The sequence below is a fragment of the Collinsella aerofaciens genome, assembly GCF_015560135.1.
Taxonomy (GTDB): domain Bacteria; phylum Actinomycetota; class Coriobacteriia; order Coriobacteriales; family Coriobacteriaceae; genus Collinsella; species Collinsella aerofaciens_AN.
Genome location: NZ_JADMRH010000002.1, coordinates 57672 through 115342, shown reverse-complemented (window position 1 = coordinate 115342; position 57671 = coordinate 57672). Strand labels below are relative to the sequence as shown.

At 60.9% G+C, this 57671-nt stretch carries 47 protein-coding genes, 2 tRNA genes and 1 riboswitch (1 of these 50 only partly in view); of the genes, 4 read left to right on the top strand and 45 right to left on the bottom strand.

The features are described from left to right. The 13 genes from lysS to asnB all read right to left on the bottom strand — a co-directional run. Positions 1-1407, bottom strand: partial view of a lysine--tRNA ligase gene (gene lysS, locus I2H19_RS01505; protein WP_195620865.1) — the 5' portion only. The gene continues 558 nt to the left of window position 1, outside the view; 1407 of the gene's 1965 nt are visible here — the first part of the coding sequence; it begins with the start codon at positions 1405-1407; its stop codon lies off the left edge, out of view. Between the two features lie 79 nt (positions 1408-1486). Continuing rightward, entirely contained in the window at positions 1487-1957 is a 471-nt protein-coding gene (greA, locus tag I2H19_RS01500) for a transcription elongation factor GreA (RefSeq protein WP_006234960.1), read from the bottom strand. Between the two features lie 106 nt (positions 1958-2063). Further along, complete coding sequence (gene tatA, locus I2H19_RS01495) at positions 2064-2339, bottom strand: twin-arginine translocase TatA/TatE family subunit (RefSeq protein WP_022094895.1); 276 nt, start codon at positions 2337-2339, stop codon at positions 2064-2066. Positions 2340-2451: 112 nt separating this feature from the next. Beyond that, positions 2452-2528, bottom strand: a tRNA-Pro gene (locus I2H19_RS01490). A 49-nt stretch (positions 2529-2577) separates the two neighbouring features. Next, positions 2578-3474 (bottom strand): 4-(cytidine 5'-diphospho)-2-C-methyl-D-erythritol kinase, encoded by an 897-nt coding sequence (gene ispE / locus I2H19_RS01485; protein ID WP_195620862.1) that lies wholly within the window; start codon positions 3472-3474, stop codon positions 2578-2580. A gap of 2 nt (positions 3475-3476) precedes the next feature. Then, on the bottom strand, positions 3477-3773 hold the full coding sequence (locus tag I2H19_RS01480) for a Veg family protein (RefSeq protein ID WP_006234957.1): 297 nt from the start codon (positions 3771-3773) through the stop codon (positions 3477-3479). Between the two features lie 183 nt (positions 3774-3956). Beyond that, positions 3957-4403, bottom strand: a complete 447-nt coding sequence (gene dtd, locus I2H19_RS01475) for a D-aminoacyl-tRNA deacylase (RefSeq protein WP_195620857.1) — start codon at positions 4401-4403, stop codon at positions 3957-3959. Positions 4404-4406: 3 nt separating this feature from the next. Beyond that, positions 4407-5048, bottom strand: a complete 642-nt coding sequence (gene rdgB, locus I2H19_RS01470; RefSeq protein WP_117802906.1) for an RdgB/HAM1 family non-canonical purine NTP pyrophosphatase — start codon at positions 5046-5048, stop codon at positions 4407-4409. 143 nt (positions 5049-5191) lie between these two features. Next, complete coding sequence (rph, locus tag I2H19_RS01465; RefSeq protein WP_117848021.1) at positions 5192-5917, bottom strand: ribonuclease PH; 726 nt, start codon at positions 5915-5917, stop codon at positions 5192-5194. A gap of 54 nt (positions 5918-5971) precedes the next feature. Next, on the bottom strand, positions 5972-6856 hold the full coding sequence (gene murI, locus I2H19_RS01460; protein WP_117745775.1) for a glutamate racemase: 885 nt from the start codon (positions 6854-6856) through the stop codon (positions 5972-5974). Positions 6857-6907: 51 nt separating this feature from the next. Then, positions 6908-7819, bottom strand: coding sequence for an HAD family hydrolase (locus tag I2H19_RS01455; RefSeq protein ID WP_195620856.1), 912 nt, complete (start codon positions 7817-7819; stop codon positions 6908-6910). 107 nt (positions 7820-7926) lie between these two features. Then, positions 7927-9489: a Mur ligase family protein gene (locus I2H19_RS01450; RefSeq protein ID WP_195364088.1), complete on the bottom strand. Its 1563-nt coding sequence runs from the start codon at positions 9487-9489 to the stop codon at positions 7927-7929. Between the two features lie 111 nt (positions 9490-9600). Beyond that, positions 9601-11481, bottom strand: a complete 1881-nt coding sequence (gene asnB / locus I2H19_RS01445) for an asparagine synthase (glutamine-hydrolyzing) (RefSeq protein WP_195620855.1) — start codon at positions 11479-11481, stop codon at positions 9601-9603. A gap of 187 nt (positions 11482-11668) precedes the next feature. On the opposite strand from asnB, the gene I2H19_RS01440 reads away from it, so the two are divergent. Further along, positions 11669-11744, top strand: a tRNA-Val gene (locus I2H19_RS01440). A gap of 425 nt (positions 11745-12169) precedes the next feature. Here I2H19_RS01440 and I2H19_RS01435 read toward each other — a convergent pair. From I2H19_RS01435 to I2H19_RS01380, 12 genes are all read right to left on the bottom strand, one after another. Further along, positions 12170-13453 (bottom strand): aminotransferase class III-fold pyridoxal phosphate-dependent enzyme, encoded by a 1284-nt coding sequence (locus I2H19_RS01435; RefSeq protein WP_195620854.1) that lies wholly within the window; start codon positions 13451-13453, stop codon positions 12170-12172. Between the two features lie 69 nt (positions 13454-13522). Next, positions 13523-14503 (bottom strand): acetylglutamate kinase, encoded by a 981-nt coding sequence (gene argB, locus I2H19_RS01430; protein ID WP_055252306.1) that lies wholly within the window; start codon positions 14501-14503, stop codon positions 13523-13525. 81 nt (positions 14504-14584) lie between these two features. After that, entirely contained in the window at positions 14585-15853 is a 1269-nt protein-coding gene (gene argJ, locus I2H19_RS01425) for a bifunctional glutamate N-acetyltransferase/amino-acid acetyltransferase ArgJ (protein WP_195232435.1), read from the bottom strand. Between the two features lie 134 nt (positions 15854-15987). Beyond that, a complete protein-coding gene (gene argC / locus I2H19_RS01420; RefSeq protein WP_195620852.1) occupies positions 15988-17058 on the bottom strand; it encodes an N-acetyl-gamma-glutamyl-phosphate reductase in 1071 nt (356 codons plus the stop codon). Between the two features lie 257 nt (positions 17059-17315). Continuing rightward, positions 17316-17726: a pyridoxamine 5'-phosphate oxidase family protein gene (locus I2H19_RS01415; protein WP_118272930.1), complete on the bottom strand. Its 411-nt coding sequence runs from the start codon at positions 17724-17726 to the stop codon at positions 17316-17318. 51 nt (positions 17727-17777) lie between these two features. Further along, positions 17778-18224 carry a pyridoxamine 5'-phosphate oxidase family protein gene (locus I2H19_RS01410; protein WP_117563813.1) on the bottom strand — a complete coding sequence of 149 codons (447 nt, stop codon included), beginning with the start codon at positions 18222-18224 and terminating at the stop codon, positions 17778-17780. Between the two features lie 30 nt (positions 18225-18254). Beyond that, positions 18255-19055, bottom strand: a complete 801-nt coding sequence (locus I2H19_RS01405; RefSeq protein WP_055252301.1) for an energy-coupling factor transporter transmembrane component T family protein — start codon at positions 19053-19055, stop codon at positions 18255-18257. Then, positions 19055-20959, bottom strand: coding sequence for an energy-coupling factor transporter ATPase (locus tag I2H19_RS01400; protein WP_195620851.1), 1905 nt, complete (start codon positions 20957-20959; stop codon positions 19055-19057). The genes I2H19_RS01405 and I2H19_RS01400 overlap by 1 nt, the downstream gene beginning before the upstream one ends. Continuing rightward, positions 20956-21546 carry an ECF transporter S component gene (locus I2H19_RS01395; RefSeq protein WP_117635948.1) on the bottom strand — a complete coding sequence of 197 codons (591 nt, stop codon included), beginning with the start codon at positions 21544-21546 and terminating at the stop codon, positions 20956-20958. The genes I2H19_RS01400 and I2H19_RS01395 overlap by 4 nt, the downstream gene beginning before the upstream one ends. A 5-nt stretch (positions 21547-21551) precedes the next feature. Then, positions 21552-21742: riboswitch (FMN riboswitch) on the bottom strand. Between the two features lie 369 nt (positions 21743-22111). Beyond that, positions 22112-23749, bottom strand: coding sequence for a chaperonin GroEL (groL, locus tag I2H19_RS01390; RefSeq protein ID WP_006234938.1), 1638 nt, complete (start codon positions 23747-23749; stop codon positions 22112-22114). Positions 23750-23845: 96 nt separating this feature from the next. Then, positions 23846-24139, bottom strand: coding sequence for a co-chaperone GroES (gene groES / locus I2H19_RS01385; protein ID WP_022094351.1), 294 nt, complete (start codon positions 24137-24139; stop codon positions 23846-23848). Between the two features lie 912 nt (positions 24140-25051). Beyond that, on the bottom strand, positions 25052-26695 hold the full coding sequence (locus I2H19_RS01380; protein WP_229089723.1) for an amidohydrolase: 1644 nt from the start codon (positions 26693-26695) through the stop codon (positions 25052-25054). Between the two features lie 162 nt (positions 26696-26857). On the opposite strand from I2H19_RS01380, the gene I2H19_RS01375 reads away from it, so the two are divergent. Then, positions 26858-28321, top strand: coding sequence for a M20 family metallopeptidase (locus tag I2H19_RS01375; protein ID WP_195620850.1), 1464 nt, complete (start codon positions 26858-26860; stop codon positions 28319-28321). A 140-nt stretch (positions 28322-28461) separates the two neighbouring features. On the opposite strand, the gene I2H19_RS01370 is transcribed toward I2H19_RS01375, so the two are convergent. The 11 genes from I2H19_RS01370 to I2H19_RS01325 form a co-directional block, all read right to left on the bottom strand. Further along, positions 28462-29790: a zinc-ribbon domain-containing protein gene (locus tag I2H19_RS01370; protein WP_195620849.1), complete on the bottom strand. Its 1329-nt coding sequence runs from the start codon at positions 29788-29790 to the stop codon at positions 28462-28464. Between the two features lie 150 nt (positions 29791-29940). After that, a complete protein-coding gene (locus I2H19_RS01365; protein WP_195620848.1) occupies positions 29941-30963 on the bottom strand; it encodes a YitT family protein in 1023 nt (340 codons plus the stop codon). 206 nt (positions 30964-31169) lie between these two features. Then, positions 31170-31691, bottom strand: coding sequence for an Asp23/Gls24 family envelope stress response protein (locus I2H19_RS01360; protein WP_195620847.1), 522 nt, complete (start codon positions 31689-31691; stop codon positions 31170-31172). 44 nt (positions 31692-31735) lie between these two features. Beyond that, complete coding sequence (locus tag I2H19_RS09905; protein WP_231501602.1) at positions 31736-32113, bottom strand: DUF2273 domain-containing protein; 378 nt, start codon at positions 32111-32113, stop codon at positions 31736-31738. Next, on the bottom strand, positions 32106-32651 hold the full coding sequence (locus I2H19_RS09900; protein WP_229089720.1) for an alkaline shock response membrane anchor protein AmaP: 546 nt from the start codon (positions 32649-32651) through the stop codon (positions 32106-32108). The genes I2H19_RS09905 and I2H19_RS09900 overlap by 8 nt, the downstream gene beginning before the upstream one ends. A 166-nt stretch (positions 32652-32817) precedes the next feature. Continuing rightward, positions 32818-33624: a YebC/PmpR family DNA-binding transcriptional regulator gene (locus I2H19_RS01350; protein ID WP_117640266.1), complete on the bottom strand. Its 807-nt coding sequence runs from the start codon at positions 33622-33624 to the stop codon at positions 32818-32820. Between the two features lie 164 nt (positions 33625-33788). After that, positions 33789-35972 carry a DUF6020 family protein gene (locus I2H19_RS01345; RefSeq protein ID WP_271745394.1) on the bottom strand — a complete coding sequence of 728 codons (2184 nt, stop codon included), beginning with the start codon at positions 35970-35972 and terminating at the stop codon, positions 33789-33791. Between the two features lie 81 nt (positions 35973-36053). After that, positions 36054-36875 (bottom strand): prolipoprotein diacylglyceryl transferase, encoded by an 822-nt coding sequence (gene lgt, locus I2H19_RS01340; RefSeq protein ID WP_195620846.1) that lies wholly within the window; start codon positions 36873-36875, stop codon positions 36054-36056. Positions 36876-36984: 109 nt separating this feature from the next. Continuing rightward, entirely contained in the window at positions 36985-37263 is a 279-nt protein-coding gene (locus I2H19_RS01335; RefSeq protein ID WP_035137589.1) for a NifU family protein, read from the bottom strand. 172 nt (positions 37264-37435) lie between these two features. Then, entirely contained in the window at positions 37436-37960 is a 525-nt protein-coding gene (locus I2H19_RS01330; RefSeq protein WP_099432128.1) for a deoxycytidylate deaminase, read from the bottom strand. A gap of 84 nt (positions 37961-38044) precedes the next feature. Continuing rightward, positions 38045-38896: a type III pantothenate kinase gene (locus I2H19_RS01325; protein WP_195620845.1), complete on the bottom strand. Its 852-nt coding sequence runs from the start codon at positions 38894-38896 to the stop codon at positions 38045-38047. Between the two features lie 192 nt (positions 38897-39088). Between I2H19_RS01325 and I2H19_RS01320 the strand changes: the two genes are divergently transcribed. Further along, positions 39089-40792: an OPT/YSL family transporter gene (locus I2H19_RS01320; protein ID WP_195620843.1), complete on the top strand. Its 1704-nt coding sequence runs from the start codon at positions 39089-39091 to the stop codon at positions 40790-40792. A gap of 201 nt (positions 40793-40993) precedes the next feature. Here the strand turns inward: I2H19_RS01320 and I2H19_RS01315 are convergent, their stop codons facing one another. Further along, positions 40994-44449 (bottom strand): CAP domain-containing protein, encoded by a 3456-nt coding sequence (locus I2H19_RS01315; protein ID WP_195620842.1) that lies wholly within the window; start codon positions 44447-44449, stop codon positions 40994-40996. A 307-nt stretch (positions 44450-44756) separates the two neighbouring features. On the opposite strand from I2H19_RS01315, the gene I2H19_RS01310 reads away from it, so the two are divergent. After that, positions 44757-45896: a DUF389 domain-containing protein gene (locus tag I2H19_RS01310; RefSeq protein ID WP_195620841.1), complete on the top strand. Its 1140-nt coding sequence runs from the start codon at positions 44757-44759 to the stop codon at positions 45894-45896. A 125-nt stretch (positions 45897-46021) separates the two neighbouring features. Here I2H19_RS01310 and I2H19_RS01305 read toward each other — a convergent pair whose 3' ends face one another. The 8 genes from I2H19_RS01305 to I2H19_RS01270 form a co-directional block, all read right to left on the bottom strand. Further along, entirely contained in the window at positions 46022-46471 is a 450-nt protein-coding gene (locus I2H19_RS01305) for a hypothetical protein (RefSeq protein ID WP_195620840.1), read from the bottom strand. A 496-nt stretch (positions 46472-46967) separates the two neighbouring features. Continuing rightward, entirely contained in the window at positions 46968-51749 is a 4782-nt protein-coding gene (locus tag I2H19_RS01300) for a 2-hydroxyacyl-CoA dehydratase (protein WP_195620839.1), read from the bottom strand. A gap of 12 nt (positions 51750-51761) precedes the next feature. Then, positions 51762-52472: a TetR/AcrR family transcriptional regulator gene (locus I2H19_RS01295; protein WP_195620838.1), complete on the bottom strand. Its 711-nt coding sequence runs from the start codon at positions 52470-52472 to the stop codon at positions 51762-51764. Positions 52473-52593: 121 nt separating this feature from the next. Next, a complete protein-coding gene (locus I2H19_RS01290) occupies positions 52594-53451 on the bottom strand; it encodes an HAD-IIB family hydrolase (protein ID WP_195620837.1) in 858 nt (285 codons plus the stop codon). 116 nt (positions 53452-53567) lie between these two features. After that, on the bottom strand, positions 53568-54830 hold the full coding sequence (locus I2H19_RS01285) for an MFS transporter (RefSeq protein WP_195620836.1): 1263 nt from the start codon (positions 54828-54830) through the stop codon (positions 53568-53570). Between the two features lie 100 nt (positions 54831-54930). Continuing rightward, positions 54931-55593, bottom strand: a complete 663-nt coding sequence (locus I2H19_RS01280; protein ID WP_195620834.1) for a TetR/AcrR family transcriptional regulator — start codon at positions 55591-55593, stop codon at positions 54931-54933. A 74-nt stretch (positions 55594-55667) separates the two neighbouring features. After that, entirely contained in the window at positions 55668-56006 is a 339-nt protein-coding gene (locus I2H19_RS01275; RefSeq protein ID WP_117629936.1) for a P-II family nitrogen regulator, read from the bottom strand. Positions 56007-56214: 208 nt separating this feature from the next. Then, positions 56215-57492: an ammonium transporter gene (locus tag I2H19_RS01270; protein ID WP_195620832.1), complete on the bottom strand. Its 1278-nt coding sequence runs from the start codon at positions 57490-57492 to the stop codon at positions 56215-56217. Between the last annotated feature and the right edge of the window lie 179 nt (positions 57493-57671).

Sequence of the window (57671 nt, the reverse complement as noted above, 5' to 3'; positions counted from 1 at the left end):
GCCCGCGGGAGGCATACCGTACTCGAGGGCGCGCACGTAGTCCTCGTCATACTCCATAGCCTCATCGTCGCCGCCGGCCTTCTCGGCCATCTGGGCAGCAAAGCGCTCAGCCTGGTCGACCGGGTCGTTGAGCTCGGAGAATGCGTTGGCGTACTCGTGGCCGGCGATGACCAGCTCAAAGCGGTGAGTCAAACGCGGGTCGTCCTCAAAACGCTTAGCGAGCGGGCTGACCTCGATGGGATAATCGCACACGAAGGTCGGGTTGACGATGGTATCCTCGCCCAGCTCATCGTAAATCTCGGCGATAATCTTGCCGGCGGTCCACTCGGGCTTAATCTCCAGGCCCTTCTCGCGCGCGGCGGCAGCAAGCTCCTCGACCGGCGTGTCGATGGTGACCTGCTTGCCGAGCACGTCGGAGACGATGTCGGTCATGGGACGGCTGGCCCACTCACCAGAAAGGTCGATGGTCTGGCCCTGGTACTCGATGACCTCGGGGTTGCCGATGGCCTTGTTAGCTGCCTTAATGACACCCTGGGCGAGCGCCTTCATGCCCTCGAGGTCGGAGAAGGCACGGTAGGCCTCCATCGTGGTGAACTCGGGGTTGTGGGTAAGGTCCATGCCCTCGTTACGGAAGATGCGGCCGATCTCGAACACGCGCTCAAAACCACCGACGATGCAGCGCTTGAGGTGCAGCTCGGTGGCAATACGCAGGTAGCACTCCTGATCGAGCGCGTTGAAGTGAGTGATGAACGGCTTGGCAGTAGCGCCGCCCTGGATGGTCTGCAGGATGGGGGTCTCGACCTCCATGTAGCCGTCGGACTCCATAAAGCGACGGAAGGTGGAGAGAATCTGCGAACGCTTACGGAAGGTCTCGCGAACGTCGTCGTTGGCGATCAGGTCGACGTAGCGCTGGCGATAGCGGGTCTCCTTGTCGGAAAGACCGTGGAACTTCTCGGGCAGCGGACGAACGGCCTTGGAAAGCAGGGTCGCGCTCTTAGGGGCAACGGAAAGCTGGCCGCGCTGGGTGCGCACGACCACGCCGGTCACGCCCAGGATGTCGCCCAGGTCGAGGGCCTTGAGCGTATTCCAGGCAGCCTCGTCCATGTCGTTGATGCGGCAGAACAGCTGAATCTCGGCAGTCGCATCGCGCACGACGATGAACATGATCTTGCCCTGACCGCGCTTGGCGACCACACGGCCGGCGATCTTCACGACATCCTCGGTGTCCTCACCATCGGCAAGATCGGCGTACTTAGTCTCGATATCGGCGACGTAGTCCTCAAGCTCAGAGTGCTCAGGATAGGGGTTCTGGCCCGCCTCGAACAGGGCGGCGCGCTTGGCCAGGCGGGTGGCGCGCTCGTCGTTGAGCGTCGATGCCTGATCGGCGGCGTTCTGGTTCTCTGCCATAAGTTAGCTCCTCAAACTAAAACGCTCCCCAGGATTCGGTCCCAGGGAGCGAAAACATACCTTTACGCGGGACCGTGGTCTAGCGTGCGATCTTGGCGATGGTGTAGACGCGAGTCTTGCCGGAAGGCGTAACGACCTCGACGGAGTCGCCCTCGCCGTGACCGATGATGGCGTGACCGACCGGAGACTCGTTGGAAATCTTGTGCTCGAGCGAGTTGGTCTCGGTGGTACCGACGAGCGTGACTTCCATGACCTCGCCGTTGGGATCAATCAGCGAAACGGTGGAACCGATGGAGACGGTCAGGTCGCCCGTGGTGGCAGCAACCTGAGCGTTGGCGAGGATGGCCTGGATCTCGGCAATACGAGCGGCGTTCTGGGCCTGCTTGTCCTTAGCGGCGTCGTACTCGGAGTTCTCCGAAAGGTCGCCGAACGCGCGGGCTTCCTTGATGTCCTCGACGATCTCCTTGGCGTAATCGCCCTCACGCCAAGCGAGCTCCTCGACGAGCTTCTGGCGGCCCTCAGCGGTCAGTACGATCTGGCTTGCGTCCATACGGATATCTCCCCAACTCTGATCAAACAATCAACTGTCAACAAAACGAAAAAGACCGGCTAGCCTGCGGGCAAGCCGGTCAGGTGCTCACCCCAAAGGGATGGGACTACTCTGCGTCCGCGTCGCTGTCCTCTGCCTGCTTCTTCTTGGCAGCAGCGAGCTTGGCCTCGAGCTCAGCGATCTCCTTGTCCTCCTCGGACTGCTCGACCACGACCTCCTCGGCCTGCTTGGTCTCGGCCTTATCGTCGCCCTCCATACCCTCGCGGATATTCTTGACGGTAGAGCCGAGGGACTTGCCGAGCTTCGGCAGGTTCTTGGGCCCGAAGATAATCAGGACAACGACGAGAATAATGATGAGCTCAGGAGCCCTCAGTCCAAACATGTAGACCTCCACAATACAGCGAGACAAGCTCGAATGAGTATACCGCGGGTATCGCGGTATCACAACAATAGCTAAAAAAAGGGACCGCAAGAAGCGGTCCCTCCTCATGCTCTGGTCGGGTTGACTGGATTTGAACCAGCGACCCCTGCGTCCCGAACGCAGTGCTCTACCAAACTGAGCCACAACCCGTTAGCTCGACTATAGTAACAAAGATTTTCGCCGCATGCTAGAGAAATTTTTATTTCTTTGGCACTTCGACGCGAACCGTGTTGGAAATGAGCTCCGTCGTGCAGGCCCACCAGCCGTTTTGCTGGGCAGCGTCGGCAAGCCTTTCGGCCGTGGCGGCGGTGTCGCAAATGGCAAACGAGCAGGCACCCGATCCGCACACATCTACAGCAACGGTTCCGTCCTGTTTACGCAGCCAATCGAGAACCGTTTGAATCTGCGGCTCCATCTGTGCGGAAATGACACCCAAGTTGTTATGGATGAGCGCATATGCCGTCTCGGCATCACCAGCACGCAAGGCAGAAGCTATCGCGCCGGGCTCGTCCGCAGGCACCGGGGCCTCGTCAAAACGTCGATAGGCCTCAATTGTCGAAACGCTCGCCTCGCGCGGCTTAACCAGCACGACGGGCGTCACGGGCAGCGCGGGGTACTCAGTTGCCAGCACGTCTCCCCCACCTACGTAGAACGCAGGACTCGCGTGCAAAAAGAACGGGACGTCAGCACCAATGCCCCGCGCAATGTCGTCGAGCGCTGGGTCGGTGCGATCAATGCCCCAGAGCTCCGCCAAGGCGACAATGACCGCGGCCGCATCCGTCGAGGGGCCGCCCAAGCCGGCGCACAATGGAATGCGCTTCTCAATCGTCACGCAGATGTTTGCCTCGCGACCATAATGCTCGGCCATAGCAACCGCAGCCCGATACGCCGTATTCTTTTGCATGGGAAAATCTGATGCTGGAACCGTCTGGACGGTCAGCGCCTGCGCCGGCGTGACCGTCACGGTATCGGAAAGACCGACGGCCGCCATCAGGGAATCGACCCTGTGGTAGCCGCGGTCATCGCGCTCGGTATGAACCCCCAGGTAGAGGTTAATCTTTGCCGGCGCGGAAAGAGTCAGGGACCGATCGGTCACCGTTAATGCTCCTCGAGCTGATTGCCGAGCGGGGTAAAGATATGCTCGCCGCTCTCGGGGTCGAACAGCTCGACCTGACCGGTGAGGACATCGATATACTGGTAGGACTGACGCGACTTGCGGCCGCGGCGCTCGTCAACCTCGACGATAAAGACGGCGGGGTGGACGCTCTTGATGGTGCCCATGCGCTCGACGACGCGGGTGCGGCCCATGTTGGCCTTAACCTTGACGCGATCGCCCACCATATCGGTCAGCTTCTCGTGGATGTCGTCGACGTGATTGACTTCCATCTCTTCCATGAACAGGGCCTCCAGAAGGTGCAATTCAAAAAGGGGATAATACCCCTAAGATAGACAAAACTCTAATACTATAGCACCCTGCTGCCGCCATACGCAAGTAGCTAAATAAGCCCCGTCCCAAATACGTACCAGACGACAATCTCGCATGACCAGTTGTTACGCGGTTTGGTAAAACCGCGTAACCTAAAGGTTGTCGGTGTCCAGGACGATGGTGAATGGACCGTCGTTGACCAAGTCGACTTTCATATCGGCGCCGAAGATGCCATGTGCTACGTGTTCGACATCTTGACGAACAAGCGTCAGGAAGTACTCGTAGAGCTCGTTGGCGACATCGGGGGCGCCGGCATCCGTAAACGATGGGCGGCGACCGTGGCGGCAGTCGGCGAACAGCGTGAACTGCGACACCACGAGCACCTCGCCGTCGACATCGGCAAGCGCCAAGTTGGTCTTGTCGTTCTCGTCCTCGTTAATGCGCAAGCCCCGGAGCTTGCCCCACAGCTTGTCGGCCTCGGCACGCGTATCGCCATGGCCCACACCCAGCAGCACCAGGTAGCCGCGTCCAATGCGGCCCACGCACTCGCCGTCGACCGTCACGCCGGCGTTGAGCACGCGCTGCACCACCGCACGCACGGTCTACTCCTCGCCCGTCAGCTTGGCGGACAGATGCTCGAGCGCGTGGAAACGATGGCTGATGGCGTTCTTCTCGTCAGCCGTCAGCTCGGCCATGGTCTTGCCCGGCGTGTCGACCGGCAGGAACAGCGGGTCGTAGCCAAAGCCGTGATCGCCGCGGCCCTCGTGTGCGATAGTGCCCTCGCAGGCGCCCTCACCATAGGTGACCAAACCGTCCGTGTCGATGAGCGCAACGACGCTCATAAAGCGCGCGGTGCGATCCTCGTCGGCCACGCCTTCCAGGTTAACGAGCAGCTTGGCGTTGTTGGCGGCATCGTCGCCGTGCACGCCCGCATAGCGCGCGCTATACACGCCCGGCTCGCCGTCCAGGGCATCAACGACCAAGCCCGAATCGTCGGCAATGGCCATGAGCCCCGTCTCTTCGACCGCGGCTTGGGCCTTGATGATGGCGTTCTCCAAAAACGTCGTGCCGTTTTCCTCGGGATCCTCAAAATCGCCCAGCTGGCCGAGCGCTACAAAGCGCACCTCGGGCATAACCTTGCCCAAAATGGCCTCGATCTCAGTGAGCTTATGGGCGTTGCCCGTTGCCACGACGATGGTCGCCGCCGGGTCGAGGGTGTCGATGTCGATCTTCTCAAGTGCCATAAGTGGTCTCCTTGTCTCTATAGCAATGCCGCGCCGAGGGCGACGAGGGCCTCTGCCTCTCCCCTCTCAATCAACGGCTGTCTTGTGCCTAGACGTCTCCGCAGATAAAACCTACCAAATTAAACCTGTCCCTTTTTGGTAGGTTAGGCGAGGGCTTGGCGCTGAAGCTCGATGAGCTCGGCGATACCTTTGTCGCCCAGGTCGAGCAGGGCGTTGAGGCGCTTACGGTCGAAGGGCGCCTGCTCGCCGGTGCCCTGGAGCTCGATCATCTCACCGGTGTCGGTGGCGACGAGGTTCATGTCGACCTCGGCATGGCTGTCCTCGGAATAATCCAAGTCGAGCAGGGTGTTGCCGTCGACAACGCCCATGGAGATGGCAGCCACCTGGCCGATAAGCGGGATGCGCTCGATCTTGCCCGCCTCGACCCACATGGCGAGGGCGTCGTGCAGCGCCACCCAGGCGCCGGTGATGCTCGCTGTACGCGTGCCGCCATCGGCCTGAATCACATCGCAGTCGACGGTGACGGTGTACTCGCCGAGCGCCTTCATGTTGACGACGGTACGCAGGCTGCGGCCAATGAGGCGCTCGATCTCCATGGAGCGGCCCTTGCGGTTGGCGTGCTCGCGCTTGCAGCGCTTGCCGGTCGACGCCGGCAGCATGGCGTATTCCGCGGTCACCCAGCCGGCCTTAGCTCCCTTTCGCCAGCCCGGCACGCCCTCCTCGATAGTGGCGGCGCACAGCACGCGCGTGTCACCGAACTCGGCCAGACACGAGCCGTGAGCGTGCTTCATGACGCCACGGGTGAGCTTAACGGGGCGCAACTCGTTGGCGGCGCGACCGTTGGCGCGGTTGACCTGCATGTACTCCATAGAAATTTCCTTTCGGCAAAAGATGTGGCGAAGGCTCTGGCAGCTGCCTTACATCTATTTCAGCTCATCGATATCGATATGTTCGATGCTCTTGAGCGGCTGACCAAAGATAAAGCTGCCCGCCACCGCAAACTCGGCAATGTTATCGGCCGTCGTGGCAAAACGATGCTGCGGCTCGGCGGCGTCGCCCGCCAGCTGCTCGCGGCGCGTGAGGATATCGGTCAGCTCGCGCGTGGTCTCCTCGGCGGAACTCACGACGCGCACCCCAGGCCCCAGCGCATGCCGGATAGGTCCCACCAACAGCGGAAAATGCGTACAGCCGAGCACCACGGTATCGATACCGTGGTCGCGCAGCGGCTCAACCGTGGCACCCACCAGCGCACGCACGGCAGGCGTATCGAAGATGTCCTCGTTCTCAAGCCACTGTTCCTGCAGATGTGCACCCGAGGCGAGCTCGTGTTCGACAACCTCGACAAAGCTCGAGGCAGGACAGCCGTATACATCGACGCCGGCATCTAGATCCTGAATGGCGCGCGTGTAGGCGCCCGAGCGAATGGTGAGGTTGGTGGCGAGCACGCCCACACGACGCGAGCGGGTGCTGTTGATTGCCGCACGGGCACCCGGCGCGATCACGCCGATCACGGGAACGTCGAGCACCTGCTGGGCCAGACGCAAGGCCGCAGCGGTCGCCGTGTTGCAGGCGATGACCATAATCTTGACGTCGTGCTTCGAAAGCCAACGACCCGCCTGCAACGCAAACGAGCGCACCTCATCCTCGGTGCGCGTGCCGTAGGGGCAGCGCTTGGTGTCGCCAAAGTAGTAGACGGACTCGTGCGGCAGCGCCGTCGCGATGGCGCGCGCAACCGTCAGACCGCCCAAACCAGAATCGAACACGCCAATCGGGCGCGTGTCGCCTGCCGGATTCTCGATATCGGACATTACCTCACCAGTCTCTCTCGAAAAGACATGTCCAAGTGCGGCGACGCCGCGCTACGAACGCGCCGCGACCAGCAGCTCTGCCGTCGCCGCCCAACCGTCGACAATTTTGCCGCGCGTAACGAAAGCGTTCTCGCAAGCAGCCAGGAACTCGGGCGCGCCGGCGCTCGTCAGGCCATTCTCGACCAGGCAGAACGTGCCCACGTGATCGGCCATGTAGAAGTCGGACTCGGAATCGCCGAGCGCGAGCGTCTCCTCGCGCTCGATCCCTAGGTGCTCGCAGAAGCGCGCAATGGCGACGCCTTTGTTGAGGCCCGCGGGGTTGATGTTGAATGCGCGACCGTCCTCGACGCGATCGAGCTCGAGCGTCGTCGGCTTGGACAGGTGAGTCAGATGGCCGTTGCAAGCCCAGATCAGACCGCAGCCGGCCTCGTCCAGGATGGCCTGGGCCTCATCGTCGGGCACATCGCCGCGCATGCCGACGGTGACCTCACGGTATTTGTAGCCGGTCGACATGTCGTTGTGATACTCGATCTTGTGCGGCCAGCGGGCAAGGATCTTCTCGCACACGCCGGTCTGCTCGATCACCTGGTGCGGAGTAAGGCCGCAGGCGGGGTCGTAAGGCATGTCGCCGGTCAGATACTCCCAATCGTTGGCTTTGAGGTCGTACATGACCAGGCCGCCCATCTCACCAATGTAGGAGTTGAGGCCGAGCACGCGCGCGTCCTCGTGGATCATGGTACGGTTGCGGCCCGAGGTGGGAACCACCTGAATACCAGCGCGAGCGAGCGCCACGACAGCCTCGACGAGTTTGGTCGAGGGGTTGCCGTCGTTGTCGCGCAGCACGCACGAGCCGGGCGCGAGCATCGTGGCATCCAGGTCGGTAAAGACGTACTTGACCTTGGCCAAGCGCTCGCGCATCTCGCCCGAAAGCTCGGCAACGGTCGGCAGGGTGTTGTGGGACATGGTTACTCCGTTTACGTAGAAGGGTTTGGACTTGGACGGCATGTTTTGATTGAGGGAACACGCTTATGGCGACAGCGCACTCAGGGCGCCGCCGCCATCATGGTTCATTAGTCAAACTGGGTAACATCGATCAGGCGATTGGCCAACGAAAGGTCGCTCTCGATGGGCACGAACTCGTCGCCCACGTGCATGAGCTCTTCGTCACCCTTTGCCAGCAGCAAGACAATGGTGGGAGCATCGGGGTTGACGTACTCCTCGCGCGCCGCCTTGAACGCCGCATGCACAGCGGCTTCGCGGTCGAGGATGATCTTGTTCGGCGTATCGTCGGGAACATGCTCGGCAAGCTCGCGACAGACCTTCATCGGGTCCTCGTGAGCTGGATCCTCGTTGGCAAAGATCATCAGGTCGGAATACGGTGCGGCCTCGCGCGGAAGCTGCTCGCGGCGCTCCTGCGCCTTGCCGCCGGCAGCGCCAAACAGCGCAATGACGGGGCTAGCGGGAAACGCGCGCTTCACCGACGAGAAAAGCGAACGGAACGAAAGCTGGTTGTGCGCATAGTCGACGACGCAGATCACGCGGCCGTCCTTCGACTCCACGACCTCCATACGGCCCGGCACACGCAGTTTGGAGAGGCCCTTCTTGATAGCCTCGATACCGATGCCGATCTCGCGCGCAGCGGCGATAGCGACCAGCGCGTTTTCCACGTTAAAGTCGCCCGCGATGCCCAGCAGGACCTTCTCCCCCGTCTCGGACTCGTCGGCACACAGGCCATGCAAGTTGAACTCGATGCTAAAGCCGACCATGCGTACGTCGCTTGCCCACAGGCTCGCCTCGGGATGCTCGACCCCAACGGTCACCAAGCGATCGGCCGTCGACGCTGCCTCTAGCACACGGTCAACCTCTTCGGTGCCTAGATTCACCACGGCGGTCTTTGCCTGGTCAAAGATCCTGAGTTTGCTCTCAAAATAATCCTCAAACGTGGGGTGTTCGATCGGCGAGATGTGGTCGCGGCCGATGTTGAGGAAGCACGCCACGTCAAACGGCAGATTCTCGACGCGTTGGTACTTGAGCGCCTGGCTCGAAACCTCCATGACCATGGACTGGCGACCGGACGTGCGGCAGTTGGCGATATGGCGCCAGACCTCGGGGGCCTCGGGCGTAGTATTGGTGCTCTCGTAGCACTCGATGCCATCGTCGGTACTCACCGAGCCGATCATGCCGCAGGACTCGCCCGCCGCTTTGATAATCGACTGGAGCATAAAAGCGGCCGTGGTCTTTCCCTTGGTACCGGTGATACCCACGATCTTGACGTCGTGGTCGGGACGGTCGTAGACCTCCGGCGGCAACAGGGCCATGGCCGTGCGAACACTATCAACAACCAGCATCGCAGCACCGCTCTCCTGCGCCAGCGGCTCCAGAGACTCGACCAGCGACTCCTCGCACACAAATGCGACGGCGCCCGCATCGAGCGCCATGCTCAAAAACGCGGGCTTAAAGGCAGCACCTTTGCAAAAGAATACGTCACCTGCCGAGACCGCGCGCGAATCAAACGAGCAGCCGGTCACGGCGCGCTCGTCAACCTGCTCTGATGAGCGCAGCTCGCCGCACACATCGAGAAGCTTGGCAAGCGTATCGACCGTGGTCACGGTCGCGGAATCCGAATGGTGCATCTTTCACCTTTCTCAGCCATTTGGCAGGGACGGTTTTATAGTAACTGAAACGCACCCACGCAAAAACGGCTCCCGGAGGAGCCGTTACGCGCAGGCGTTCGTAAGCCGAGGCTAGGCAGCCTGAACAGCGGGCTGGTCCTCGTCGATAAAGAAGCGCTTGTACCACACCAGGAACACGAGCGGCGTATAGATCTTGCGCTGGAAATCGTCCTTGCCCGCAAAGTGCAGATCGAGCAGGTGCATGAGCTCATCGGTATCGAAGAACTCGCTTGCCCACGGCGCGGTGAAGTACTCCTTGACATAGTCGTACCACTTTTGCTCGCGCAGCCAGTAGACAATCGGCACCGGGAAGCCCACCTTGGGACGGGTGGCCCACTCATCGGGCAGCGACTTGTTGGCAGCGTGGCGGAGTACCTGTTTGTTGCCGTTCTCGTTGATGCGGTAGCGGTCGGGAATGTGCTCGGCGAACTCCATGACTTTGCGGTCCAGGAAGGGCACGCGCAGCTCCAGCGAGTGCGCCATGCACATCTTGTCGGCCTTGAGCAGAATGTCGCCCGGGAGCCACATGTTCATGTCCAGGTACTGCTTCTTGACCAGCTCGGGCTGACCCTTCACGCGCGCGTAGATGGGAGCGGCAAGCTCGAAGGCGCCGTCGCCGGTGTTGTACTCGGGCTTGAGCACGCCGTCGACCTCGCGCTCCGGCCATACCAGAGCCTGTCCCAGGAACGACTTCTCGGGGATCTCGGCACCCTTGACCAGGAAGTTATGTCCCTTGAAGTACGGCATATGCAGCGCCAGGTTACCGAGCGCGCGACGGATGGGCAGCGGCACCATCTTTTTGTACTTGCGCACCGGGACCGTGTCCTCGTAGTAGGCGTAGCCGCCAAAGAGCTCGTCGGCACCTTCGCCCGAAAGCACGACGGTGACGTCCTTGCGGGCCATCTCGGCCAAGAACCACAGCGGCACGGAAGACAAGTTGGACTGCGGCTCGTCCATGTGATACTGGATGTCCTCGAGCGCACCGAAGAACTCGTCGGCGGTAATCATCTTGCGAACGTTCTCGACGCCGAGCTTATCGGAAAGCTCCTTGGCGTAGTTGGTCTCGTTGAAGTTCTTGTAGTCAAAGCCCACCGAGAAGGTCTTGTCGGGCATGAGGCAAGCGGCGATGTAGCTGGAGTCGACGCCACCGGAGAGGAACGACGCGACCTTGACGTCGGCGATGCGATGGGCCTCGACGCTCTCGTGCACGACCTCGTCCAGCTCGTCGACGTACTCCTCGAACGGCTTCTCGACGGCAGAGTAATCGCAATCCCAGTAGCGCTCGATGTTCATCTTGCCGGTCGGGATATCGACGGTAAAGTAGTGCGCCGGCGGCAGCTTGTAGACACCCTCGAAGAAGGTCTCCTCGGTTGCCGAATACTGCAGCGTCATGTACGGACGCAGGGCCTTTTTGTTGACCGCCTTGTGGAAGTGCGGGTAGTCCAGGAAGCTCTTGATCTCGGAACCAAAGAGCACGCCCGGAGCGCCGTCGCCCGCATCGGCCATGGGATAGTAGTAAAGCGGCTTGATGCCAAAGATGTCACGGGCGCCAAAAAGCTTGTTCTTCTTTTTGTCCCAGATGACGAAGGCGTACATACCGCGTAAGCGATCGAGGACGGCCTCGCCCCACTCCTCGTAGCCGTGCAGGAGGCTCTCGGTGTCGGCGCCGCAGTGGAACTTGTAGCCCTTGGCCTCGAGCTCGGAACGGAGTTCTTGGAAGTTGTAGATCTCACCGTTGAAGACAATGACGACGCTGCCGTCCTCGTTGGCCATGGGTTGAGCGCCGGCCTCGGTCAGGTCGAGGATCGACAGGCGGCGGAAGCCCAGGGCAACGCGGCCGTCGATAAACTGACCGCCCATGTCGGGACCGCGATGGACGATGCGGTCCATCATCTTGGTGAGCACCTCGGATTGGTTATCCGTCCCACCGACAAAACCGACAAAACCGCACATATACTATCCCCTCTGCTGTTGCTGGGCATCAAATCGAATCAGTAGCTTTTGAGTATACCCGAGGGCGTAAAGAGGGGCGGAATGTTCAGGCAATCTCAACTGAATCAGCTCCGCGTGGACACGCGCCAGTTACCTTTAATGGATATGAGGTGAATGAGGCGATTGTTTTGCTATACTCTCTCCGCACGGGCGATTGGCGCAACGGTTAGCGCAGGTGCTTTACACGCACAAGGCTGGGGGTTCGAATCCCTCATCGCCCACCACCGAATTGGAAACGGTCCTCGCAAGGGGACCGTTTTTGTTTGGGCCCAGCGCATGGGATTCGAACCCGCCAGCACGTCTGTCACAAAGGCCGTGGTCAAAAAATGGCAAAAATGAGTACTGCTACCTTGGTTACAACATATAAATAGATAGTATTTGCTTAAGTTTCGCAACATATGTCCATTATAAGGACTAACAGTTGGACCAGAATCGTGCATTCATCGCCATTTCGACTTGCTATTTGGTCTGATTAGTCCAAAATTGCTGCTACCAAATCGGTAACAGTACTCATATTTGATGTTTTTTGACCAGTAGGTCTCCCAGCCTTAGCAAATCTAAGGCAAAAAGGGTTCCAGACCGCTGAATCATGCCGCATATGGCACGTCCGCAGTCCGGAACCCGATCCAAATTGAGTTATTACGCTGCGTTAGCCCAAGACACCCGACAGGATCTCGATCAGACTGTCCACGTCGGCTTCCTCGCAGACGAGCGGCGGCAAGAAACGCAGCGTATGAGCACCCGTAGCGTTAATCACGGCACCGGCGGCCAGCGCGCGGGCAACAATATCATGTGCGTCGCCCGCGGCATCATCCAAATCACAGCCGAGCATCAGGCCACGGCCACGCACCTCTACCACATGCGGAAGCTTAGCCAGCGCCTGCTCCATATAGGCACCCACCTTGGCAGCATGCTCGGCATAATCGCCGCGCACAAGCGCGGAGAGCGTCGCGGCACACGCCGCGATGGCCAAGCAGCTACCGCCAAAGGTCGAGCCGTGGTCGCCCGGCTTAAACACGTCGGCAATCTCCTTCTTTGCCACGACGGCACCCATGGGCACGCCGTCGGCAATGCCCTTGGCAAGGCTCATGATGTCGGGCTCCACGCCATAGGTCTGGAACGCAAACGGCTTGCCGGAGCGGAAGATGCCGCACTGGACCTCGTCGGCGATAAGCACGGCGCCCACTTCGTGTGCCAGGTCGCGCGCTGTCGCCATAAACTCCTCGGTCATGGGGTGCACGCCACTCTCACCCTGGATCGGCTCGAGCATCACGGCACAAATCTCGCTCCCCAGCTGCTTAAAGATCGCACGCAGCTCGTCCACATCGTTGGGCGTGCAGGCCACAAAGCCACCCGGCAGCGGGCGGAAGCTGTCCTGCAGCCAATCCTGCATGGTGGCGGCAATGGTCTCGAGCGTACGGCCGTGGAAGCCGCCGCGCATGCACACGATGGTGTTGCCGCCATTACCGGCACGCTTGGCGTACAGGCGCGCGAGCTTCATCGAGCCCTCGTTGGCCTCGGCGCCGGAATTGGCAAAGAACGTCTCCCACACCTGCTCGCCCGCAGCCGGGGCACCAAGAGCAGCTGCCGTGGTCTCATCGCCGGCGGCAATGGCATCGGCAAGCACGCGCGCACCATCTACGTCGTCGTTAGCAAGCTTGGACAGCAGCGCCGCGACCTGTCCGCGCTGCTCGATGTAAAAGTAATTGGAGACATGCATGAGCTTTTTGGTCTGCGCCTCGAGCGCCGAGAGCACAGCAGGGTCGCCATGACCTAGGCTGCACACGCCGATGCCGGCAAGAAAGTCGAGGTACTCACGGCCATCGTCGCCGGTGAGCTTCATGCCGTGACCCTCGACAAACTCGACCGGAGAGCGGCCAAAGGTATGCATAACGTAATGGGATTCAAGCGATTGCTGAGCTGCAAGTGACATGGGATGCCTTTCGTTGGGCGCCAGCCGGCGCGGGGCTATGGGTGCAGGAATGGGGCGGCTGCGGGTCAGCTAGACCGTCTGAAGTTTCTCGACCTCGTCAAGGTTTTCGGTCAGACGCGCAGCAAACGTCGAAAGCGGATGCGGATGCGTATCGAACTCGTAAGCCGTCTCGGTGGAATGGATCACGGTGCCGACGCCGGCATCGGTCAGCAGCTCCAGGAGCAGCGAATGCGGCGTAGTACCGTTAATGATGTGGGCACGAAATACGCCGCCGGTAAGCGCATCGACGGCCGCACGCAGCTTGGGAATCATGCCCTTATCGACCTCGCCGCCGTAGAGCATTTCGTTAACCTCGTCGAGCGTTAGGTTGGAGATAAGCGAGTCCTTGTCGCTAAAGTCCTTGTACAGGCCATCGACATCGGTCAAAAAGATCGCCTTATGCGCGTGGAGCGCCGCGGCAACGGCACCGGCGGCGGTGTCGGCGTTGATGTTGAAGAAACCGCCGTCCTCCCCCGCCGCGACGGTAGCGATGACGGGGATGTACTCGCTATCGAGTAAGCGCTCGATATAGTCGGTGTTGACGTGCGTCACTTTGCCCACACGACCGAGCTCGGGGTCGAGCGGCTCGGCGATGAGCGTGCCGGCATCGCTGCCCGACACGCCCACGGCCAGGTTACCGTGGTGGTTGATGGCAGCAACCAACTCCTGGTTGACCTTGCCGCCCAGTACCTCGCGCACGATATCCATAGTCGCCGGCGTGGTCACGCGCTGGCCGTTCTTAAACTCGACGGGGATGTCATAGTGGCTGAGCGCCTCGTTGATAGCCTTGCCGCCGCCGTGCACGATGACGGGACGCATACCGATGATCTTGAGCAAAACGATGTCGCTCATCACGTCGCGGCGCAGCTGCTCATCAACCATGGCGGCTCCGCCATATTTGATAACAACCGTCTTGCCGGTCAGGTTCTTAATCCACGGCAGCGCTTCGAACAGCAGCTGCGCGGTTGCTTCGTTGGATTCGCTCGAACGACAATCGCGTGCGAATTTCATAATCTGCCTCGTCTTTCGTATCGTTATCGCGCCGTGCTCCGCTGTCGGCAATCGCGGCAAGATGCGCAGCGTGCCTGGAATCTAGGAACGGTAATCGCCGTTGATGGAGATATACTCATGCGTGAGGTCGCAGGTCCACACGGTCGTTGCCGCGTCGCCTGCGCCCAGGTCGGCCGAGATCACGATCTCGGGCGCCTCGAAACGTCGTAGAGCCTCGTCCTCGTCAAAGCGAACAGTCAGACCGTCGCGACAGACGGGCATGCCCATCATGTCGATGGAAACGTCTTCCTGATTAAACTTCACGCCGCACTTGCCAAGCGCCATGGCAACGCGGCCCCAGTTGCAGTCGTGGCCGGCGATGCAGGTCTTAACGAGCGGCGAGTTGGCAACGGCACGAGCGGCGATATCAGCTTCCTCGTCGTTGGCGGCTCCGGTAACGTTGACCGTAACAAGCTTGGATGCGCCCTCACCATCGGCGGCGATATTGCGCGCCAGGCTCTCGCACACCTCGTGCACGGCAAATGCCAACTCGTCGAAGGCATCGGAGCCCTCGACGATAGGCTCGGCATCTGCGGCAGCGGCGCCGGAGGCAAGCATGATGCAGGTGTCGTTGGTCGAGGTGTCGGAATCGACCGTTACCTTGTTAAAGGTCTGCTTGACGGTCGAGAGCAGCAGGGCATGAAGTGCCGCAGGCTCGACGGGGGCATCGGTGGTGATAACTGCGATCATGGTGGCCATATTGGGCATGATCATGCCCGAGCCCTTGCACATGCCGCCTACCGTATAGACATTGCCCGCATGACCCGCAGCCTCACTGACGTAGGACACGGCGTACTCCTTGGAGTGCGTGTCGGTCGTCATGATGGCGCGAGCGGCATCGGCGCCACCGTGGGCGGAGAGCGCCTCGTAGGCAGCAGGAATGGCTGTCTCAAACGTGTCGATCGGCAGAATCTGGCCAATCACACCCGTGGAGGCAACCAGGATCTGCTGGGGTTCGCAGCCGATAACCTGCGATGCGATGTTGCAGGTCTCGCGCGCGCAGGCAAGGCCGGTCTCGCCCGTGGCGGCGTTCGCGTTGCCGGAGTTGATTGAAACACCGGCGATGATACCGTAGCCCTTGTCCGCACCGCCCAGGTTGGCACGGCTCACCTGCACGGGCGCCGCGCAAAAGCGGTTGGTCGTAAACACGCCGGCGCCGGGACAGGGTTTATCGGGCATGACGAGCGCATAGTCTAAGCGCTCGGGATTCTTCCGGAATCCCGCATGGATGCCTGCGGCCTTAAAGCCGGCCGCTGCCGTAACGCCACCCTCGACGGCGCGAATCTTGATATCAATCAGGTCGGTATTCATCGTCTTTATGACTCCTTATGTCAAACAAAAAACGGACATCGGTTGGTGCGCCATGCCAGTCGCAATCATGAGACCAGCTTAAGAGTGGCGCCCCACTCGATGCCCGACTACCAAATCGTTAACAATCGAATGTGCTACACCGGGCACGCCACTGTGGGCAAGCCTCGTCGCTCGTCAAAGCCAAAGACGATATTGGCGCACTGGACTGCTTGGCCCGCAGCGCCCTTGCACAAATTGTCGATAGCGCCCGTCGCCACCAGCACGCCCGCGCGCTTGTTGAACGCAAGGCCAATCTGGGCGGCGTTGGTGCCGACGACCGAAGCCGTCTTGGGCTGCTGGCCGGCATCGAGCACGCGCACAAAGGTGCGTCCAGCGTAGAACTGCTTGTAATAGTCGACAACGTCCTCAAGGATCAAGGTATCGATAGCCTGCGGCGCAAGCGGCATCGTTACCGTAGAGAGTAGACCGCGCTTGAGGGGTGCCAGGTGCGGGGTAAAGACGACGCGATCTGTTAGACCAAGGATTTGCTCGATTTCGGGCGTGTGACGATGCTTGCCCACGCCGTAGGCCTCCAAATTCTCGTCGGCGCTGCAAAAATGCGTACGAGCGTTGCAGGACTTGCCGGCACCCGTCACACCGCTGATGGCATCGACAATCACGGGACCGTTCTCTGCCACCCAGCCCGCACGCACGGCAGGAGCGGCAGCAAGGCTCGTTGCGGTGGGATAGCAGCCGGCGCAGGCGACCAAAACGGGCCCGCCAGCGGCATGGCTGGAAGCAGCGGTCTCTAAGTCCTGACAGAACAGCTCGGGCAGGCCGAAAGCGCGAGTCTTGAGCAGCTCGGGGCTCGTGTGCTCGGCGGCATACCATGCCTCAAAGACGGACGGGTCGCTCAGACGGTAATCGGCCGAAAGATCAAAGCAGGAAACGCCCGCGGCAAGGAGTGCGGGCACCTGTGCCATGGCAGCCGTGTGCGGCACGGCAAGAAAAACCGCATCGCAGCTCTTGAGCTCGGGGGCGTCATGCGTGGTGAAAACCAGATCGCTCACGCCAGTAAAGCTCGGATACACCGCGGACAGCGGCTGGCCGGCATCGGCGTTGGACGTAATGGCAACAAGTTCAAACTCGGGATGACCGAGCACGAGGCGAATGAGCTCGGCTCCGGCATATCCAGCCGCGCCGACGATTCCAACCTTCAAAGACATATCAGACTCCTTGTCTGCGATTTATGCACCGATGCGCATTTCGCAGCGGTCGTTATGAAGTGGGTTGAAACTTTAGCACCAAAAGATGCATGAATACGTAAATGGCTTGCATATTCATGCATTGAAACATTCCCGACACATTCGCTTGAAGGAATTGACAAATGGAGCGGGCCCCGTATTGACCGGCGCTCCTAACGGCGCCGGGCAATACGGGGCCCGCCCATGCGAAAACCAAGTTGTTAGGATGAGCCAGCTGGCTAGAGCTCGACCGGCACCCATTCGTCGTGATTGCAGATAAATGCCTCGGAATCCTCGACGCTAAAGAAGACAAGCGCGGGGTCGTTAGGCCCCTCATAGTGCTCGCCCAGGTGCTCTAGATGCTTCCACCCGGCTTCGCGCATTTCGTCTAAAGCCCGGTCATCCAAGCCGGCACGCCCGCGCAAGATGAGCCAGCCATGGCCCGGCCACCAACTCGTGGCCTCAAAGCGCTGGTTTTGCAGCAGCTCTTGCCACACATCTTTGGTGCGCGCTGTTACAAACCACAGCTTGCCATCCTGGATCTGCGCAAACGAAAACGGACGCACATGAGGCTGTCCGTCAACGCTCGTCGCCAAATACCATGCCGGCACCGACGTCAGATACTCCAACACCGTATTCAATCCGTCCATGTGTCCTCCTGGCGCTAGCTAATTCGGAACGGGTAGTTAATTTGAGACGCTCTAGAGCTCCAGGCGCTCCTCGCTGCCGTCGATATCACAGAAGCGCGCGGCAATGTTGCGGACCGAAAAGAAAGCAAGGCGGCCGTCGTTGGCACTCTCGTGTTCCTCGCCGATGCCCACCATGTGCTTAAAACCCGCTTGACGCACCTTGTCGCTCGCAACCGCGTCGTCCTCAAGTGCGGCCTCGCCGGTCAACACGATCCAACATTCCCCCGGCTTCCAGCCCGAGAGCTCAAACTTGGGATTCGCACTCAGCTCCGCCCACACATCCTTGTCGCGCGACGTGCAAAACCACAGCTTACCGTCATCGACCATGGCAAACGAAAACGGCCTCACGCGAGGCTGATGCCCGTCGGTCACATCGGTCGTGGCCAGATACCACGCCGGAATGCGCCTGAGATACGAACAGGCGCGCTCAAGCTGAGCCGTGCGGTCGTTGTCGGTCATAGGGACCCCTTTCTTGCGCTCGAATCGCGCCTAAACAAGTTGAAGGTTGACGACGATGACACACGCAAACAGCAGCATCGTCACAACCGCAGCCAGCGCATCCCCGCGGCGAAATGCAAGTGCATGCAGACGCGTGCGGCCCTGCTCGCCGTGATAGCAGCGTGCATCCATGGCGGCAGACAACGTCTCGGCATGACGGAACACGCCCGTGAACAGTGGAATCGCCACACTGCCGAGCATACGCACGCCGCCGAGCGGGCCACCCGTCACGCGTGCACCGCGGCTTGCCTGCGCGTCCGCCGTCTGCTTCATCTCGGTGGCAAACTGCGGCATAAAGCGCAACGCGATGCCCATGATCATGCCGAGCTCATGCGCAGGGAGCCCCACGCGCGCAAACGGTGCGAGCAGACGCTCAAAGCCCGCGGTGAGGTCGAGCGTAGGCGTGGTGAGCGTAATGGCGCTCATGCCGGCCATCATCAAGCTCAGGCGGCACGCCATAAAGGCGGCGGAATGCAGCGAGCCCTCGCTTATCTGCAAAAAGCCAAGCTGCCACAGAATGCGCCCGCTCTGGTCGGAAAACAGGTTGAGCACTGCGACCACCACGACAATCGCCAGCAATGGTGCCATCGATGATAGGACCCGGCGCAACGGCACCCGGGACACGGTATAGATCAGGACAACGAAGATTGCGACCGGGGCCAGTCCGCGGAAGCTGCTGACCGTGAGCGTCGTGATCAGAAACACAAAGCCCAAGAGCAACTTAGTTCGCGGGTCCAGGCGGTGGATCGCACTATCGCCGGGATAGTAGCTGCCAAACGAAAACGCCTCCATTAGCAGCCCTCCTCTCGCGCGACCGTCTTGGATTTTGCCTTGTCCGAGATGTTAGAAGGACTGTCCGAGCGACCGATAAGCAGGTCCACCAACTCGTCTGCCAGCGACTCAACCGTATAGAGGCCGTCAAAGCGCAGCGACACGTCTGCCTTCGCAAGCGCCAGCGCCATGCGCTGGGCAGCGGGAACACCCAAGCCGATCGATTTAAGCTCATCCGCTTGCGCAAAAACTTGAGCGGGCGTGCCCTCGGCAAACACCGTGCCCTCGTTCATCACGACAATACGGTCGCAGCAATTGGCAAGGTCATCCATACTGTGTGAGACCATGACGACGGTCAGGCCCCCATGGTGAAGTCGATCGATGAGCTCCAGGAAGTCACTGCGCGCCGCCGGATCGAGCCCCGCCATGGGCTCATCGAGTACCAGGACCTCGGGCTCCATGGCAAGCACGCCGGCAAACGCCACGCGCCGCTGCTGCCCGCCCGAAAGCTCAAAGGGGCTCTTGTCGCCCACCGTAGCCAGGTCGAGCCCCACGCGCGCGAGCGATGACTCAACGCGGCGGGCAACCTCGGCCTGCGACAAGCCAAGGTTACGCGGACCAAATGCCACGTCCTGTGTCACGGTCTCGGCAAACAGCTGACGCTCGGGATATTGAAACACCACGCCGACCTTTGCCTTAACCGCGGCGGCGTCTTTCTTGCTTGATAGGTCGAGCCCCAGCGCGTAAACGCTCCCCTCCTGCGGGCGGATTAATCCGTTGAGGTGCTGGACCAGTGTGGATTTACCCGAACCGGTATGGCCTGCTAGCCCCAGGAACTCGCCGCGGCGCACCGTCAAAGACACGTCGCGCAGTGCCCACGGACTGCTAGGGTCGTTTCCCCAAAGAGCCTGTTTGTTCGATTTGCCCGCAGCGGCCGAGCGCTTATGCCAGCGACGGCGCTCGCGGGCGCTCAGCGAATAGCTATACGAAAGGTGCGAAATCTCGATGACGGGCTCCAGCGCGTCTGCGCCATCGATTGCAGAGGAGACGTTGTCGGGGATACGAGAATCGGATGCGAAAGGCCGCCCGGCGATGCCTGTCCTACTCCGCTTGGTATAAGCCTGCGCTATATCGGCGACCATATCCGCCTCGCGCACCCGTGCGCAAATGGGCACGCCCTTCGCGCGAAGCGCCCTGCCAAGACAGCACGATGCCGGCATATCCAGGTTCAGCCGCGCGAGTTCGTCCGCCCGCGTCAAGATCTCCTCGGGCGTACCGAGCATGGCAACGCGGCCCGTCTGGAAGACAGCAACGCGATCGGCCTCAGCGGCCTCTTCCATAAAGTGCGTAATCATCACGATGGTCATGCCGCGTTCGTGCAGCGCGTGACAGGCCTTCATAAGGCCCTTGCGCCCGCGCGGATCGAGCATCGAGGAGGCCTCATCCAAGATGAGCATGCGCGGCTCCATGGCGAGCACGCCGGCAAGCGCCACGCGCTGCTTTTGTCCGCCCGAAAGAGCGTGGGTCTCGTGGCGCTTAAAGCCCACCAGACCCACGGCCTTCAGCGCCTCGCGCACGCGCTGCGCAATCTGGGCCGATTCGACCCCTAAGTTCTCGGGACCAAACGCAACATCGTCCTCGACAAGCGTCGCCACCAGCTGATCATCCGGGTTCTGGAACACCATGCCCGCAGTCGAACGGATGTCGTAGACCAGCTCGGGATCGGACGCGTCCATGCCGTTGACGTACACCGTTCCCGCATCGGGCTGAAGCAGCGCATTCAGGTGCTTGGCAAACGTCGACTTGCCCGACCCATTACCACCGAGGATGCAGAAAAACTCGCCATCCTCGATGTTCAGGTCGACGCCGTCGAGCGCCGGTGCAGCACCGTCATAGCTAAAGGAAACGCCCCGACACTCAATCATGCGCGGCCTTTGACCTGGTCTTTCTTGGGCGTGATGAGATTAGAGACCGCCTTGTACACCGCCAGCGTCAACACCGAGTTGAGCACGGTCTTGATAAGGTTGAACGGCAGCACGGCGGGAAGCATGAGCGGGGCGATTACATCGACCGAGCCATACCAGAACCAAACACCAATGGTAAGGTTTGCGACCATGGACAGCGCCGTAGCGGCAATGACGCCGAGCGCCAGGCCAATCACGGCACCCTTGTAGGTGTGCATCTTTTGGTAGACGATCGCCGCGGGCAGAATGTAGCCCAGCGTGGCAACCAAGTTCATAAGCGCACCGACCCAATCGCCCGTGGTAAGCGCATGGATAACGATCGCCATAGCGGCAACGGCAGTGCCGGCACCAGGGCCATACGCAAATCCGCACACCATCGCCGGCACCAGCGACGGGTCATACGTCAAAAACGGCGCCGAGGGAAGGATGGGCAGCTGCACATACATAAACAGCGCTCCCAAGGCGCACATCAACGCCATGGTAACGAGCTGTTTAGTGCTCCACCTATTCGTGTTCTCAAAATGGATATGCTGCGACTGTTCAGACATAAGATCACCTGCCTCTTTCATCCGGACTCTAACCGTTGGTACTGGGATCTCACCAGTTCAGCCGGCATGCGAACCAACGCACACACGGGTCGCGGACTCATCGGCTCGACTCAGGTCCTCGCCTGCGCCACGGCACCCCTTTGGCACCGCCCGATTTACCGCCAGTGGGGAATTTCACCCCGCCCTGAAACAGCAATTGCAAGTGTAGCACGGGCAGGTTTTCGCGCAAGTATGCCAAGGGTAATTTATGGCGGGGACCAGTTGCCGCAACAACCACATTCCCCACCCATCCCAAAGTAACGCGCCTTTCGCGGCAAAGCCGCGAAACAGCGACCGGGACATGTATCCCCATCAGCCACGATCTCCGCCCACGCCGACCTCAAGGCCGTAAATGCAGGGGATCCGGGGGCGTGACGGGGTTTCTCTCCGGAACATTCCGCAGGACGCAAAGAGGCTCCGCAGCGCAAAGCGCGATGCGGAGCCTCTTTGCATGTCCGAGGACGTTCCGGAGAGAAACCCCGTCACGCCCCCGGATCCCCGGTGGGAGTTCTAGACCTTGTCGGCCTTAGTACATACCGCCGCCCTGCTGACCAGCGGTAGCAGCAGCGATAGCATCCTCAAGCTGAGTGTTTTTTGGCACATCGGAGACGGTGGCCTCGGTGATAAGGATCAGGCTGGCGACAGAAGCAGCGTTCTGCAGGGTGACGCGGCTGACCTTGACGGGGTCGAGGACGCCCATCTCGATCATGTCGCCCCACTCGCCGTTGGCAGAGTTGAGACCCTGGCCGGCGGGCAGCTCGGCGACCTTGTCGACCACGACAGCGCCCTCAAAGCCAGCGTTCTTGGCGATGGTGGCGACCGGAGCGGTCAGAGCCTTCTTGACGATGTCGACGCCGATCTTCTCCTCGGGGTCATCGATCTCGACGGCATCGAGCGCAGGAGCAGCGTCCATGAAGGCGACGCCGCCGCCAGCGACAATGCCCTCCTCGACAGCAGCGCGGGTGGCCTGCAGGGCGTCCTCGACGCGATGCTTGATCTCCTTGAGCTCGGACTCGGTAGCAGCGCCGACCTTGATGACGGCAACGCCACCGGAGAGCTTGGCCAGGCGCTCCTGGAGCTTCTCACGGTCGAAGTCAGAGGTGGTGTTCTCCATCTCGCCCTTAATCTGAGCGATACGGGCGTCGATGGCCTCCTTGGAGCCAGCGCCGCCGACGACGACGGTGTTGTCCTTAGAGATGGTGACGGACTTAGCGGTACCGAGCATATCGGCGGTGATGTCAGCGACCTTCACGCCCAACTCGTCCAGGGCAGCCTGGCCACCGGTGAGGACGGCGATGTCCTCGAGGATGCGCTTGCGGCGATCGCCGTAGCCCGGGGCCTTGACGGCGCAGACGTTGAGGGCGCCACGGATCTTGTTGAGGACCAGGGTCGGCAGAGCCTCGCCGTCGATGTCCTCAGCGATGATGAGCAGGCCACGGCCAGCGCGCTGGACAGCCTCGAGAACGGGCATGATGTCCTGAACGCTGGAGATCTTCTGGTCGGTGATGAGGATGTACGGATCCTTCATCACGGCCTCCATGCGGTCGTTGTCCGTGACGAAGTAAGCGGAGACATAGCCCTTGTCGAACTGCATGCCCTCGACGGTGTCGATGGTGATGTCGAACGTCTGGGAATCCTCGACGGTGATGACGCCGTCCTTGCCCACGACCTCCATGGCCTCGGCGATCTTCTCGCCGACCTCGGGGTCACCGGCGGAGATGGTACCGACGGAAGCGATCTGCTCCTTGGTCTCGACCGGCTTGGCCTGCTTCTTCATCTCGGCGACGGCGGCGTTGACGGCCTTGTCGATGCCGCGACGGATGGCCAGCGGGTTAGCGCCAGCGGCGACGTTGCGCAGACCGTCGTTGACGATGGCCTGAGCGAGCAGGGTTGCGGTGGTGGTGCCGTCACCCACGGTGTCGTTGGTCTTGGTAGCGACCTCCTTCACCAGCTGAGCACCCATGTTCTCGATGTTATCCTCGAGCTCGATCTCCTTGGCGACGGAAACGCCGTCGTTGGTGATGGTCGGGGCACCGAACGTGCGCTGCAGCGCAACGTAGCGGCCCTTGGGGCCCATGGTGACGGTAACGGCGTCGGCCAGAGTGTTGACGCCCTTGGCAAGCTTAGCGCGGGCATCGGTGTTGAACGTAATGTTCTTTGCCATGGTAGGTAATCCTCCAAAAGAAATGTGACTCGCGCCGCCGCTTCCGAGTCCTATGCGGCGGGCGCGTTCAAAGACGAATCAGAGATTCTGACGAGACTAGGCCTCGACGACAGCGTAGATGTCGTCGGCGCGCATCAGCAGATACTTCTCGCCGTCGACCTTGACCTCGTTGCCACCGAACTTACCGTAGATGACAACGTCGCCAACCTTGACGTCCATGGGGATGCGCTCACCCTTGTCGTTGACCTTGCCGGCGCCCACGGCAACGATGGTGCCGCGCTGCGGCTTCTCCTGAGCGTTGCTGGCGATATACAGACCAGAAGCGGTCTTCTGCTCGGCCTCGTCGGGCTTGACCAGAACACGATCTGCAAGCGGCTTCAAAGACGACATGCTTGTCTCCTCCTTTTTGGGCCGCGTGGTTATGCCACGCGAATTAACCCTTTTTGTTTGCGTACGCGTTGAATGGTACCCACGAATGGCGGGTTATACAACACGGAGTCAAAAAATCTTATTTTTTGGCACTTAGATTTTCTGAATGCCGGGGGATAGCTTAGCGATGCCTCCCGTGTGGCTCCGGAGGGGCGGGGCGTAAGGTTTCCTGCTCGGGCAGTCCTGCTCGCACGAAGGCCGCATTAAGTGGCCTTCGGCTCGTGCGGAACTCGCGACAAACTTCATGCCCTCCGGTCCGCCCCGGGAGCTAGGTTAACTAATTCGGACCCGGCATTCAGAAAAGTCAGTGCAGCAAAATGGCGATGCGGATAGCGACATGGGCATGGTTTTCGTTGCGCGCACGGGTCCCCTGGGGAGCACCGTGCATTTTTGGGAGTATTCAGCAAGCCAGGACGGCTGCATACACGCCGGACACACCATATTGGTCCCAAGGACGCCTTCGACCGGCGATTTGAGTCGGCAGGCAAACCCCGCCAGGACAAAAAGGCATGCTTCGCGCCGTACCGGAGCCCAAAATGACGTCAATCTCCGCAACGTTACTCATCCGCAGCGGCACCGGCAGAGCTCGCGGTGCTGAATACTCCGTTTTTTGCACGGCACGGGCGGGGGTACATCAGGATCAGGAAGGACATCCCAGCCTTTTTATGCAATCTGTAATGGGAAGTATGCAAAACACCAAGAGATAGCATTGCTGGTGTCCAAATTGAGCGCGGGGCAGCAGCACCTCCGCCCCGCACCCAAATCCAACAGAGCAGGGACGCTCATGGCGGATCCCCACCAAAACGCAAACGCGGCTCGAGCGCTATCCCAAAAAGGCTGCCCGAGCCGCGCTTAACGGTACGGCATGAATACTTAGCGCTCGTAAATCAAGTTACCTGCCAGGTAGGTGGTCTGAACCTTGGTAGCCTGGAGCTCTTGGGGGTCGATGGTGAGTGGGTTTTGGTCCAGGACTACCAGGTCGGCGTATTTGCCGGGTTCCAGGCTGCCGAGGTTTTGCTCGTCGCCCGCTGCATAGGCGCTGCCCAGGGTGTAGTTGCGCAGAGCCGTTGCCGCATCGATGCGCTCGCTCGGCAACCAGCCGCCCTCGGGCCAGTGGCTTTTGGGGTCCTGGCGCATGATGGCCGTGTAGAGCACGTTCATGCTGGTAACGGGCGTGATAGGGCTGTCAGTACCGAAGGCTTGGCGGATGCCGCGCTGCTTATAGGTTGCGAACGGCCACATGATTCGGCTTCGCTCCAGGCCAAGGTCGCGCTCTGGGCCACCCGGATCGAGCGTGATGTGGCAGGGCTGGCTCGAGGCGACCACGTTGAGCTTGCGCAGGCGGTCGATATCCTCGGGCAGGAGGTTCTCCAGATGCTCGAGCGTGTTATGACCGTGCTGGGGCAGGCCGTACAGCCCTGCCGCCTCCTCAAAGATATCGAGCGCAGCATGGATGGCACCGTCGCCGATGACGTGGATGCGCACGGTGTGCCCGCGCTCCGCAGCAGCCAGAACCAGCTTGCGCATGCGCTCGACGGGAACCGTCAGGCGACCTTGATCGCCCGGGAAGCGCGGGTTGGTATAGGGCTCGGTGAGATATGCCGTGTGTTCGCTCGACACGCCGTCGAAGAACTGCTTAAAGCCCGGTGCCGAGAGCAGCGCGTTGTTCGCGTAGCGGGTCTGCAGTTCTTCTAAGCGCGATTGGTCATCCAGCAACGTGGGGAACAGATGGGCTCGGATGCCCAGCTTGCCGGCTGCCTGTAGCTTGTCGTAGACATCATCGCGGATAAAATCGCAGCCCGGCATGGGCATGAGCGACATATCGCATATCGAGGTGATGCCCTGCTCGGCCATCCGCCTCATTTGATCGGCGTAAGCGCTTGCGATGCGATCCTCGCCCAGCCACTCAAGGCAGCGCGGTAGCAGCTGCATGGCAGCCGCCTCGTGAGCAATGCCCGTGAGCTCGCCGTTTGCATCCTTGTCGTAGCTGCCGCCCGCTGGCGGCTCGCTGTCGCGTGTGACGCCGAGCGCCTCGAGTGCGCGGCTGTTGAGCCAAAGCGTATGCCCGTCGCCCGAATACATAACGCAGGGACGATCGGGGAATGCCGCATCGAGCGACGCCTTGGTAGGATGCTCGGGCGGGTCCCAACGGTAGTCGCGCCAGCCCTGCGTCACAACCCAAGCGTCATCGGGCAGGTCCTTGGAAAACTCGAGCGCGTGCTGCACCAGCGCAGTCTCGGACGTGCCCATATCCATGAGCATGTACGGCGAGGAGCCGACCGAGGTATGGAAGAAGTGCAGATGAGCGTCATGAAAGCCGGGGCAGACAAACTGCTCGCCGTAGTCGATAACCGGCGTAGCGGCAGGCGCGGCGGCAATCACGTCATCGGGCGCACCGACTGCGACGATACGGTCGCCTGCGATGGCAATCGCCAGCTCGCGGGCGGTATCGATGCCGTCTTGCGCGGTAAAGACGTTCTTGGAGCGGATAATCCGATCGATATGTTGCATGGGCATCCCCATCTCTGGCAGGAAATTCAACACCCCCGAGTGTACTCCCCCGCCCTTGTAACAAAACCCCAAGCGGCAAACGGCAACTTTACCAGCCCTAGCGGCAGGTGGCATACTGGAGAGAGCCTGTACGATTTTGCGATCAACCCAGCAAGGAGCAAATCGACCATGACGAAGACCAAGGCACAGCAGATTATGGCGGCGACCGAGGCTCGCGCGGCTGACGACGTCACCGCAGCCATCAAAGATATCGCTACCGAGTTTGAACCCTATATCATCAAGCAGCGCCGGCACTTCCATAAGCACCCGGAGCTGAGCCTTGCCGAGGAGCGCACGACCTCCGACATCGCCAACCAGCTCGACGCCATGAATATCCCCTACGAGCGTCCGCTCAAGACCGGCTTGGTGGCAACGCTTCGCGGTACCGCGCCGGATGCCTACCACGAGGACGGCACGCCGCGCCGCCGCATCCTGCTGCGCGCGGATATCGACGCCCTGCCCGTCACCGAGCAGACCGGCGAGGAGTTTGCCAGCGTCAACGAGGGCTGCATGCACGCCTGCGGCCACGACTGCCACATCGCCATGATGCTCGGCACGCTGCAAATCCTGCGCCATATGACCGACGACATCCACGGCGAAGTCCGCATCGTCTTCCAGCCCAGCGAGGAAAACGGCCAGGGCGCCAAGCTCATGATCGGCACGGGCGTGCTCGACGGCGTCGATGGCGCCTACGCCGCGCACATCTGGAGTGAGGTCGACGCCGGCACCGTGAGCTGTGAGCCCGGACCGCGCATGGCCAATACCGACTGGTTCCGCATCGACGTCCGCGGCACCTCGTGCCACGGCGCCATGCCCCAGCGCGGTCACGACGCCGTTATGGTTGCCGCCGAGATCGTCAACGCTCTGCAGACCATCGTTTCGCGCGAGATCAGTCCCTACGAGCCGGCCGTCATTACCGTCGGCGAGCTGCACGGCGGCACCGCGCGCAACGTTATCGCCGGCACGGCCTACCTCGCCGGCACGGTGCGCACCTACGGAGATTCGACCCACGAGGAAATGCCGGAGCTCATGCGCCGCATCGTGGAGCATACCGCGGCCGCCTTGGGCGCCGAGGCAGAGCTCACCGACTACACCATCGCCAATTACAAGGTCGAAAACGATGCCGCCTCGAGCGAGCGCTGCCGCCAGGCAGTAATCAAATGCCTGGGCCCCACCGGCCAAGGCCATTATCGCGGCACACTCTCGGGTGAGGATTTTTCGGAGTACCTGCGCCGCGTACCGGGCGTGCTCGCCTTTGTTGGCACGCGCAACCCCCAGATTGGCGCCACGTACGCCCAACATTCTTGCTTCTACAAGATTGACGAGTCGGTACTGGCCAAGGGCTCCATGGTGGCCGCCCAATATGCCATCGACTTTTTGGCCGAGCCCACACAAGAAGAGCTCGACGGCCCCACGATTGCCGCGGTCGCCGAGACCAATCCCGACCTGGCAGCCAAACTGCGCTCTGCCAAGGCCACGGCCGCCGAGGCCCGCGACGCCATGCACGATGCCCGCACCGCCCGACACGCCGCAATCAAGGGCATCCACGACGCTCGCGCCGCCGCCCGCCGCGAGGAGAAGCACGACGAGTAGTCGATCCACGACCATCTCGCAGTCATAGCCGCATCGCGATATCAAAGCGGGGGCGGACGCTTCGGCACGTCCGCCCCCGCTTATTTGTCAAGCGCTATTTCTACCGTTTCTACCCCGTCCCCAAATGGCAGGTGGCAGGGTTACTCGTCCTGCGGGTCCTCGTCGGAGCTTGGCGCAGGCTCGGGCTCAGGTGCAGGCTCGGGCTCAGGTGCAGGCTCGGGCTCCGGTTCCGGCATGGGCGCGGGCTCGGGCTCAGGCACGGGCGCGGGCTCAGGCTCAGGCTCAGGCTCAGGCACGGGCTCGGGCTCGGGCTCGGGCGCAGGCGCCGGCGCCGCAGCGGAATCGGATACGGGCGCTGCGTCGGCGCTAAAACCAGCCGGAGCAGACTTCTTCTCAAACGGCAGCACAAAAGTCAGGACGTCGTCCTTGTCCTCGTCGGCCCACTCGCTTGCGTAGCGCGCTACCCAATAGCCAACGGCACGATGCTTGAGCATCTTGCCAAAGACCGTGAGGAATACCGTGACAAACGCCGTCAGCACCAAGAACAATACGAGCGTGATGCCACCGCCGGTAACAAGCGCCTCAATAGCCGAAGGACGGTAGTAGTAGCTATACATACCGACAGAGGCAATGGTGCCAAAGACGAGCGTCAGGATCCATGTGACAACGTTGGCGACCAGGCCCGTCAAAAACTCGGGAAGGAACGAAGCGCAGAACAGTTTGGTCTTGTTGTGCTTAAAGGCCGCCCAGACCTTATCGAGCGAAAACGCGCTCTCGACACGACCGGTCACCGCAAAGTGCATCACGGCAATGTCGGCGAACATCTTAAAGAAGACCCCCAAGACCGCCGTGGCAATCATAGCCAGGACAAGCAGGCCAAGCGAGCCGAACAGCGCTGCCTCGAGTGCATAAGAGCCGTAATACGAATACGAGCCCGCGGCGCCAATTACCACGCTCTCCACCAGCGAAAGCACTACACCGATAACGGGAATGGCAGCAATAACCTCGAGCACGACCGAGATAACGCTCGAAAAGACTCCGAGGCCAAACGACGTGGAACGCATGAGTGGACGATCCATACCGTCATCAACCTTGAGCGACAGATCGCGACCCCACTCAATACCAAAGCCGGAACCACACACGCTCGCAATGCAAGCTGCCAAAAAGCCGATGGCAGCCGCGATACCGCCGATAACGGGAATGAACAGCACGAGCACCGACACAACACAAATCAGCGCCGGCAAAAAGGCGATCTGGCACACGCGCTGCAACACGCCCGGCGTCTTGGTCATGTCCTCAAACGCCTGAGCCACACAGCCCTTGGACGCATTCGCCACGGGCGGTTGCGAAACAAACTGCTGGGGCTGACCCTGAGGGGCAGAGGCTGCGGCACCGGCATTAGGAGCACCGCACGCGCCACAGAACTTGTCGTTGTCGCCCATGGGGGCACCACACTGCGAACAGAACATCGAAATCATCCCTTCGTATCATGAGCGAATCATCTGGATCGCAAACGATGTCTTTGGCATCATTATCACCCAATGTGGGGACAAATACTCCAACATGACGCATTTGCAATGCGCAGGGCGCTATTCGATTGTTTGATGAGCTCGACCGCGTTAGTTCGTTCCGCGGAAACCCTTGCCGACGATCTCGGAGCTGTCGACAATCGTGATAAAGGCACCCGGATCGATCTCGCGCGCGTAGCGACGCAGTTGCACGGCCTCGCGACGACTCAGCACGCTCATAATCACCGTCACGCACTTGCCCGAGAAAGCACCGTAGCCGCGGCTGATAGTCGCCGTACGGTTGAGATGCTTGACGATAAACTCCTCGACCTTAAGGGGCTCGGAGCAAATGACCGTGCAGACTTTGCGCAGGTGAATGCTCTCGATGGCCTTGTCGACCACGAGCGTCTTGGCAAACAGGCCGAGCACGCAATACAGACCGACGCGCGGGCCGTACAAGAAGGCCGCGATGGTCACGATGCCGATATCGACCAGTAGCAGGGCGCGGCCAATCTCGAGCGTCGTGCGGCGCTTGAGGATCATGGCGAGAATGTCCGTGCCGCCCGTCGAGGCACCAATATCAAAGACGATGGCGCTGCCGAGCGCCGGCAGAATCACGGCAAAGCACAGGTCGAGCCACATATCGCCCGTCATCGAGACATCGGTCGGAATAAAGAGCTCAAACAGCGAAACATAGGCGGACAGCGCAAACGAGGCGAAGACGCTCCACAGGATTGCCTTGCGCTCCAAAAAGATAAAACCCAAGACGACGAGAAGCGCGTTGATAATCCACATAAAGACGCCGACGGGCAGGGTCGGGAACAGCGTGGACAGAATGACCGACACGCCCGAGGTGCCGCCAAAAGCAAAGTGATTAGGTGTTTTAAACGCAACGATGGCAAAGGCCGTGAGGATCAGGCCCAAATTGAGCTCGGCAAAAAAGCGCGGAAAGCCCGGCTCCTGGCTGCGCTTGCGACCAGCGCGCTCGCCCCGCTCGATAACATCGCGATCGACCACGCGCTCCATCGGCACTACGGGAGGACGATGCACCTCTTCGGCAGCACGCGACGCCGCCTCTGCCGCAGCGGCCTCAATTGCCCATGCCTTGCTTTCTGTTTCGTGCTCGTCGGCCATTACGGCAACTCCTCGTTAACAATTTGGAAACAATGCGCCCATTAGGGTAACGCGGAACGTGGGGATTGCAACCCTTAGTTAGACGAGCGGTATGCCTACATCGGGAGCGTACAGAAACGGCCGGCCACGCTTTTGCTTGCGCGGTCGGCCGTTTAACGTTTTCGCAGATAAAACCTGCCAAAACAAACCTGTCCCTTTTTGGAAGGTTATTCGTGCTGGCTGGTGCGGTGCTCGTACTCCTCGGGGGTGATGACATCCTCGATGCGCAGGTTGACGCCCGCCACCTCAAGGCCGGTCATCGCGGCAAGGCGCTCGGTGACACGTGCCTTGACATCGTCGAAGATCGCGGGCGCATAGGCGCCGTACTCGATGATGACGGAGATGTTGACGACCACGCGATTATCGTCGGTGACCTCGACCGTCACGCCCTTGGTCAGATTCTCGGCACCAAACTGCTCCTGCACAAAGTGCATGAGGTTACCCTTCATGCCCAGAACATGCGGAACCTCGCGGGTGGCCATGGCAACGATCTTCTCGATCACGCCGTTGGAATAGGTCAGCGAGTCCTCGGACTCATCCGCTTCCTCGTCGTCCTCGTCCGCATCATCGGCGGGTTCGGCCTCGACGAGCGCCTCGTCCTCGAGCGTTACGTCCTCGGCCTCGGCGGCGACGGTCTCGTCGGCCTCGAGCTCGGTATCGGCTACATCGACCTTCGTATTAAAAGCCATGGTTCCTCCTTATGCCTGCCGCGGATGCGACAGTCGAATACATATTAGCGGCCGCTAAACAGACGGCCGAAGAAGTTGACGATCCCGTTCTCGCCGTCGCGAATTTGGCCGATCACAGCGCCGATCAGCACGAAGAATGCAATGACGAGCGTGTCCCACAGGCCCAACGTGAGCACCAACACGGCGAGGATAAAGCCGGCGACGGCACCGAGCGTGGTGTTGGGATGACGCACAGCATAGCTCCAGATGGCAGCGCCCGTACCCTTGATGAGACCCATAGCCTCGTCAAAATCCGCGGCTGCCGCGTCTTGTAACTCGGTTGCCTCTGCTTTGGAATCAACAGGTTCGCTCGCCGGCGTAGCGCTCTGGTCAATCGTCAGGCGCGGCGTACGAGCGGTCTTATCTTGATTGGTATCAATCACCGGAAACCTCCACGGTCTGGACGGTAGTCTTGGACGGCAAAAAACGGACACGCGCGGTCGTACCCGGCGTGCCGAGCATGGTGTCGCAGGCCTTCTCGATGCGCTGCTGCATCGAGGTGGCAAGAGCGGCAACGTCCTTATCATCGAGCGCGATGGCCTCGACCTTAAAACGGACGTGCGAATCGTCGGGGCCTTGGACGCGGGCCTCGATATGCTCAACCATCACGCGGTCGTCGCGCTCGGCAGCAACCCTGGCGCACGAAGAAAGCGCCGCAAGGGTAACCTCGATATTGCGCTCCCCCGCCGGATGCACGCAGGACGGCTCGCGACGGGCGAACATCAGGCGGAAAAAGCTCAGCAGTACGCCGATCGCCACGACGCCGGCGCACGCCGTGACGACGATGCGCGGCATGGGGTCGCGCATCAGCAGCATAAAGCGATACGTATACGGCCCCCAAAACTGGCAGACAAGCGTACCCAGCGCCACGATGGTGGCGGCAAGATACACGATCGCTAGGGCTCGTTTGAGTACGCGCACGCGGCGCTCCCTTCAAATCTCGGCTCTCGAAATGCAAAACGGTTCGCATCATTATAAAAGAGCCGGGTCCGGTGCTCTACGCACGCGGATCCGGCTCATCTATTCCACGAGGCTTGCATGCTCGCTTCATTATGCCCAGATATGCACGACTTAACCCGTGCGGGCGCTACTCCTCCTCGAGGGCAGCGATGACCTCGTCGGTCATGTCCATGGTGCTGTAAACATCCTGGACGTCATCGAGCTCCTCAAGACGGTCGATGAGGCGCTGAACCTTCTTGGCGTCGGTACCGGAGACCTCGGTCGGGGTGGTCGGGACCATGGTGGTCTCGGAGCCCTTGACCTGGACGCCCTGCTCCTCGAGCGCCTTGGAGACAGCCATGACCTCGTTGGCAGTAGTCCAGACAATCCACTCCTCGCCGGCATCCTCGTAGTCCTCGCCACCGGCCTCGGCGATGGCCATCATGAACTCATCCTCGTCACCGGCAGCACCGTTGGCGATCATGGTCTCCTTCTTGGCGTTCTCGTCCAGGATCTCCTTGGCGACGACGATCTGGCCCTTGCGCTCAAACTGGAAGGCGACGGAGCCGGAGGTGCCCAGGTTGCCACCAGCGTGGGAGAAGGCGGAACGGACATCAGCGGCGGTACGGTTGCGGTTGTCGGTCAGGCAGTCGACGTAGACGGCGACACCGGCGGGACCGTAGCCCTCGTACACGATGTTCTCGTAGACGGCGGCATCGGCACCCGAACCAAAAGCCTTGTCAATAGCGGACTTGATCTTGTCCTTAGGCATGGACTGAGCCTTGGCCTTGGCAACGGCAGCGGCGAGGCTGGCGTTGTTCTCGGGCAGCGGGTCACCGCCGAGACGGGCAGCAACGGTGATGTTGCGGCTGAGCTTGGAGAAGAGGGCGGAACGCTTGGCGTCCTGCGCGCCCTTACGATGCTTGGTTGTGGCCCACTTAGAGTGTCCGGACATACGTGTCTCCTATCGGTTTCGACCTAAAGCCCAGCGCAGATGCTCGGGCAATATAAACAAACGTCGTTATGATATACCTACTAGCCTGCGAGATAAACCCCAAAATGAAGGCGTCGTGATGATGCCCCCTTTGGTGCAAAGAAACCTGACCCCAATGCACCAAGTTAGGACCAGAGGAAGTCGCTGCGGGTGACGGTGGCGCCGATGGCGAAGGGCATGCAGGCGATGACCGGATACAGGTAGCGCATGTAGGTCGAGCCGTTGCACGGACCAATCAGGCACACGGCGAGCACGCCCAACAGCGGCACCCAGATCGCCAGCGCACGCCATGAATGACGACGCAGCAGGTAGACCACCACGGCGATCATGATCCACACATAGGTAGCCGAGCTCATGGTGAGTGAAATAAACGGGATGCGCTGCACCGCCACACGGTACAGATTGATCAGGTGGTCACACCAGCGCACCACGTTGCTGTCAACCGGATGGAAGTCGAAGTACTTGAGGTTGTCGGGACGCGCCATGATCTCGGCACTACGCGCCGTGCTGTAGACCCAGGCATCGCGCGCGCTCGGATAAAAATAACCATAGTAGTTATTGATAAGCGCCGAAATATAGCACTCGGGATCTTTCTTAAACATCTGCGCCCAGACCTCAAAATAGGCCTTGATGTCCTCCTGCGAGGCGTACTCGTTAAAGCAGTTCTTGACGGCATCCGACTTATCCGGGTTGTAACGGCGGCCCAGATTCTCGTACTTGAGCACCCGGTCGATCACGGCGCGCTCCTCGTCGGTCACCAAGCCGTCGCAAGGAGCCTCCACGATGGTGCCGTCCTCCTTTACCGTGGGGTTGACGCCCGAGTTGAGGCCGTCGTGCTTTTGGACGAAACGAGCCGTCTGTTGGAACGGAATCGAGAGGATTTCGCGCTTGGAACCAGGCGTGATGTCGTGCGCCGGCATAAAGACCTTGGTGAAGTACATATTAGAGGCAAGGCAGAGTGCGAGCACCACGAGGACGCCAACCCAGCGGAAGCGCGGCGTGGCGCATGAGACCGCGATGCCCGTCTGCTTAGCCGCACGACGGGCGACATGTACATCCCATGCGCAAAACGCCGCCGCAATCACGCAGGCCGCCAACGGAAAGACCAGACCGCCATTGCGCAAAAACGTGGAACCCATGGCAGCCAGCGCAAGCAGCAGCCAGTCGTGGCGCGCAAAGAGCACGGGCCTCTGTTCGCCCGCACGCTCGGCATTGGCATCACGACGGGGCAGGCCGCAGGCCACGAGCTTGACGGTCTGTACCAGCAGCACCAAAAACGCGTCGGCAAAGAGCACGTCTTTGGTGAGCAACGCCGCGTAGTTAGAGAACATCGGCATAAACGCAAAGAACAGCAGGATCGCACCGCGAACCGGCAGGCTCACGCCCAGTTTGCGCAGCGACGAAATGGAATAGGCCATGCAGGCAGCCGTGATGACAAATTGAGCGCAGGTATAGATGATGAGGCCCGCGTTAGCGCTGTTGAACAGCGAAAGCCCCAGTTGAACGCACGAGCCGATAATGGCCGTGTGCACTACGGGATGATGCCCGTTGAGCAGCACGTTGGGGTTGAGTAGGCGCAGGTAGTCGCTCGTGCCGTTGGGATAGTTGAACCACTGGCGAATCTGCGCACCCGTATCTCCCATAAAAAGGCCGGGCAGCGAAGCGATGAGCGTGGGCGCCCAGGCGATCATAAGCACCAGGAAGGGCCCGGCAAAGGGATGGACCGAGAGCACGGCGTGAGCCACACGCCATATGCGGCCAAAGTGCGCCTCGGAAAACGGGATGCGCCGAGAGCTCAGCCAATCTAGACACTCAAAAGCCAGATAGAAGGCCACGATCGCCAGGAGCATCCAGCCCGCGCCGCCAATCCAGGCGCAGATGATGCGGGCCTTGTCGCCAAGAACAATCTCGGCCGAGTCGGTGAGGTCGTAGCTGCGGCCGAACACCATGCAGATGGCGAAAAACAGCGACGGCAGAATAATCGATGGGCGCCAGGTGTCGCCACGGCCAAAGAACACGTAGCGAAACGGCAGCGTGAGCAGGCAGGCAAGCGCAAGCAACATGACCGCGTCGGTATGGCCGGCAAACGAGAGGAGCACCTCGTAGCACACGTACAGCATGCCCGAGGCTTTGGGGTCAATCGCCAAGACTGCGTTGCTCGACACCGGGGCGGGATCGATGGAAAACGCCGTGGTCGCCAACAGCGCGAGCAGAAATGCGATGAGCGTCTGCTTGGCGGGGTAGCGCTTAAACCAGACGATGCGGGCAGCGTCGCGCGCAGCCGTTGTGGAGAGATCGGAATCCTTCACAGTCCGAAAGCCTTTCTAGAAAACCTATCAAACTCGGCAAGACCACCACAAAAGTGCCTGTCCCCTTTGTGGTGGTCTTGGTTAGGCGTCCAGGTAGACGCGCTGGGGCTGGTTGCGGCGACGGGCGAAGATGATGAGCGCCAGGCCGGCGATCACGAGCGGCAGGCTCAGCAGCTGACCCATGGTGATGACGCCGCCCAGCAGATAGCCCAACTGGGCATCGGGCACGCGCACGAACTCAACGAGAAAGCGGACGATGCCGTACCCCATCACGAACACGCCCATAAACGTACCCTGGGGCAGCGGCGGCTTTTTGCGGCTGAGTACCTGCAGGATGCAAAAGAGCACGATGCCCTCAAGAAACGCCTCATAGAGCTGGGAGGGATGGCGCGGCACATCGCCCGCGGTGCCACCGAAGACCACGCCCCAAGGCAGATCGGTCGGTTTGCCCCACAGCTCGCCGTTGACGAAATTGGCGCAACGTCCCAGGCACAGCGCCAGCGGAGCACCGATCACGGCAAGGTCGGCGATAGTCCAGGCGTCGAGCTTATACATGCGGCACACGATGATGCCGCCCAAGATGCCGCCCACCAGGCCGCCGTGGAAGCTCATGCCGCCCTCGTTGGTGGCAAAGATCTCGAGCGGATGCGCCCAGTAGTAGCCGTCGCCGTAAAAGATGACGTAGAACAGGCGGGCGCCAATGATAAGGCCAAAGACCACGCCGACCACGACACTCGTCAGGTCGTCGACCGTAATGTCAAAACCCCAACGGCGCTGCGTGCGGTACATGACGACCGCCGTGAGCAGAGCTCCGACCACATAGGCCAAGCCGTACCAGTAGATGGTGATGGGCCCCGCCGAGATGGCGACGGGATCAAGCATATGGTAGAGGTCGTTGAGCATATCGGTCCCCCTGCTCCCTACATACAAATGCGGCCGCGGGCCTTGCGCTCGCAGCCGCATATTTGAGCGTAACGTCTATGCGGAGTATGCCGTCCGCAGCTTTCGCAGCTTAGAACGGCGCGTACTCGTCGTACAGGTCCTCGGCCTCGCCGGAGGCATTGACCTGCTCAACGCGGGTAACGCCGGGCACATGCTCCTTCAGGATACGCTCAATGCCCATGGACAGGGTCAGCGAGCTCATGGGGCAGCCGGCGCAGGCGCCCTGCAGCTCCAGCTTGACGACACCCTCGTCGTCGACGCCCACATACTCCATATCGCCGCCATCGGCCTGCAGGTTGGGGCGAATCTCTTCAAGAACCTTCTTAAGCAGCTCTTCGTTAACAGCCACAGGGGCTCCTTTCTCACAATTACGCGGGCGCGCCCGCGGACAGAAGCTATGTTACTACAGCCATGTACCCGCTCACGAGCCGTCCATGCGCGCAGACGCGACTTTCACGAGTAGTCAATTTGAGACGGGGCTCTTTGAGCTGCCTTTTGTTGCCAGCTGACGTTGCCACGCGCTACTGCTGAGCCTGTCCCTCGGTGCCGATGTGAACATCGACGATAACCTGGCGATAGCTGATGCCACAGGAGTCGAGGATGCGGCGGCTGATGCGTCCATCATCAGTGTCGGCGTATTTGTTGTCCAGGTAGACAACCTCGCCCACGCCCACCTGCGCCAAAATCTTGGCGCAGTCGTGGCACGGAAACAGCGTGACGTAGACCGTGGAACCCTCGAGATCCTTGAGCGAACCACGGTAGTTGAGCACGGCGTTCGCCTCGGCATGGACCACGTAGTTGTGCTTGTCCTGCAGCGGATCGTCGCTCGTACCCCACGGGAAAAAGTCGTCGTTGAGCGCCGAGGGTGTACCGTTGTAGCCCACCGAAAGGATGCGGTGGTTGGTGCTGGCGATGCACGCACCCACCTGCGTGTTGGGGTCCTTGCTGCGGCGCTGCGCGGCGATGGCCACGCTCATAAAGAACTCGTCCCAGCTAATGACGTCCAGGCGCTTGCCTGACGAAGTTTGATGAAGATCGTCCGACATGGCAGACACCTCCGTAATCGCAATAGTTTGACCCATTGTAGCAGGTGAAAGGTGGGGGCGTTTGTCCCACCGGCGCCCTCACTTTTACACGCGGCGAGGCTTTTGGTTGATGCGGTACAGCTCGGCGAGACCCCGCAGCGTCAGTGCGTCGTCTACCGTCAGGCTGTGGCCGACCAACGCCGCGAGCGCCTCGGCATCGTCGCCGGTGATGACAATGGGCACGCTGCCCTCCCCCGCCGCCTTGGTCGCGCGCATCTCGGCAAGCACCATGTCGAGCATGCCGTCGATACGGGCTACCTCGCCCAAGACCACGCCCGAGCGCATCGCCTCGCGCGTGTTACGGCCGATGACATGCGTGGGTGCCGAGGGCTCGACCTGGGGTAGGCGCGCCGCAGCGGCCGAGAGCGAGCGGGCGCCGAGCGCCAGACCCGGCGCGATAACGCCGCCGACAAAGGTTCCGTGCGTATCGATGACCTCGATATTGGTCGTCGTGCCCAGGTCGATCACGATGCACGGAGAGCCATAGACGGCACGGGCCGCCACGGCGTCGGCGATGCGGTCGGGGCCGATCTCGGCCGGGTCGTCGTAGTGGACGGGCATGCCGGTCTTGAGGCCCGGTCCCACGGTGAGCACGCGCCCCGTGCAGGTACGGGAAAGAGCCGCCTTCCACGGGCGCTCGAGCGCCGGCACCACGCAGCTCAGCACGGCCGCCGTGGGCACGAGCGCGCCGGGCATGCCCGCATCGGCCGCCAGCGCGGCCATAACTTGAGCGAGACGCATGCGCGCTTCGTCGGCCGTAATGCTCGACGGCGTCGTGATCTCGCACGTCGCAAGCGGGCATTCCTGCGCCGCGGCCGAATCCTCGGCAAACAGACCAAAGCGAATGAACGTGTTGCCCACATCGACCGTCAATATATATGCGCACCCATTAAGCATCGTCGGCGCTCCTTTCGTCTGCCCAGCAGTATATCGCCTACCTAAACCAGTCATCCCGAAATGACTAGCTTGCGGTTATACTGGTGCGCGGTTGTTTGCGAGCTCACGCGGCGGCCCTTGGTAACCCGACTTCCCGCGCCGTATCCGTAGCGGCGCTCCCGGGGGAAGCGGATATACGCAAAGGAGTTTTATATGAGCAATCCCTCGAACCGCGCCTCGATGCGCGGGCAACTCACGCTGCGCGGTGTCATCATCGGCGTCCTGGGCTGCGTGATTATCACGGCAAGCTCGGCCTACACCGCCCTCAAGATGGGCGCTCTCCCCTGGCCGATCGTCTTCGCTGCCGTCATCTCGCTGTTCTTCCTTAAGCTCATGGGCAATGCCAGCCTCAACGAGGCCAACGTCACCCACACCATCATGTCCGCGGGCGCCATGGTCGCCGGCGGCCTGGCGTTTACCATCCCGGGCGCCTGGATGCTGGGCTATGCCGACCAGATCAGCTGGCTCGACATGTTTATCGTGGCACTCGCCGGCACCATCCTGGGCCTGCTGGCCACCGCGCTCATCCACCGTCACTTTATCGTGGACGCCGCGCTTGAGTTCCCCACCGGCAACGCCGCAGCTCAGACCTTGCGCGCGACCGAGGCTGGCGGCAAAACCGGCAAGCAGCTCTTTGGCTCCATGGCCATCGCAGGCATCTATAGCGTGCTGCGCGACGCCCTGGGCGTGGTGCCCAGCATGCTGTGCACGCTCAACATCCCCGGCGTGACCTTTGGTATCTACAACTCGCCCATGCTGCTCTCCGTCGGCTTCCTCGTGGGCTTCGCCCCGGTCGCCTTCTGGTTTGCCGGCGCCCTGCTGGGCAACTTTGGCATCATCGTGGGCGGCACCGCTGCCGGTCTGTTCGACGTTATGACTGCACAGGGCATCGTCAAGTCTCTGGGTATGGGCCTCATGATGGGTTTTGGCGTCGCCGTCGTCCTCAAGGACATCCTGCCGCAGGTCGCCGGTATCGTCCGCGGTCTTGCCGCCGACAGCTCCACCGACACCGACGAGCAGTCGCTCATCTCGGGCTCCCTTAAGCTCGACGCCGGCATCATCGGCCTGGGCGCTGCCGCCATCGCCGTGATCGTCGCCATCGCGCTTGACCTTGGCCCCGTTCCGGCCGTCATCGTGACGCTGTTCACCTTTGTCACCACCATCATGAGCGCACAGAGCTGCGGCCAGACGGGCATCGACCCCATGGAGATCTTTGGCCTCATCGTTATGCTCATCGTGGCTGCCTTCGCACAGATCGCTCAGGTCAAGCTGTTCTTTATCGCCGGCATCGTAGCCGTGGCGTGCGGCCTTGCGGGCGACGTCATGAACGACTTTAAGGCCGGCGCCGTGCTGGGCACCAACCCGCGTGCGCAGTGGATCGGTCAAGCCATCGGTGGCATCGTGGGCGCCCTGGTCGCCGCCGCCGTCATGGTCGCGCTCGTCACCGCCTATGGCCCGGACGCCTTTGGCCCCGACAAGAGCTTTGTTGCCGCGCAGGCAAGCGTCGTCGCCACCATGGTCTCGGGCATCCCGAGCGTGCCGTGGTTTGCGGGCGGCTTTATCGCCGGCATCGTCATGTACTGGCTCGGCATTCCGGCCATGATGATCGGCCTGGGCGTGTACCTGCCGTTCTACATGTCACTCACGGCCTTCCTAGGCTCCTGCGTTAAACTCGCCTACGACAAGTGGTCCGCCCACCGCGACGCCACCGCTGGTCTTTCTGACGAGGAGAGGGCTGCCAAGGACGCCGCCTTCCAGGAACAGGGCCTGGTTGTCGCCAGCGGCCTGCTCGGTGGCGAGTCCATCGTCGGCGTTATCCTGGCGTTTGTCTCCGTGGGCTTAAGCCTGCTGGGCTAAGCTGAGCAGCTGCTCGACAGCAACCATATTGCCTACGATTTGCCCGGTCGGTAGCTTTCGCGGCTGCCGACCGGGCTTTTTGATATCGAAACAAAGAAAGGCCGGCGCGCTGCGTTTAACAGCGCGCCGGCCTTATCGGTTAAGCCATCGAAGCGCTCCTGCTATGAACCGAAGTTCGTTGCAGAAACTACGCTCGAAACGCTACATCTGCTTGCGACGACGATCGCTCAGCGTCACACCCGCGGCCACGAGGGTGATACCGCCGATGACGAACACCTCGCCCGCAAGAGCGGAATTGTCGCCAGTCTGGGCGAGTGCGGCAGGCGCAGCCTGTTTCTTGGCAACGGGGGCCTTTGCAGCAGCCTGCGCAACCTGAGGCTTGGCCTGCGGCTCGGCCTTGGGATGATACTTGTCGTACTCGGCCTGTGCGGCAGCCAGGGCATCCTTGGCATCGTCAAGCTCAGCAAGCGCGGCGGCATAGGCGTCGTTGGCATCGGACAGCTTGGCATCGGCATCGCCCAGAGCGGCCTTGAGACCAGCGGCGGCATCGACGGCGGCCTTATAGCGAGCGTAGGCAGCGTTCAGCTTGACCAGCTTCTCGTTGCCCGTCGTGCCCGCGGCAAGGGATGCCTTGTGGTCGACAGCCTCAAGATCGGCCTTGAGTGCCTCGTCGCTGGCAAGCTCGGCCTTGGCCTTGACGATCTCGAAGTTCGCATCGACGACGGCTTCGTTGGCGGCCTCGAGCTGCTTCTGGGCATCGGCGACGCCGGCGACGGCGGCGTCATAGGCGACCTTGGCGTCGTCGACCGCTTTTTGGGCTCCAGCGAAGCGCTCGAAGGCCTTGTTTGCGGTGGCCAGCTCGCCCTCCGCGGCCTTGACCTTCGCCTGCGCGTCGGACAGGGCCTGCTTCTTGGCGTCAACTGCCTGCTTGGCGTCCGAAAGAGTGGTCGCAGCGTGCGTATCTGCGGCCTGAGCCTTGTCAACGCCAGCCTGGGCAGTGTCGTCGGCCTTCCTGGCATCGTCAAGCGTGCCCTGCTTGTTCGCAAGGTCCGTCTTGGCGGCATCGCGCTTGGCGGTAAGGTCCTTGACCGAAGCGGTGGCGTTGTCATACGCCTCGCTGGCCTGGTCGGACTTTGCCTTGGCAGCATCGCGGGCGCTGCGAGCCTTCGCCTTGTGAGCAGCGGCATCGGCCGCCTTCGTCTTGCTGTCAGCAAGCGTGGCGTTTGCCTTATCGAGAGCTGCCTGGGCAGTAGCGGCCTCGCCCTTGGCGGCATCGAGCTTGGCCTGGGGCGTCTTGACGTCAATACCCTTGAGTTTGGCTTCGGCGGCGTCGTATGCCGTCTTCGCGGCGGCGGTGTCGGACTTAGCCTTCTCGTACTCACCCTTGGCGGTGTTCATGTTCACATCTGCTGCGGTGAAAGCGTCCTGGGCGGCATCCTGCCCGTTTACAGCTGCGAAGTAAGCTTCCCTAGTAGTTCCAAAGTTCTTCTGCGCCTCGGCGAGCTTGCCCTGAAGCTCCTTGAGCTGCGCCTTCTGCGCCTGCGTGCCGCCTGCGTTGTAGGCAGAGTCGATGTAGTCGTTCACGAGCTTCTTGAACTCGGAGACAGTGAAATCCATCTGTCCCGTGCTTCCGCTATAGTCGAAAACGGTTACCTCGGAATCGGTTTTCTTACCGCTACCGGTTGCGATGCCGATAGCCTTCGCACCGGCATCGATGATGTTGAGATAGTGCCCGCACTCCTTGTAGATGCTGTAATGGTGCTGGTAGATATAGTAGGAATCATATCGATGGCTTCCAAGTGCGTCACCATACTGCTCGACGTACTTATCGAACGCCTTTTTCTCCTGGGTGTAGAGACCGGTATATGGCCAGCCAAGCGTATCCTCGGTCTCGCCTCCGGTGTATGCCCCGCCGCCGCCTGCAAGATTCTCACCTTGATCGAAATAGCAGTTCGAGTGTCCCCAAATGTTCGATGAATATGATGTATTGAGGGCGGCTGCCGCAGTCATGCGGAGGCTGACGCTAAGCTCAGACTGGCCGTTCGCCTTGCGGAGGTTGTTCTGGGTATCGAGATAGGTCAGGGCGTTACGCATCTGCTCCAAGGAGAGCGGATTGGTGTCGCGAGACATGTCCTGATCGACGTACTGGTCATACCATTCGGCCTTGTCATCGGCACCGGTCAGCATCGATACGGCGTCCTGGGCGTTCTTCTTCTGCGTGGCTGTGAACTGGCTGCCGCCGATGATGTAGTTCATGAAGCCGAACATACCCTGACTGATGACTTCCTGGTCAACGGTCATGTTGGACTTTAGGTCTGCAATCTGCTGCTCAAGAGCCTCAACCTGGGCATTAGCAGCGTCATAAGCCTTTTCCGCGGCGTTCGAAGCAGCGCAGGCCGCCTCCCACTCGCTGCGCTTCTGTTTGCGAACTTCGACAAGCTTATCGTACGCGGTCTTCTTGTCTGCTTCGGTCTGCTGGGCCTGCTCGTATGCCGTCTTCGCGGCGTCACGCTTACTGGCCGCGTCCTTGTACTCCTTGTTTGCCGCATCGTATGCAGACTGGGCAGATGCCACAGCAGCGTTGGCGGCGTTGGCCTTCTCCTGCGCGGCAGCGACGGCAGCCTGGGCGGCCTGCAGATTTGTCTGTGCGGTGGCGTCGGCATCCGTCGCGGCATTGAGCTCCGCCTGCGCGGTCTTGAGCTCACCAGCAGCAGCGATCTTGGCGGCCTCAAGCGCACTCAGGTCGACACCCGTACCCGAGACGGCAGCATCGAGCGCGGCCTGCGCCTGGTTGAACTTCTGCTGGGCGTTATCGCGCGCGGTGGTTGCGGCTGCGAGCGCAGCGGCAGTCTCCTGCTTCTTGGCCTGGGCAGTCGTCAGAGCGGCCTCAGTGTCCTTCTTTTCCTGCTGGGCGCTAGCCTCGGCAGCCTTGGCCTGGTCCAGATTGTCCTGTGCAGTAGTAACGGCCTTATTGGCGTCATCGAGCTTTGCCTGCGCGTCCTCGACGGCCTTCTTGGCGGCCTCGTACTCGTCCATACCCATGGCCTCGAGCTTGGCCTGGGCATCATCGAGGGCCTTCTTGGCCTCATCCTGCTTTGCCTTGGCGTCCTTGAGCGCCTGGGTCTTATCCTCGACACTCTTGTTGGCTTGATCGAGCTGATCGTTCAGGTCGCCCAGCTTCTTCTGCTGCTGCTCGGTCTTTTCGACGGCGGCTTTGAGCTCGTCAATCTTCTCCTGGAGCGCGGCGACTTCTGCTGCGTTCTGCTCGATTTCGTTGTCGCTCACAGCCTGCGAGGCCTGATTCTTTTGCTGCTGTGCCTGCTTTTGAGACTGGCCCGCCGCGTCGGCCTTCTTCTGGGCGGCATCGTAGGCGGCCTGAGCGTCCTTGAGCTGCTTTGCCGACTCCTCGGCCAGCTGGGCAGCCGTCTTTACGACCGCTTGGTTACCGGCGGCAACGGTATTCTCTACAGAACTACCCCCCCCCTGAACAGAATCGCCGTTATCGGTTGACGGTGCGGCGATTGCCGCCAGCGGCGACATGAGCGGCTGAGCGATGAGGCCCGCCGTCAAAACGGTTGCGACGGCGCGGTTAGCAACGCCCTTGACGTTGACAGTCTTGGCCCGAGGCTCAAAGTGTTGTGGACTGTAGTTTGCCATGGCTTTCTCCCTTTGACACGGATGTATCCATACGCTTCAAAATGTAGGAGCTGATTTTTGAATTCTGTTGCGCAACATTGGCGACCAGCGTATTTTTTGAAATTCACGCTCTCGTGCTTCACAGTTTCGTCACATTTGAAGGAGCTGGTGCATCATATTCTCGCGGGATGGAATTGAGCCTGTGATTTGCATTTGCTCCCGCGTCATCCGCCCTATCGGATTCCGCATCCAACAGACACCCCGCCCGCCACGGTGTAGAGTTAGGACAACGGGCGCGTTGCGCGGACCGCGCTGGAACGAGGTGGACATGGAACTCGACAAACAACAAATCAAGCGACTACGCGAACGCCATCACCGGCGCCACGGCATCCGCCCCGCCCATAGCGAGGCCATGGAGAACGCCACCCGCTTCCTAAAGCGCGCGTTCAACATTCGCGAGGGACGCGCGCCCTACCACGTGATCCGCAAGCGTTTTGTAAACGGGGCGCGCCTGACCGGCTCTCACCTGTGCATCCTCATCATCGCCATGCTCATCGCAAGCATCGGCCTCGATATCGATTCGGACATCGCCATCGTGGGCGCCATGCTCATCTGCCCGCTCATGGGATCGGTCCTTGCCATGGCATATGGCATCGCCACGCTCGACCGTGAGATTACCGTCGAAGCCGTCGCCAGCCTTGCGCTGCAAATGGCCTTTTGCCTGGTCACGTCCACGTTGTACTTTAAGCTCTCGCCCCTTGGCACCACCACAGCTGCCATCATCGACAATTCGACGCCGACTGTGTGGGACCTCGCTGTCGCGCTCGCCGGCGGCTTTGCGGGCGGCCTAGGCAACTCACGCGACCAGGAACCCGCCACGCTCATTGCCGGCGTAGCCGTGGCGACCGCGCTCATGCCGCCCCTGTGCGCGGCGGGTTACGGCATCGCCATCGCGAGCGGGTCGCTGTTCCTCTCGGCGCTCTACGAGTTTGGCATCAACGTCGTCTTTATCGCGCTGGCGGCCGAAGCCGTATTGCTTCTTTTACGTGTACCGCTCAAGCGCGACCTCAACGGCGACGGCATTGTGACTGCCGAGGAAAACGTTGAGGTCGACGAGCTATCGCGCAAGGTGCGCCGACGCATCATTGTGGGCACGGTAGTCTTTGCCATCCCCTGCATCGTTATGACCGCGGGTTCCATTGGCACGGCGCAGGCCGGCGTGCAGGACGGCTACGGCGTCACCGAAACCACGCGCGAGCTTGCGGCGGTGCTGCCAGGCTTTAAGGATTACACCGTCGCCGTCGAGACCTCGGCCACCGAGGGCGACGAGGAGGGCCTTGTCGAGCGCCAGACTGTCGCCCACGTGACGACAGGCGAGGCGCTCGGGGCGCACGACCGCCGCGTTGCCCGCAAGCTCATCGACCTCAACGTGCCCGAGCTCGATCGCGTGGAGTTCGATGTGAAGTGATGCCGGCGCGGGATGAATGCTCGCACGGACGCAAGTTACGACGCGGCGCAGACGCGATACGGACACGAGCAAATAGCGGGGTGCAGTTCACACCCGCACCCCGCTCGCTGTTTTATTGCCGTGAATCAGACGTCCGCATCGACATCGCCAGACTCCACCGTAAACGCCGGATCGGTGCTCACAAGATATAATCGGGTCACCTTAGTATTTCTAATTAGGTAAATCTGCCCCTGATTGCGTCGGCGTGACATATACGCCACGTGGACCGTACCGAATTCTTCGCCGTTTTCCTTCTTTAATATCAGGATGTTGGGGTCATCCGTACGCTTAAACTGCCCGTCAACGCAGCTGCCGTCTTTGTCGACCAGTTGCCACCGATGGTTATCCTCTTCAAGAAAGGCCAGGGTTTCCAGACTCGTCTTGTCGTCCCGATAGTAACCGTCAATGACAAACCCTACGGAAGCGCATTCCTGCATATAGGACGTTTCTCGGCTTATAGCAAACAGCCCTGTAGCGCCCAGGAGCACAGCCAGGCAGACCACTGCAAGGGTTATCGAAATAGCACGGCGATCCATGTTAGCCCAACCGATAGTCGTTTAACGGAGCGCGAAACATACCTGGAACCTCCGATATCAGGGGGAACGTCGCCAGCAGGCTGGCGACAACTATATGTTTCTGACATCAAACCATATGGCTGCCACTCGCGGAGGGGGCATCGGCGAACGGCGTGTTTTCATACTCCATTGGTCAAACCTAAGCGCGGCCCTACAGCTCGTACTTGTACACGCGGTAGATGTACTTCTCGGCTTCCATCTCGTAGGTGGCGATGGGCAGTCCTCAGCGATCATCTCGTCGTTTGGCAGATAGGTCAAACTGTGCTGGCCCGCGTTGAGCGAATAATCGCCTTGAGCCTGCAGCAACTTGTCCTCAAAGCCCGAACCGGCCCAAAAATCGGGCAAGCCCACGGAAGGCTGTAGCAAGGTCATTTGCGCAACATATGTCCAGCAAAAACGGGTGGTAGCCGGTACGGCTACCACCCGTTTGTCCCATATCTAGCCCATAGCAGGCCAGTTACTTCTTAATGCCGCGTCCCAGACGCTCGGCGACCGATGCCACGGCTTCCTCGTTGGCAGGTCCGCAACTCACGCAGCCATCGTGGGCACGCATCTGGCCGGTGACCTCGTCCATCGCAAGCGGTGCCACCTTCTCGAGCTTAAAGCCCTTGCCGGCGCGCATGTTCTCCTTGGCCACGCTGATCATGAGCTTAATGCGGTTGAGCTGGTTGACCTCGGATGCGCCGGGGTCGTAGTCCACCGCGACGATGTTGCTCTCGGGATGTTGGCGGCGCAGCTCCTTGATTACGGCCTTGCCCACCACGTGATTGGGCAGGCACGCGAAGGGCTGCGTGCAGATGATGTTGGGCGCACCGTGGTCGATCAGGTCGAGCATCTCGGCCGTGAGCAGCCAGCCCTCGCCCATGTTGTTGCACACCGAAAGCACCGTGCGGGCCTTGTCGGCCATGGTGCCGATGCGCTCGGGCGCCTCAAAGCGGCGGGACTTCTCGAGCATCTCCTCCACCGGCGTGCGCATCCAGTCCACCAGCTTAATGAGCGCCTGCATGCTAGCGCGCGCCGTGGCAGAGCTTCCCAGCTCGTCTTTTTGAAGCTCGGCGTTGCTCATGGAGTACAAGAAGAAGTCGAGCAGGCCCGGCACCACGGCCTCGCAGCCCTCGCGCTCGATGACATCGACCACGTGGTTGTTGGCCGTGGGGTGGAACTTGACCAAGATCTCGCCGACCACGCCCACGCGCGGCTTGGTGCCCTCGCCCACGAGCGGCATGGTGTCGAACGCGCGGATGGCCTCGCGGCACAGCTTGGTGTAGTTGTGGCGATTGAACTTAGGCGCCAGCTTGCGGGCGCGCGCCATGTACTCCTCGTAGAGCGCGTTGGCGGCACCGGGCGTTGCCTCGTACGGGCGGCAGCGGTAGAGCATCTGCATCATAACGTCGCCAAAGAGCACCGCATAGACTGCCTGCTTAAGCAGCGCCGGCGTAATCTTAAAGCCGGGGTTGTCCTCGCCGAGCGCCACGGCCGAAAGCGAGATCACCGGAATCTCGGGGTGGCCGCTCTCGCGCAGGGCCTTGCGGATGAGCGCGATGTAGTTGGTGGCACGGCAGCCACCGCCGGTCTGGCTGATAACCACGGCCGTCTTGGACAGGTCGTATCGACCGCTCTCGATGGCCTCCATAATCTGGCCCGTCACCAGAATCGACGGGTAGCAAATGTCATTGTTCACATAGCGCAGGCCGGCCTCGACGGCGTCGTGATCGGTCGAGGGCAGCAGCTCCAAGTTGTAGCCGGCACCGCGGAACACCTCTTTGACCAGGTCAAAGTGGATCGGTGCCATCTGCGGGCACAGAATGGTGTAGCCCTCGTCGCGCATCTGCTCGGTAAAGGGTACCTTGGGCCATGCGGTCGAAGCACTCTCGCGCTGAGCCTCAAACGTGTACTTGCGGCTCGCGAACGCGGGGGCATCCGTGGAGGGCGCCACCGGCGCGGCGTCGCCCTGCTCGTAGGCCTCACCCGCGGCCGTGGCCTCGGCCAGGCGCTCGGCTTCCTGGTCCTTGAGCGCCGCCATGAGCGAGCGGATGCGGATGCGCGCGGCGCCCAGGTTGGACACCTCATCGATCTTGAGCACGGTGTAGATCTTGCCGCTGGCCTCCAGGATCTCCTGAACCTGGTCGGTGGTCAGAGCGTCCAAGCCGCAGCCGAAAGAGTTGAGCTGGATCAGGTCCAGGTCGTTGCGCATCGTCACAAAACGGGCGACGGCGTACAGGCGGCTGTGGTACATCCACTGGTCGACGACGCGGATGGGGCGCTCAGGCTTCACGAGATGCGCGAGCGAATCCTCGGTAAAGACCGCAAAGCCAAAGCTCGAGATAAGCTCGGGCAGGGCGTGGTTGATCTCGGGGTCGTTATGGTAGGGACGGCCGGCGAGTACGATGCCGTGGCCGCCGTGGTCCTCGACCCACTTAAGAGCCTCCTCGCCCATGGTCTGGATGTCTTCGTGGAAACGCGCATCGGCCTCAAAGGCAGCGTTGACGGCGGCATCGACCTCGGAGCGCGTGATCTTGGGTCCGCGCACGCGACCGCGACCGGCCTCAGCATCGGCCACGCGGTCGACGGCGAGCACCTGGTACAGACGACGCTTGAGCTCGGTCTTGTCGTGATAGGGCACAAACGGATACAGGAACTCGATGTTCTGCTCGCGAATCTCGTCGATATTGAGTGCCAACGCCGTGGGGTAGCTCATGACGATGGGGCAGTTATAGCAGTTGCCAGCCGTCGGATCCTCCTTGCGCTCCCAGCGCACGCACGGCATCCAGATGAAGTCGACGTCACGGTCGATGAGGTTCATAACGTGGCCGTGGCTCATCTTGGCCGGGTAGCACACGCTCTCGGACGGCATGGACTCAATGCCCGCCTGGTAGGTCTTTTTGCTCGACTGGTCGGACAGCTGCACGCTAAAGCCCAAGCGCGTAAAGAACGCGTGCCAGAAGGGGTAGTTCTCGTACATGTTGAGCGCACGCGGAATGCCGACGGTGCCGCGCGGAGCCTCGTCGGGGCTCAGCACCTCGCGGTCAAAGAGCAGTTCGTTTTTCTTTTTGAAGAGGTTGGGAGCCTCGGTCTTCTGCTTTTTGTGGCCGGCGCCCTTCTCGCAGCGGTTGCCGGTAATGAAGCGCCTGCCGCCGCCAAAGTCGTTGACGGTGAGCTGGCAGTTGTTTGAGCAACGGCCGCAGCGAACATGCTTTTGCGTCACGGTGAGGTGCGCGATGTCCTCAGCCGAAAGGATGGTCGAGGTGCCGTCGGCGCCGGCGCGATCGCGGGCGAGCAGGGCCGCACCGTAGGCACCCATGCAGCCGGCGATGTCGGGACGCACGGCATGAACGCCGGTGAGCTGCTCAAACGCGCGCAGCGTGGCATCGGACATAAAGGTGCCGCCCTGGACGATCACCTGGCTGCCGATCTCCTTGGGGTCGCGCAGCTTAATGACCTTGAACAGGGCATTCTTGATGACGGAATAGGACAGGCCGGCCGCGATGTCGCCCACCGTGGCGCCTTCCTTTTGCGCCTGCTTGACGCGCGAGTTCATAAAGACGGTGCAGCGGCTGCCCAGGTCGACGGGAGCCTTGGCATGGATGGCGGCGTCGGCAAACGCGCGCACGTCCATGTTCATGGACACGGCGAAGCTCTCGATAAAGCTGCCGCAGCCCGACGAGCAGGCCTCGTTGAGCATGATGTGCTCGATCACGCCGTCCTTGACGCGCAGGCACTTCATGTCCTGGCCGCCAATGTCCAGGATGAACTCGACGCCGGGCAGGAACGCCTTGGCGCCGCGCAGGTGCGCAACGGTTTCGATCTCGCCGGAGTCGGCCTTGAGGGCCTCGATGAGCAGCGCCTCGCCGTAGCCCGTGGTGGTCACGTGGCCGATGGTGCAGCCGGCGGGAATATGGTTGTAGAAATCGGCCATGATGACCTTGGCCGTGCCCAGGATATCGCCGTTGTTGTTGCCGTACCAGGTGTGCAGCAGCTGGCCGTCCTCGCCCACGAGCGCGGCCTTCATGGTGGTGGAACCGGCGTCGATGCCGATGAACACGCGGCCGGTGTAGCCGTCGAGCTTGCCCTTGGGAACGACCTCGGTGTCGTGGCGACCCTTGAACTCGGCAAAGTCCTCGTCGGTGGCAAAGAGCGGATCCAGACGCTCGACCTCGGCACCCTGCGTGTCACCCAGGGCATCGATGGCCTCGATGAGCTGTGGGAACGTGCTGAGCTTGTTGGACTCGTGCGCCATGGCGGCGCCGCTCGCCACAAACAGGTGAGCGTTTTGGGGCACGATACGGTGCTCCTCGTCCAGGTTGAGCGTGAGGTAGAAGCGGTGGCGCAGCTCGGAGAGGTACTGCAGCGGGCCGCCCAGGAAGGCAACGTTGCCGCGGATGGGACGGCCGCACGCCAGGCCCGAGATGGTCTGGGTCACGACGGCCTGGAAGATGGAAGCAGCAACATCCTCGGGGCGAGCGCCCTCGTTGAGCAGCGGCTGCACATCGGTCTTGGCAAAGACGCCGCAGCGGCTGGCGATGGGATAGATGGTGGTGGCGTTGGCCGCGAGCTCGTTGAGGCCGCTCGCGTCGGTGTGCAGCAGGGTTGCCATCTGGTCGATGAACGCGCCCGTACCGCCGGCGCAGGTGCCGTTCATGCGCTGCTCGATGCCGTTGTCAAAGTAGATGATCTTGGCGTCCTCGCCGCCCAGCTCGATGGCGACATCGGTGGCCGGGATGAGGGTCTCGACGGCACGCTTGCTGGCAATTACCTCCTGAACAAACTCCAGGTCGAGCCACTGAGACAGCAGCAAACCGCCCGAGCCGGTAATGGCGCAGGTCATCTGGGCCGTCGGCAGCACAGTCGCAGCGCCCTCGAACAAGTCGCGGGCGCAAGCGCGAACGTCGGTGTGGTGGCGCTGGTACTTGGCGTAGACGATCTGGTTTTCGTCATTGAGCACGGCGAGCTTGACGGTGGTGGAGCCCACGTCGATGCCCAGGTGCAGGTTGCCACGAGCGTTCTCGGGGTTGAAGATCGCGCCTTCGGGGGCGTGGGCGGCGGCTATGGGCTCAGCGGCGGTGGCGGGCTCGCTAGTAACGGACGTCTCCCCTGCCGCGTTCTTGGCATCGGCAACTGCCTCGGCAACTTTCTCAGCTGCCGCGGTCGCGGCCTTCTGCGCGGCGTCCACCACGGCGGGCGCGGCCTCGCGTGCGGCAGCAACCATACGATCCTTAATGCCCTCGACGAGTTTGCTCATCTGTCTCTCCTCTTAGTTGTTGGACTCGACGGTTGCGGCGGTGTCGGCCGCGTCCTCGAGCTGCAAGTTCAATAGCTTCATGCCGTATTCCGGCACGTTGATATCGATGGGTTGGCCATACAGGTCACCAGGGCGCACAAAAGCGAGCACCGTCATAATGCGTGCCATGGCCTCGGGCGATTCGGTGAGCCCACGCTCAAACCAGTGCTGGATCATGCCAACCTCGGCACTCACGACGTAGGTGACGTAGTAGTCAAAGAACGTGCCCAGCGCCAGGCCCAAAATGCCCGTCTGCGCACGCGGCACCACAGCCTCACGCGCGGTGTCGATAATCCTTTTAATGAAGGCCTGGTCGCCGCCCGGACCCAGCAGTGCACCGATTAAGTCGCGGTTGGCCGCAAGATAACGCAGCAGCTCAACCGAACCGGGCGCCGGCTCGAGCTCATCGATGTTGTGATAGAGATCGGGCAGCTGAGCTGCGGTGATGAGCTCAATGCGCTCACGGATCTCAGCCAGCAAGCCGTCCTCGATTTGATTGATAAAGTCGGGAATATCGCGATAGTGCGAATAGAACGTGCGGCGCGTAAGGCCAGCGCGCTCGGTGAGCGACGCGACATTAATGCGCGAAAGGTCGCCGCTTTCGGCAAGCTCGCTGGCAAGTGCCTGGCGAAGGGCACGCTGCGAGCGAAGGGATCGGCGGTCGCATTTCTCGAGCTGGGACAAGCGTCCTCCTTGTTACTCAGCCTGTGCGCTATTGCACAGTGCGAGTATTATTGCACACCGTGTGCATCAACACGTAAAGGCAATATTTAGATTGTGGCAAAGGGACTGTCCCTTTGTCACATTATTCGATGACGGTGCGGGAGTTTTGCTTGCGCATGGTGGCGAGCATGTGTTTGGGGACGGCATGGACCATGCAGCTGCCGATGGTCACGCTCGCGGCGGCCTTAGCTGCATCGCTAGCGTTTTTGGTCGCGTAGCTGTGGCGGAAGCGTTTGAGCATGGCGATATCGTTGCCGCCGTCGCCGTAGACCGCGACCTCGTCCTCGGCAATACCGTAGTAGCCCGCCAGCCATGCCACGCTCTCGCCCTTGTTGCACGCCACGTCCGTAATTTCGAACATCACCGGATCGAACGGCGCGTTGACCACGCGGTCCGAGCGCTCGGCAAGATAGGCCTTAAGGTCACGCTCCAGCTCGGGCGAGGTCACGCGACAATTGATCTTGCATACATCGTGACGCAAGATATCGCTGATCGACTGGTCGAAATACTGCTCCTCGTGATACCCGCCACGTGCACGCATACCGCGCATCACAATACGCTTGATGGGGCTGTCCTTTTTAAAGCCCGCCTGATGCATCTCGAACGATCCGCTCGAAAACATGCCGTCGGGCGTGGAGCAGTCAAAACAGATATCCGGAAACTCCTTGAGCAGCTCCTCGGTGATCTGCGGATCGATGGTCCAGGTCTTGAGCACCTTGCCATGACTGTCGCGCACGATGGAGCCGTTAGAGCAGCAGGCATCGAGCGCCAGCCCCGTAAAGCCATGCTCGCCGATCGGCAGCGTCGAGCGTCCGGTCGCGGGAACCACATGCAGGCCAGCCTCGATCAGCTCGCGAATGGCACGGCGGATGGTCCCATCCGCCTCATGCAGGGCGTTAAGCAGCGTTCCGTCTAAGTCACTCGCGAACATCTTGATCATGGGCATGCCTCTCCTTCGTCTGCACGTTATTTTAGACGAAAGAGAAGCATGCCCATGCAAGGGTGTTCCAACGCGCCAGGACATTCGCTTCCGCAAAGCAACGGTGCCCCAGCGCGTTAAGACAATCGCCACAAGCGACTTTTCAGCCGATAAAGCAGCGCCGTCGTCAACGTCAGCACCGCCAGCATGCCTGCGAACACAATCGCCGGTGTCCATCGATCATATGCAACCCCGTACGTCAATTGGCCGATAGGTATTGCGCAGGAAAGGACCATGTAAACGACCGAAAGCACTTTTCCGCAGAGCTCAGTCGGCGCTACCCGCTGAACAAACGCGATGATTTCAACCGACGTAATGCTCGCCCACACCATGACCCATGCCGAACCAACCGCAAACACGGTGAACACGCATACATCTACGCCGAACAGCAGCGTAACAATAATCGGCGCGACTCCAAAACAGATCATCGCAACATATCGACATATGCCATTGAAAGAAAAACGATGCGGCCAAATGCCGACCAAGCCACTGCCGGCAAGACCACCCAAGCCCATAGCCACCTCAACTATCCCAACGCAGGACGATTGCATGCCGAGATGCTTTGTAACAATAATGGGAGCGCCAATCATTAGCCCAACCAACGCAAGGTTCAAAACTGCCGCAAGCAAAATCACAGCGACCAATAATGCATTTTGCAACAGATACCGAATCGACTCCCGATAATCGTTTCGGCATGTCGTACGAGTCGCGCCGTCTCCCATCGTGTCAGATGAGGCATTTTGCTTGAGTGCGACCCCAAACAAGAGAGCTGAAATCGCAAACGTTACCGACGCGATTGTGCAAAGAGCATCGATGCCAAAGCACCCATAGACTGCCGTCCCGACCACAGGACCCAAGATATTGCTCACCATGGTCACCTGCGAAACCAATGCAGTGGCCCGCTCAACCTTCTTTTCACCCGCCATGCGCACCGTCTCAATTTGGAGTATTGGCTTTAGCAGCGATTGAGCGCCATATTGAACACAAAGTATCGCTACTACGACGACCGCAAGAGGCAACGAGCGCTTCATGGGGATAGACAGCAGTGATGCAGTCATCAGAGCAATGCCGAGGGCCACGAGGACCTCGCGATGTCTTCCCCTATCCGCCAAGATTCCGCCAACCGGAGTTGCAAGTACGCCGGGTATGAACGCTATCGCCGCGACGACGCCATATAACGTTGACGATCCACTGCGATCGAACAAGTAAAGTGGATACGCAAAGCACAGCGCCGACAGCATCGAATACGTGCACAGCTGCGCAACCAGAAGTTCCGCGAGCCTGATTGACCGCACTGTTTTTGATTTCAACGAGACACCGACGTCTCTCAGCCCAGCCATAAGCCCACCCCCTATACATACCACTAGTATGTATTTAATGACTTGAAAAGGGCAGCCGTGGCTACCCTCACAAATCAATTACATATCGTTGGTATCTATATTACCACCCGGCGCGGTCCCATACGTCCCAAATCTGCGCCGTTGTCTGAAGCACTTCATTACCCAAATCGAGCCCCACCGCGGCAGCCATCTGCGCCAAACATTGTGTGCGAGCGAGCATTCGCTCCTTGGGCTCGAGCGGACGGAACAATGGCAGCAGCCAAAGATTCGCCAACAACGATACGGCCTCCGCCGCTTCGCGCGGGCATTCGCACGCAATGGAGCCGTCGGCGATGCCCTCCTCGATCACTGGCAAGAGACAGCCATCGGCCGACTCGTCAAATGAGCCCTGGTACTGCATCGCCAGTAGGCGCGAGCTTTTTACCGGATCTGCTGCAGGACGCATACGTGCCCATAGCTCAATTTGTGGAACAACGGACTCGGGAGCGTAAAGCCTTTTTAGCTTTTGGGCGCCGGTCATATTACCGACGCCAAGCATCGAGCGACGGTGCTCAACAATCGGAGCCATTGCCCGATCAAATGCGGCGTTGAAAATCTCCTCTTTGCTCTTGAAGTGATGATAGACAGCGCCTTTGGTCATGCCATCGAGACGGTCAACGATATCTTGAATGCTCGTCCCCTCATAACCCTGTGCGCAGAATAGCTCCAGTGCCGCGTCGAGAATCTTCGCGACCGTCTCCTCGGGATATTTATTGCGACCCATAATCCGCCCATCCGCAACACAAGCCTTATGCCTCACTGCAGTATTTTAACGTTGCAGATGACAGACGGTCGGCCCTACACCGCGGCGGGGCCGTGTTCGCCGGTGCGAATGCGGATGACTTCTTCGACCGGCTCGACCCAAATCTTGCCGTCGCCGACGGCACCGGTGCGAGCGGCGTTGCAGATGATGTCAACGATACCGTCGACATGCTCGTCGGCGCAGATAAGGGTGAACTGTACCTTAGGGATGGTATTGACGAGCAGTTCGTTGCCGCGAACGTATTCCTTCCAGCCATGCTGCGCGCCGCAGCCCTGCACCTGGTTGATAGTCATACCGCGAACATCAGCAGCAAACAGCGCGTCTTTGAGAACCTCAAGCTTCTCAGCACGAACGATCGCCGTAATTTTCTTCATAGTGAATTCCTCTCAATAATCAACGTATCCCTTTACATGAGACGCGGGTTTCCCAGGTGCCGTAAACCAACCTCAGAGATCAAAAAAGTTCAACTGACTGGTCTTAGCAGGTTTCCCAAGTGCCGCAGATTGCCGTGAAAGAGGAGCGAAGCGTACTTAAGTACGTGAGCGACGATTGAACGGCAAGGTGCGGTGCTTGGGGAAGCTGCTAATCGAGTCCGGAGAATGAGGGGTATGCGCTCTCGCCGTGCTGACTCGCATCCAGGCCCAGCGCCTCGTCGGCCTCGTCCACGCGCAAGCTACCGTGGAACAGAGCCTTGACCACTGCGGCGATCACCAAATCGAGCACCAGCACAATAGCGACCGTCACCACAATGCCCAAAATCTGCGAGATGAGCAGAGAAACGTCGCCCGTGTAGAACAGGCCACCCTTACCGGTCCACGAGAGCTCCGGCACGCAGAACAGGCCCGTGAGCACACCGCCCAAGATGCCGCCGATACCGTGGCAACCGAACGCGTCGAGCGCATCGTCGTAGCCGAACTTGGTCTTAAGATGGCTGATGGCCAGATAGCAGACGGGCGATACGATCAGGCCCATGACCAGCGCCGCCCACGGCTCGACAAAGCCCGCACCCGGCGTAACCACCACAAGGCCCGCAACCAAACCGGTGCTGGCACCCACCAGCGTGGGACGACCGGTGTGCACGCGCTCGACGACAAGCCACGAGACCATGCCCGCCGCGCTGGCCGTCACGGTGTTGAGGATGGCGAGTGCCGCCACGGCGTCGGCCTTAAACTCGCTGCCGCCGTTAAAGCCAAACCAGCCAAACCAAAGCAGGCCGGCGCCCAGCGCCACAAACGGCACGTTATGCGGACGGTAGCTCACCATGCCAAAGCCGCGACGACGGCCGAGCATTAAGCAGAGAATCAGGCCCGTGAGACCGGACGAAATGTGTACCACGTCGCCGCCGGCAAAGTCGAGCGCGCCGATGATGTCGCCGATAAAGGAACCATCGCCGCCCCAAACCATGTGGGCGAGCGGCGCATAGACCACGAGCAGCCAAATGCCCAGGAAGGCCGTCATGGCCCCAAACTTAACGCGACCGGCCAAGCTGCCCGTGACGATAGCTGCCGTGATCATGGCAAACGCCATCTGGAAGGCGATGTTGATGATCTGAGGGTAGACGGCACCGTCCGCAGCATTGCCCTCGGCCGCCTGCAGCACCTGGTTGAGCACCGGCAGGCACAGCAGCTGGTCAAGGCCTCCAATAAACGGACTCGAGCCGTCGCCGCCGTAGGCCAGCGACCAGCCGGCAACAATCCACAGCACGCCCACCAAGCCAATGACTCCAAAGCACATAAGCATGGTGTTGATGACATTTTTGCGCCTGGACAGGCCGCCATAGAAAAACGCCAGACCCGGTGTCATTAAAAACACGAGCATGGTGCAGATGAGCATAAACGTTGTCGATCCCGTATCGTACATTCGCTCCCCCTTGGTCGCATGAACGTTGTCGGCGCTCATGATGCGGCCGAGGGCCAACTGGTGTAGACCAGATACGGCGTTGTTAAACGCTGCGTTGTCGAATGGAAACGGTGCCGCAATCTTGGAAACGGCACGGCAACGGGCGCGAAACGAACGGGAAACGTGCGAACGAGAAGGGC

Excerpts from the sequence above, each read along its gene's own strand:
- I2H19_RS01435 (WP_195620854.1), bottom strand. The coding sequence starts at position 13,453 with ATGTCACTTGCAGCTCAGCAATCGCTTGAATCCCATTACGTTATGCAT.
- murI (WP_117745775.1), bottom strand. The coding sequence starts at position 6,856 with ATGTCCGATATCGAGAATCCGGCAGGCGACACGCGCCCGATTGGCGTG.
- I2H19_RS01450 (WP_195364088.1), bottom strand. The coding sequence starts at position 9,489 with ATGCACCATTCGGATTCCGCGACCGTGACCACGGTCGATACGCTTGCC.
- asnB (WP_195620855.1), bottom strand. The coding sequence starts at position 11,481 with ATGTGCGGTTTTGTCGGTTTTGTCGGTGGGACGGATAACCAATCCGAG.
- I2H19_RS01415 (WP_118272930.1), bottom strand. The coding sequence starts at position 17,726 with ATGGACGGATTGAATACGGTGTTGGAGTATCTGACGTCGGTGCCGGCA.
- I2H19_RS01315 (WP_195620842.1), bottom strand. The coding sequence starts at position 44,449 with ATGGCAAACTACAGTCCACAACACTTTGAGCCTCGGGCCAAGACTGTC.
- I2H19_RS01395 (WP_117635948.1), bottom strand. The coding sequence starts at position 21,546 with ATGTCTGAACAGTCGCAGCATATCCATTTTGAGAACACGAATAGGTGG.
- argB (WP_055252306.1), bottom strand. The coding sequence starts at position 14,503 with ATGAAATTCGCACGCGATTGTCGTTCGAGCGAATCCAACGAAGCAACC.
- I2H19_RS01410 (WP_117563813.1), bottom strand. The coding sequence starts at position 18,224 with ATGACCGACAACGACCGCACGGCTCAGCTTGAGCGCGCCTGTTCGTAT.
- argJ (WP_195232435.1), bottom strand. The coding sequence starts at position 15,853 with ATGAATACCGACCTGATTGATATCAAGATTCGCGCCGTCGAGGGTGGC.
- greA (WP_006234960.1), bottom strand. The coding sequence starts at position 1,957 with ATGGACGCAAGCCAGATCGTACTGACCGCTGAGGGCCGCCAGAAGCTC.
- I2H19_RS01290 (WP_195620837.1), bottom strand. The coding sequence starts at position 53,451 with ATGATCAAGATGTTCGCGAGTGACTTAGACGGAACGCTGCTTAACGCC.
- I2H19_RS01480 (WP_006234957.1), bottom strand. The coding sequence starts at position 3,773 with ATGGAAGAGATGGAAGTCAATCACGTCGACGACATCCACGAGAAGCTG.
- I2H19_RS01405 (WP_055252301.1), bottom strand. The coding sequence starts at position 19,055 with ATGGAGGCGTTTTCGTTTGGCAGCTACTATCCCGGCGATAGTGCGATC.
- I2H19_RS01350 (WP_117640266.1), bottom strand. The coding sequence starts at position 33,624 with ATGTCCGGACACTCTAAGTGGGCCACAACCAAGCATCGTAAGGGCGCG.
- groL (WP_006234938.1), bottom strand. The coding sequence starts at position 23,749 with ATGGCAAAGAACATTACGTTCAACACCGATGCCCGCGCTAAGCTTGCC.
- I2H19_RS01285 (WP_195620836.1), bottom strand. The coding sequence starts at position 54,830 with ATGGCTGGGCTGAGAGACGTCGGTGTCTCGTTGAAATCAAAAACAGTG.
- tatA (WP_022094895.1), bottom strand. The coding sequence starts at position 2,339 with ATGTTTGGACTGAGGGCTCCTGAGCTCATCATTATTCTCGTCGTTGTC.
- I2H19_RS01380 (WP_229089723.1), bottom strand. The coding sequence starts at position 26,695 with ATGCCCATGCAACATATCGATCGGATTATCCGCTCCAAGAACGTCTTT.
- I2H19_RS01275 (WP_117629936.1), bottom strand. The coding sequence starts at position 56,006 with ATGAAGAAAATTACGGCGATCGTTCGTGCTGAGAAGCTTGAGGTTCTC.
- I2H19_RS01455 (WP_195620856.1), bottom strand. The coding sequence starts at position 7,819 with ATGTCCCACAACACCCTGCCGACCGTTGCCGAGCTTTCGGGCGAGATG.
- I2H19_RS01325 (WP_195620845.1), bottom strand. The coding sequence starts at position 38,896 with ATGCTTAATGGGTGCGCATATATATTGACGGTCGATGTGGGCAACACG.
- I2H19_RS01375 (WP_195620850.1), top strand. The coding sequence starts at position 26,858 with ATGACGAAGACCAAGGCACAGCAGATTATGGCGGCGACCGAGGCTCGC.
- I2H19_RS01300 (WP_195620839.1), bottom strand. The coding sequence starts at position 51,749 with ATGAGCAAACTCGTCGAGGGCATTAAGGATCGTATGGTTGCTGCCGCA.
- I2H19_RS01365 (WP_195620848.1), bottom strand. The coding sequence starts at position 30,963 with ATGGCCGACGAGCACGAAACAGAAAGCAAGGCATGGGCAATTGAGGCC.
- groES (WP_022094351.1), bottom strand. The coding sequence starts at position 24,139 with ATGTCGTCTTTGAAGCCGCTTGCAGATCGTGTTCTGGTCAAGCCCGAC.
- I2H19_RS01310 (WP_195620841.1), top strand. The coding sequence starts at position 44,757 with ATGGAACTCGACAAACAACAAATCAAGCGACTACGCGAACGCCATCAC.
- I2H19_RS01320 (WP_195620843.1), top strand. The coding sequence starts at position 39,089 with ATGAGCAATCCCTCGAACCGCGCCTCGATGCGCGGGCAACTCACGCTG.
- I2H19_RS01330 (WP_099432128.1), bottom strand. The coding sequence starts at position 37,960 with ATGTCGGACGATCTTCATCAAACTTCGTCAGGCAAGCGCCTGGACGTC.
- argC (WP_195620852.1), bottom strand. The coding sequence starts at position 17,058 with ATGTCTTTGAAGGTTGGAATCGTCGGCGCGGCTGGATATGCCGGAGCC.
- rph (WP_117848021.1), bottom strand. The coding sequence starts at position 5,917 with ATGGAGTACATGCAGGTCAACCGCGCCAACGGTCGCGCCGCCAACGAG.
- I2H19_RS01370 (WP_195620849.1), bottom strand. The coding sequence starts at position 29,790 with ATGTTCTGTTCGCAGTGTGGTGCCCCCATGGGCGACAACGACAAGTTC.
- I2H19_RS01400 (WP_195620851.1), bottom strand. The coding sequence starts at position 20,959 with ATGATTGAGTGTCGGGGCGTTTCCTTTAGCTATGACGGTGCTGCACCG.
- I2H19_RS01360 (WP_195620847.1), bottom strand. The coding sequence starts at position 31,691 with ATGGCTTTTAATACGAAGGTCGATGTAGCCGATACCGAGCTCGAGGCC.
- I2H19_RS01270 (WP_195620832.1), bottom strand. The coding sequence starts at position 57,492 with ATGTACGATACGGGATCGACAACGTTTATGCTCATCTGCACCATGCTC.
- I2H19_RS01305 (WP_195620840.1), bottom strand. The coding sequence starts at position 46,471 with ATGGATCGCCGTGCTATTTCGATAACCCTTGCAGTGGTCTGCCTGGCT.
- lgt (WP_195620846.1), bottom strand. The coding sequence starts at position 36,875 with ATGCTCAACGACCTCTACCATATGCTTGATCCCGTCGCCATCTCGGCG.
- I2H19_RS01280 (WP_195620834.1), bottom strand. The coding sequence starts at position 55,593 with ATGGGTCGCAATAAATATCCCGAGGAGACGGTCGCGAAGATTCTCGAC.
- rdgB (WP_117802906.1), bottom strand. The coding sequence starts at position 5,048 with ATGGCACTTGAGAAGATCGACATCGACACCCTCGACCCGGCGGCGACC.